The 57,671-nt window shown below is 36.8% G+C and carries 53 protein-coding genes, 2 tRNA genes, 3 other RNA genes and 3 pseudogenes (1 of these 61 running past the window's edge); 9 read left to right on the top strand and 52 right to left on the bottom strand.

Translation table 11 applies throughout. The features are described 5' to 3' along the window. A protein-coding gene (locus tag KW850_RS27910) for a DUF3231 family protein (RefSeq protein ID WP_218350984.1) crosses the window boundary here: on the top strand, positions 1-816 show its 3' portion. It extends 189 nt beyond the left edge of the window; 816 of the gene's 1,005 nt are visible here — the last part of the coding sequence; its start codon lies beyond the left edge, outside the window; its stop codon occupies positions 814-816. Positions 817-1,044: 228 nt separating this feature from the next. Here the strand turns inward: KW850_RS27910 and KW850_RS27905 are convergent, their stop codons facing one another. The 15 genes from KW850_RS27905 to KW850_RS27835 all read right to left on the bottom strand — a co-directional run bounded on the left by KW850_RS27905 (position 1,045) and on the right by KW850_RS27835 (position 17,718). Beyond that, entirely contained in the window at positions 1,045-1,725 is a 681-nt protein-coding gene (locus KW850_RS27905; RefSeq protein WP_218350983.1) for a galactosyltransferase-related protein, read from the bottom strand. 260 nt (positions 1,726-1,985) lie between these two features. Beyond that, a complete protein-coding gene (locus tag KW850_RS27900) occupies positions 1,986-2,699 on the bottom strand; it encodes a hypothetical protein (protein WP_218350982.1) in 714 nt (237 codons plus the stop codon). A 204-nt stretch (positions 2,700-2,903) separates the two neighbouring features. After that, a complete protein-coding gene (locus KW850_RS27895) occupies positions 2,904-3,911 on the bottom strand; it encodes a ketoacyl-ACP synthase III (protein WP_218350981.1) in 1,008 nt (335 codons plus the stop codon). A gap of 496 nt (positions 3,912-4,407) precedes the next feature. Further along, positions 4,408-4,878 (bottom strand): NUDIX domain-containing protein, encoded by a 471-nt coding sequence (locus KW850_RS27890; RefSeq protein WP_218350980.1) that lies wholly within the window; start codon positions 4,876-4,878, stop codon positions 4,408-4,410. Between the two features lie 102 nt (positions 4,879-4,980). Continuing rightward, a complete protein-coding gene (locus KW850_RS27885) occupies positions 4,981-5,181 on the bottom strand; it encodes a hypothetical protein (RefSeq protein ID WP_218350979.1) in 201 nt (66 codons plus the stop codon). 566 nt (positions 5,182-5,747) lie between these two features. After that, complete coding sequence (locus KW850_RS27880; protein WP_218350978.1) at positions 5,748-7,070, bottom strand: MFS transporter; 1,323 nt, start codon at positions 7,068-7,070, stop codon at positions 5,748-5,750. Positions 7,071-7,332: 262 nt separating this feature from the next. Then, positions 7,333-8,799 carry an alpha-ketoglutaric semialdehyde dehydrogenase GucD gene (gene gucD / locus KW850_RS27875; RefSeq protein ID WP_218350977.1) on the bottom strand — a complete coding sequence of 489 codons (1,467 nt, stop codon included), beginning with the start codon at positions 8,797-8,799 and terminating at the stop codon, positions 7,333-7,335. Between the two features lie 23 nt (positions 8,800-8,822). Further along, entirely contained in the window at positions 8,823-9,992 is a 1,170-nt protein-coding gene (locus KW850_RS27870) for a UxaA family hydrolase (protein ID WP_256358497.1), read from the bottom strand. After that, positions 9,985-10,284, bottom strand: coding sequence for a UxaA family hydrolase (locus KW850_RS27865; RefSeq protein WP_218350975.1), 300 nt, complete (start codon positions 10,282-10,284; stop codon positions 9,985-9,987). The genes KW850_RS27870 and KW850_RS27865 overlap by 8 nt, the downstream gene beginning before the upstream one ends. 54 nt (positions 10,285-10,338) lie before the next feature. Beyond that, a complete protein-coding gene (locus tag KW850_RS27860; protein WP_218350974.1) occupies positions 10,339-11,238 on the bottom strand; it encodes a fumarylacetoacetate hydrolase family protein in 900 nt (299 codons plus the stop codon). Between the two features lie 860 nt (positions 11,239-12,098). Beyond that, positions 12,099-14,009, bottom strand: coding sequence for a sigma 54-interacting transcriptional regulator (locus KW850_RS27855; RefSeq protein WP_218350973.1), 1,911 nt, complete (start codon positions 14,007-14,009; stop codon positions 12,099-12,101). 846 nt (positions 14,010-14,855) lie between these two features. Continuing rightward, on the bottom strand, positions 14,856-15,056 hold the full coding sequence (locus tag KW850_RS27850; protein WP_042463323.1) for a cold-shock protein: 201 nt from the start codon (positions 15,054-15,056) through the stop codon (positions 14,856-14,858). Positions 15,057-15,385: 329 nt separating this feature from the next. After that, positions 15,386-15,910 (bottom strand): galactosyltransferase-related protein, encoded by a 525-nt coding sequence (locus KW850_RS27845; RefSeq protein ID WP_218350972.1) that lies wholly within the window; start codon positions 15,908-15,910, stop codon positions 15,386-15,388. Between the two features lie 230 nt (positions 15,911-16,140). Next, positions 16,141-16,605 carry a hypothetical protein gene (locus tag KW850_RS27840; protein WP_256358496.1) on the bottom strand — a complete coding sequence of 155 codons (465 nt, stop codon included), beginning with the start codon at positions 16,603-16,605 and terminating at the stop codon, positions 16,141-16,143. Between the two features lie 372 nt (positions 16,606-16,977). Then, positions 16,978-17,718, bottom strand: coding sequence for a YwaF family protein (locus tag KW850_RS27835; protein ID WP_218350971.1), 741 nt, complete (start codon positions 17,716-17,718; stop codon positions 16,978-16,980). Between the two features lie 749 nt (positions 17,719-18,467). Between KW850_RS27835 and KW850_RS27830 the strand changes: the two genes are divergently transcribed. Beyond that, a complete protein-coding gene (locus KW850_RS27830; RefSeq protein ID WP_308128864.1) occupies positions 18,468-18,917 on the top strand; it encodes a hypothetical protein in 450 nt (149 codons plus the stop codon). 29 nt (positions 18,918-18,946) lie between these two features. Next, the gene (locus tag KW850_RS27825) at positions 18,947-19,816 is read left to right on the top strand and encodes a nuclease-related domain-containing protein (protein ID WP_218350970.1); all 870 of its coding nucleotides are present in this window, start codon (positions 18,947-18,949) and stop codon (positions 19,814-19,816) included. A gap of 283 nt (positions 19,817-20,099) precedes the next feature. On the opposite strand, the gene argH is transcribed toward KW850_RS27825, so the two are convergent. From argH to KW850_RS27800, 5 genes are read right to left on the bottom strand one after another with little or no spacing between them, the layout of a single operon-like run. Beyond that, positions 20,100-21,590, bottom strand: coding sequence for an argininosuccinate lyase (gene argH, locus KW850_RS27820; protein WP_218350969.1), 1,491 nt, complete (start codon positions 21,588-21,590; stop codon positions 20,100-20,102). 16 nt (positions 21,591-21,606) lie between these two features. Further along, a complete protein-coding gene (locus KW850_RS27815; protein ID WP_218350968.1) occupies positions 21,607-23,298 on the bottom strand; it encodes an ABC transporter permease in 1,692 nt (563 codons plus the stop codon). Next, complete coding sequence (locus KW850_RS27810; protein ID WP_218350967.1) at positions 23,295-24,395, bottom strand: ABC transporter ATP-binding protein; 1,101 nt, start codon at positions 24,393-24,395, stop codon at positions 23,295-23,297. The genes KW850_RS27815 and KW850_RS27810 overlap by 4 nt, the downstream gene beginning before the upstream one ends. Positions 24,396-24,408: 13 nt before the next feature. Further along, entirely contained in the window at positions 24,409-25,509 is a 1,101-nt protein-coding gene (locus KW850_RS27805; RefSeq protein ID WP_218350966.1) for an extracellular solute-binding protein, read from the bottom strand. A gap of 21 nt (positions 25,510-25,530) precedes the next feature. After that, positions 25,531-26,730: an ROK family transcriptional regulator gene (locus tag KW850_RS27800; protein ID WP_218350965.1), complete on the bottom strand. Its 1,200-nt coding sequence runs from the start codon at positions 26,728-26,730 to the stop codon at positions 25,531-25,533. Positions 26,731-27,089: 359 nt separating this feature from the next. On the opposite strand from KW850_RS27800, the gene KW850_RS27795 reads away from it, so the two are divergent. Then, a complete protein-coding gene (locus KW850_RS27795) occupies positions 27,090-29,597 on the top strand; it encodes an NEW3 domain-containing protein (RefSeq protein WP_308128863.1) in 2,508 nt (835 codons plus the stop codon). A 304-nt stretch (positions 29,598-29,901) separates the two neighbouring features. On the opposite strand, the gene KW850_RS27790 is transcribed toward KW850_RS27795, so the two are convergent. The 6 genes from KW850_RS27790 to KW850_RS27765 form a co-directional block, all read right to left on the bottom strand. Further along, positions 29,902-30,069, bottom strand: coding sequence for a hypothetical protein (locus tag KW850_RS27790; protein WP_218350963.1), 168 nt, complete (start codon positions 30,067-30,069; stop codon positions 29,902-29,904). 333 nt (positions 30,070-30,402) lie between these two features. Continuing rightward, positions 30,403-30,843, bottom strand: a complete 441-nt coding sequence (locus KW850_RS27785) for a cell wall hydrolase (RefSeq protein WP_218350962.1) — start codon at positions 30,841-30,843, stop codon at positions 30,403-30,405. Between the two features lie 180 nt (positions 30,844-31,023). Next, positions 31,024-31,680, bottom strand: a complete 657-nt coding sequence (locus KW850_RS27780) for a vWA domain-containing protein (protein ID WP_218350989.1) — start codon at positions 31,678-31,680, stop codon at positions 31,024-31,026. A gap of 394 nt (positions 31,681-32,074) precedes the next feature. Continuing rightward, complete coding sequence (locus KW850_RS27775; protein WP_218350961.1) at positions 32,075-34,738, bottom strand: SGNH/GDSL hydrolase family protein; 2,664 nt, start codon at positions 34,736-34,738, stop codon at positions 32,075-32,077. Between the two features lie 316 nt (positions 34,739-35,054). After that, a complete protein-coding gene (locus KW850_RS27770; RefSeq protein WP_218350960.1) occupies positions 35,055-36,059 on the bottom strand; it encodes a macro domain-containing protein in 1,005 nt (334 codons plus the stop codon). A gap of 821 nt (positions 36,060-36,880) precedes the next feature. Then, a complete protein-coding gene (locus KW850_RS27765) occupies positions 36,881-37,033 on the bottom strand; it encodes a YpzG family protein (RefSeq protein ID WP_218350959.1) in 153 nt (50 codons plus the stop codon). Positions 37,034-37,251: 218 nt separating this feature from the next. On the opposite strand from KW850_RS27765, the gene KW850_RS27760 reads away from it, so the two are divergent. Beyond that, positions 37,252-37,425, top strand: coding sequence for a hypothetical protein (locus tag KW850_RS27760; RefSeq protein WP_218350958.1), 174 nt, complete (start codon positions 37,252-37,254; stop codon positions 37,423-37,425). Between the two features lie 288 nt (positions 37,426-37,713). On the opposite strand, the gene ffs is transcribed toward KW850_RS27760, so the two are convergent. The 5 genes from ffs to KW850_RS27735 form a co-directional block, all read right to left on the bottom strand. Next, positions 37,714-37,798: signal recognition particle sRNA small type (ffs, locus tag KW850_RS27755), an RNA gene on the bottom strand. Next, positions 37,798-37,869 (bottom strand) — tRNA-Asn (locus KW850_RS27750). Before KW850_RS27750 ends, ffs begins: the two co-directional genes overlap by 1 nt. Positions 37,870-37,898: 29 nt before the next feature. Then, positions 37,899-38,262: a transfer-messenger RNA gene (gene ssrA / locus KW850_RS27745) on the bottom strand. A 9-nt stretch (positions 38,263-38,271) separates the two neighbouring features. Then, positions 38,272-38,362: transfer RNA gene (locus KW850_RS27740), tRNA-Ser, on the bottom strand. Between the two features lie 721 nt (positions 38,363-39,083). After that, positions 39,084-39,962, bottom strand: a complete 879-nt coding sequence (locus KW850_RS27735) for an aldose 1-epimerase family protein (RefSeq protein ID WP_218350957.1) — start codon at positions 39,960-39,962, stop codon at positions 39,084-39,086. 285 nt (positions 39,963-40,247) lie between these two features. On the opposite strand from KW850_RS27735, the gene rnpB reads away from it, so the two are divergent. Continuing rightward, an RNA gene (gene rnpB / locus KW850_RS27730) (RNase P RNA component class B) lies at positions 40,248-40,632 on the top strand. Positions 40,633-40,864: 232 nt separating this feature from the next. Here rnpB and KW850_RS33585 read toward each other — a convergent pair. The 5 genes and pseudogenes from KW850_RS33585 to KW850_RS27710 all read right to left on the bottom strand — a co-directional run bounded on the left by KW850_RS33585 (position 40,865) and on the right by KW850_RS27710 (position 43,642). Beyond that, the gene (locus tag KW850_RS33585; protein ID WP_256358495.1) at positions 40,865-40,999 is read right to left on the bottom strand and encodes a hypothetical protein; all 135 of its coding nucleotides are present in this window, start codon (positions 40,997-40,999) and stop codon (positions 40,865-40,867) included. A 91-nt stretch (positions 41,000-41,090) separates the two neighbouring features. Then, positions 41,091-41,568 (bottom strand): annotated as a pseudogene (locus KW850_RS27725) (EVE domain-containing protein). 3 nt (positions 41,569-41,571) lie between these two features. After that, positions 41,572-42,111, bottom strand: coding sequence for a DinB family protein (locus tag KW850_RS27720; protein WP_218350956.1), 540 nt, complete (start codon positions 42,109-42,111; stop codon positions 41,572-41,574). A 67-nt stretch (positions 42,112-42,178) separates the two neighbouring features. Continuing rightward, entirely contained in the window at positions 42,179-43,126 is a 948-nt protein-coding gene (locus tag KW850_RS27715; protein WP_218350955.1) for a helix-turn-helix transcriptional regulator, read from the bottom strand. 354 nt (positions 43,127-43,480) lie between these two features. Then, positions 43,481-43,642: a hypothetical protein gene (locus KW850_RS27710; RefSeq protein ID WP_218350954.1), complete on the bottom strand. Its 162-nt coding sequence runs from the start codon at positions 43,640-43,642 to the stop codon at positions 43,481-43,483. A 428-nt stretch (positions 43,643-44,070) separates the two neighbouring features. On the opposite strand from KW850_RS27710, the pseudogene KW850_RS27705 reads away from it, so the two are divergent. After that, positions 44,071-44,487, top strand: a pseudogene (locus KW850_RS27705) (VOC family protein). A gap of 95 nt (positions 44,488-44,582) precedes the next feature. On the opposite strand, the gene KW850_RS27700 reads toward KW850_RS27705, so the two are convergent. From KW850_RS27700 to KW850_RS27650, 11 genes and pseudogenes are all read right to left on the bottom strand, one after another. Beyond that, entirely contained in the window at positions 44,583-44,816 is a 234-nt protein-coding gene (locus tag KW850_RS27700) for a hypothetical protein (protein WP_218350953.1), read from the bottom strand. A gap of 255 nt (positions 44,817-45,071) precedes the next feature. Then, positions 45,072-45,536, bottom strand: coding sequence for a hypothetical protein (locus tag KW850_RS27695; protein ID WP_218350952.1), 465 nt, complete (start codon positions 45,534-45,536; stop codon positions 45,072-45,074). A 746-nt stretch (positions 45,537-46,282) separates the two neighbouring features. Then, a complete protein-coding gene (locus KW850_RS27690) occupies positions 46,283-46,570 on the bottom strand; it encodes a hypothetical protein (protein WP_218350951.1) in 288 nt (95 codons plus the stop codon). Continuing rightward, positions 46,570-46,869, bottom strand: coding sequence for a DUF2089 family protein (locus KW850_RS27685; protein WP_163100719.1), 300 nt, complete (start codon positions 46,867-46,869; stop codon positions 46,570-46,572). Before KW850_RS27685 ends, KW850_RS27690 begins: the two co-directional genes overlap by 1 nt. A 392-nt stretch (positions 46,870-47,261) precedes the next feature. Next, the gene (locus KW850_RS27680; RefSeq protein ID WP_218350950.1) at positions 47,262-47,618 is read right to left on the bottom strand and encodes a collagenase; all 357 of its coding nucleotides are present in this window, start codon (positions 47,616-47,618) and stop codon (positions 47,262-47,264) included. Then, positions 47,615-48,160, bottom strand: a complete 546-nt coding sequence (locus KW850_RS27675; protein WP_218350949.1) for a hypothetical protein — start codon at positions 48,158-48,160, stop codon at positions 47,615-47,617. The genes KW850_RS27680 and KW850_RS27675 overlap by 4 nt, the downstream gene beginning before the upstream one ends. Positions 48,161-48,324: 164 nt before the next feature. After that, positions 48,325-48,540, bottom strand: a pseudogene (locus KW850_RS27670) (NUDIX hydrolase); the annotation flags it as partial. Between the two features lie 176 nt (positions 48,541-48,716). Beyond that, positions 48,717-49,145: a hypothetical protein gene (locus KW850_RS27665; protein ID WP_218350947.1), complete on the bottom strand. Its 429-nt coding sequence runs from the start codon at positions 49,143-49,145 to the stop codon at positions 48,717-48,719. Between the two features lie 152 nt (positions 49,146-49,297). Beyond that, positions 49,298-49,672, bottom strand: coding sequence for a hypothetical protein (locus tag KW850_RS27660; RefSeq protein WP_218350946.1), 375 nt, complete (start codon positions 49,670-49,672; stop codon positions 49,298-49,300). A 316-nt stretch (positions 49,673-49,988) separates the two neighbouring features. Then, on the bottom strand, positions 49,989-50,423 hold the full coding sequence (locus KW850_RS27655; protein WP_218350945.1) for a hypothetical protein: 435 nt from the start codon (positions 50,421-50,423) through the stop codon (positions 49,989-49,991). 58 nt (positions 50,424-50,481) lie between these two features. Continuing rightward, complete coding sequence (locus KW850_RS27650; protein WP_218350944.1) at positions 50,482-51,069, bottom strand: hypothetical protein; 588 nt, start codon at positions 51,067-51,069, stop codon at positions 50,482-50,484. Between the two features lie 371 nt (positions 51,070-51,440). Here KW850_RS27650 and KW850_RS27645 point away from each other — a divergent pair, with 371 nt between their 5' ends. After that, on the top strand, positions 51,441-51,833 hold the full coding sequence (locus tag KW850_RS27645; protein ID WP_218350943.1) for a hypothetical protein: 393 nt from the start codon (positions 51,441-51,443) through the stop codon (positions 51,831-51,833). Positions 51,834-52,116: 283 nt separating this feature from the next. Here KW850_RS27645 and KW850_RS27640 read toward each other — a convergent pair whose 3' ends face one another. After that, positions 52,117-53,091: an alpha/beta fold hydrolase gene (locus tag KW850_RS27640; RefSeq protein WP_218350942.1), complete on the bottom strand. Its 975-nt coding sequence runs from the start codon at positions 53,089-53,091 to the stop codon at positions 52,117-52,119. Positions 53,092-53,474: 383 nt separating this feature from the next. Beyond that, positions 53,475-53,741 carry a hypothetical protein gene (locus KW850_RS27635; RefSeq protein ID WP_218350941.1) on the bottom strand — a complete coding sequence of 89 codons (267 nt, stop codon included), beginning with the start codon at positions 53,739-53,741 and terminating at the stop codon, positions 53,475-53,477. A 338-nt stretch (positions 53,742-54,079) separates the two neighbouring features. Here KW850_RS27635 and KW850_RS27630 point away from each other — a divergent pair, with 338 nt between their 5' ends. Further along, a complete protein-coding gene (locus tag KW850_RS27630; RefSeq protein WP_218350940.1) occupies positions 54,080-54,682 on the top strand; it encodes a hypothetical protein in 603 nt (200 codons plus the stop codon). Positions 54,683-54,981: 299 nt separating this feature from the next. Here the strand turns inward: KW850_RS27630 and KW850_RS27625 are convergent, their stop codons facing one another. The 3 genes from KW850_RS27625 to KW850_RS27615 all read right to left on the bottom strand — a co-directional run bounded on the left by KW850_RS27625 (position 54,982) and on the right by KW850_RS27615 (position 56,756). Continuing rightward, the gene (locus KW850_RS27625) at positions 54,982-55,275 is read right to left on the bottom strand and encodes a hypothetical protein (protein WP_218350939.1); all 294 of its coding nucleotides are present in this window, start codon (positions 55,273-55,275) and stop codon (positions 54,982-54,984) included. A gap of 39 nt (positions 55,276-55,314) precedes the next feature. Next, the gene (locus KW850_RS27620) at positions 55,315-55,848 is read right to left on the bottom strand and encodes a hypothetical protein (RefSeq protein WP_218350938.1); all 534 of its coding nucleotides are present in this window, start codon (positions 55,846-55,848) and stop codon (positions 55,315-55,317) included. Between the two features lie 218 nt (positions 55,849-56,066). Continuing rightward, positions 56,067-56,756: a hypothetical protein gene (locus tag KW850_RS27615; protein WP_218350937.1), complete on the bottom strand. Its 690-nt coding sequence runs from the start codon at positions 56,754-56,756 to the stop codon at positions 56,067-56,069. Positions 56,757-57,671 lie beyond the last annotated feature (915 nt).

Genomic DNA, 57,671 nt, shown 5'->3' with positions numbered 1-57,671 from the left:
ATTGAGAAGGATGGATTTCCAGTTCCCATTGGATTTACTGAGTCCGACCTTAATAAAAGTGCAGAGAGATTGTTTTCTGACACATTCTGCTTAAATTATTTACATATTATGACTATACATGGTTTGTTGGGTCATGCAACTGCTTTAAGTGTTTCTGTCAGAAAGGACATACGGGAATTTTACAATTCATGTGTTAATGATGCAAAAAGTATGTACGATTTAACCATTGAGTTATTGCTTAAAAAAGGAAAATTCCAAAGAGACCCCTATTTCTATCCTAACGAGAGCCCTGAATATATTTCTACCAAAGATTTTACTGATGGATTCTTCGGAAAAGGGAGACTTTTATCTGCTACAGAAATAATCAGTATTTCTCTTAACATTAAAAAGGGCATTATGGCAAAAGCTCTTTCAATCGGATTCAGTCAAGTCACAGAATCGAAAGAAATAAGAAAGTTTTTTGAGGAATTAGAAAAAACCGCAGATGAAAACCTACAAGCCCTTTCAAAAATTATGCACAAGGATAATTTGCCAATTCCAATGTCGTGGGAATCAGAGGTTACAACGTCAAAAGACTCTCCTTTTTCAGATAAATTAATGTTGTATCATATGGGTTTCTTGGCTCAAACTGCACAAGTATATTACGGGACAGGACTAGCAGGAGCCATGCGAACAGACCTAGCTGTAGCTTATGAAAAAGCAATTATAAAATCATTGGGAATTACCAAAAACTGGTTCGATATTATGGTGAAAAACAAGTGGTTAGAACAGCCACCACTTGCTCCCAATAGAAAAGAACTTGCACAAGATAAATAAGATATCCCCCTCATTAGTGAGGGGGATATCTTTAATTAGCTTCATAATTTAATGGATAATTCCAACATAAAGTAGTTATTCCTTCTTCAACCTGCCCATTAGCCATCCATGCAGCACAGAGAATGAAAATGGTTTGGAAGTGTCAATAATTGCTTTTCTCACCATTTAAATAATTCCTCACTTTTAAGCACGAGATCAAGCACCAGCTAAAATTGAAAAGAAACTTAATTAGCGTTCTCTAATTATTTTTAACATTTCCTCTTTGTTTCCGTTGGCGAACATGTACCGAGCAACTAGAGCATCGTTTCCACTACTATCTGGATTGTACGCTGGTGGATGCCAAAGATGAAATACCTTAGCGTCGTAGTTCACAAATTTCCCGCACAGGGTATTCACTGACCATGCAAATGCATCATCTTCTCCTCCCCAGCCGACAAAACGTTCATCAAAACCACCGACTTTTTCAAATTTACTTTTTGAAATAAGATTTACTTTACCGGCAAATCCATCGTACATCCAATTAACTTTCTGGCACTCTTTTAATTTTACATTTAGAGGCCAGCCCGGCTTAGTTCTCATGACTCTTTCTGTAATTTCCATTGGAATATCATATACTTCCGTAAATGGAATTACCCATGCTGCATCACGTAATAATTTTATTGATTCTAGAATAATGCTAGGGTCGAACACAGTATCAGCATCAACAATTAGAAGAATATCTCTTGTTGCTTCTTTTGCAGCAAGATTTACCGCCTTGGCTTTATTAAATCGACTAACTTTTGTTGTGCCAACAATCAATTCGGCGCTAGGCATTGTCGTTTGAAAGAATTTTTTTACCCATAAAAATGCATCAAGCCGAGGACCAAAATCATTTTGAAAAGGTATTATTATTGAAACATTCTCAAACATATAACTTCTCCTTCCTAGGTAAAAGTACATTCCTTGTTATAGTCTTATCCCTTATCATATTCATTTGAAAAAACTTCGATAAGGCAAAACGCCTGTCCAGGATAATATTTCTTCCATTTCCTTCTTCAAATAACCTGACCCATTAGTGCAATATAAAAAAGGATCGCCGCAGCAATCCCTTTCTAAACTCAAGCACCCGTTAGATTAATTGTATTTTTTCACAATCCTTGTTTAACTTTATTTGCTACTTGATATAAAAATTAGTTTGTTAAAAGTTCATATTTCCAAAATAATTTATCTGGGGAGTCCTTTTCTAAGAAAGTAACGATAAATATTGTTTTATAATCTCGGTCAGCGAATGTAACTTTGTGGTTGTGTGTCCACTCTATGCTTCCTAATTTGTTAAACAGATGCTGTTCATATGTATCGACTTCTCTCATAATTTTATTTCTCCCTATGATTTCGCCATTCTTTTTTTTGATTTCTATATACACATCTATATGAGATACTTCTTGTTTACATAATATATTACACGTATATTTTCTATTAGGGCTGCTCTTTTTCGCATAAACCCACTTATTTTCGAAATTCAGTTTTTTTATTTTTTGATAGATATTTTTAAAAATGCTTAAATCCAAATTTAGTTCTAACGCTAACTGTTCTAAAGGCTTTTGAATAATTTCCAGAGTATATTCTTTTTTCCTCTGGTCAGAAGGCAAAGACAGAAACTCCTCCATATTAATCTTTGTAAAAACAGATTTATAATTAAACGAAATAAATAAATCAGAGTCTAATTTGTTGATATAGTCAAAGTCCGATACACAATTAATAAGTATTCCCTTGTTTTCATCTATATTTATTTTGGGAAGCAGATGACTGTACAAAGCAGCGATGCATCTTGTTTCTTTATAAAAGACTAAATTAGACTCTCTATCCTCTGGAAAGAATAACTCAATATTTTTTATAAGTGCCATATTACCTCCAAGATACTACTTTTTTATTAACCATAAAAACGATCTAATAACCCAATAATAATTATATTCACTCTCAATAATGAAGAATCCTTCTTCAACTTAACTGCCACGTTAGCACAATAAAAAAAGGAATCGCCGCAGCAATCCCGTCTTTAAAATAAGCACCCCGGTACTTTAAGTAGAATGTTTCACAATGTTTTTACACTACAATGGTTTTGGTGCATTAATTTGTTCGTCTAAATTTAATTCTAGCAATTGACCAGCATGAACCAAACCAGAACCAAAACCGTACAAAAGAACTTGGTCTCCATTTTTAACTTTACCCTCACGAATTCCAAGGTCAAGTGCTAAAGGAATTGTTGCAGCAGAAGTATTTCCAAAGTTCACCAAGCTATAAAGAGTTTTTTCCATTGGGAATCCTAATTTTTCGCAAATCGGTTCGATTAGCCGTAAGTTAGCACTATGAGGGATAAACCAATCAACTTGTTCTAAACTCGTTTGCGTTTTTTCTAAAATTTGTTTTACACTTTCAGGAACATTTCTTACAACCCATCGAAAAACTTCCCTACCGTTTTGTACCAGATATTGAGTGTCGACTAACTCAATCCCATTGACTTTTTTAGATAGACCAGGACGGTATACATGTTGTGCTCCACTTCCGTCACTTCCCAAATGGAATCCGATAAAACTTTTCGATTGTTCGTCCCTTTCAACCAATACTGCACCAGCACCATCACCAAATAAAATACATGTACTTCTATCGGCATAATCCGTAATTTTGGAGATTGTATCTGCCCCAATAACAAGTACCTTTTTGTGGAGTCCAGAAGCAATAAAGTTATGAGCTGTATGCAATGCATAAACAAATCCTGCACAAGCCGCACTTAAATCGATGGCACCTGTTTGAGCAATATTTAAACGGTCTTGTACGATACTTGAAACAGATGGAAATGGAAAATCTGGGGTACTTGTTGCAACGATAATCATATCTACATCTTCGACATTTTTATCATACCTATGCATTAAGTCTTTTACGGCAGCCTCGCATAAATCACTTGTAAATTCATTAGGACGGCTAATTCTGCGTTCATGAATTCCTGTTCTTTGGATAATCCAATCATTATTTGTTTCAACCATTTGCTCAAGCTCAAAATTTGTTAACTTTTTTTCAGGTACATATGTACCAATAGCAGTTATTCTCGTTCCTATCATAGAAACCACCCCATATTTTTTTATTATAAGTTGGTGTTAGTACCTAGTGCTAATTATAACGATTTATATTATTAAAAATCAATTTTAAAAATTTTTTTCATAACAAAAAAAGGTTACTCCTTTTTGAAGTAACCTGCTTCGTTAGCTGAATAAGAAAAAGCATATGTCAGTTCAAGAAATTCCTTATGGTTATGCGTTTAGTTATCCCAATCAACCATCGTTACTATTAAAAATTGCTGAATGGATTTCTTACGAAAATCGATGCTGTCCTTTCATAAAATTCTCACTATATGTTAGTGGTGAAGTTGACTCAATAAGATTAGAACTAACAGGAAGTGAAGAAGTCGAAAATCTACTTAGAGAAGAATTTCACTTAGAATAAAACTACCCCCCTTAACCTTTTGTGATTAAGGGGGGTATGCTTTTTCTTCTAAAGCTAAACCGCCCCTAAGCAAAAAAAACGACTGTTCTTATTGAACAATCGCTCTCTGTTAGATTAATAAGAGGTGTGTAGTTTTTTTAGTTGCACTGCTAATTCAACTATCTTGTTTTTAATTAAAGGATCGATTTCATCTGGTAATTGATTTAATTTAAAAAATTGGGCCTCTATTCCTTGATTGTTATCAGGAGTTATTTCTCCTTCGTAATTGGAACATAAATAGCCAATGGCAACAGTATGATACTCATCACCATTTTCCTCGACTCGATTTATTAATTCTTTGCCTGAATAAACACCAAATAACTGTAGTGAATGTAACATTAACCCTAAATCTTCTTTTACATTTCTTTTTATACATTCTTCAACTGACTCATTTGGCTGCAATATTCCACCAGTAATTCCCCAATCTGCACCTGAATACCTACTCAATAATATTTCGCCATTATTATTTAAGATCGCTACACTTGGTCTTACAATTATCAAAGGAAAATTTCCAATCATTTCTCTTATATCTTCACAATAGCCCATAATACTCCTCCTTTAAAATAAGAATTTTATAAATTAAAAAGCCAACTTTTATTAAAAACGATAAATTAAAGGAGTGACCTACTCCTTTTTCGAAGGTATTTGTCAGCCACCATCTATGCAAGTAGCATTTAAGCTGCCCACTGTATTATTTAATTCAGTTAATAATAATGGAAGAATGTTGTCGTTAACTAAAACTTGTAATGCCTTTTCTGTAATCGGAACATTAAATTTTTGAAAAACTTCTCCAGTATTTTCCCACACTTTGGTTATAGCCTTTGAAGTCATATTTGATTGTATCACCATAAAAAGACAACCTCCTTTAATCCTCATTTTATCACTTTTTTCTTCAACTAACCCCATTCGTTAGTTGAAGTAGTATTCTTCACAATTAATTCGATATTAACATTGGTTCAAAATTAATTTCTTAAATATTATTTTTATTAATATAAAAAACTCGTCAGAAGCTGACGAGTTTTTCGCTTTAATATTGCCAATTCCTATGTCATTTTATCTGTCATTTAAGCAGTTATTTTTGAAAAAGCACCTCAAAACGGAACTCTTTATCTATTCAGAAGGGCTTTTAATATTGTATCCTTGTTAAACTAAAGCACCCCATTAGTTAAGAAATTATTAAGAATATAAAGTATTACACCTAAAAAATCCACTTCCGCTTCAATCAACATGTTAAAAATCAACAATAATCTTTAACACATTCAATAAAAAAAGAAACTGCCCAGCAGTTTGAGCAGCTCATTAAGTGGATTAGTATAAGATTTGATCTTGTGCCATTTCGGTCCGCTTATGTTATTTTTAAGTATTCGTGGACATGAAAACCTCTATTTTCAACTTTTAATAAGCTTTTATGATTCTTAAATGTTTATAGAATGGTTATCTATTTTTCCTAGATTACTGCTTGTTTTAGGAACAATAGGTTCAACTTTGCCAAGCCAAAAGAGATAGGTTAATGCACCGATTAAGGTGGCAGTTCCTGACACTATAAGTGCAGGGGTAAATGAGTGGGTAGTAGAAATTATAAAACCGGTTACAATCGGACCCAAAATGCCACCCATATTTGACACACAGTTTTGCAGTCCTCCAACAACTGAAGTCGTATTTACAGGGGCTACGTCTCCAGGTAGTGACCAAATAGCACAAGCAGCAGTCGTTAAACCCGCATAGGAAATCGATAGTAAAGCGATAGAAAGAACAGCTGAATTAACCAGCCCCGCAAAAGCAATCGAGGTTGCTAATAACATACCTCCACCTAGGTTCAATTTACGAACAAAGGTTAAGGAATAGCCTTTAGAATAAAGATGGTCGGAAAACCAGCCCGCTAAAAGTTCAGCAACTAGACCAAAGAGTGGAGGAATCATGGATACCCAACCCATTTTCATCAATTGGAAGCCTCGTTCTTGTACAAGATACGTCGGGAACCAAGTGATAAAGAAATAAATGGCATAGTTTAACATGAAAAACCCTACACACATTGCTAAAATATTACGGTATTTAAGAAGTTGATACCATTTCATCGGCTGGGTATTTTCAAGGCCATCCTTTTTGGCCTGTCCATCACGAATATAGGTTAGTTCTTCTTTGTTTACATACATATGCTTTTCCGGATCACGATAATAAGCCCACCAAATGGCTACCCAAACCAATCCTAACAGACCAGATACGATAAATGGAACTTGCCAGCCAAAGGCAGTCATTAACCAAACAACAAAGGGCATCGCTAGCGCCGTACCCACTTTAGAACCGCTGTCGAAAATAGCAGAAACTCTTGTCCGTTCTCGATCAGGGAACCATTTTGCTGTCACACCAGCATTGCTTGGATATGCTCCTGCCTCACCCATTCCCAATAAGGAACGAAATATGATGAGGGATTTCATTCCTTGGCTAACAGCTGTCAATGCCGTAGCAATGGACCACCAGGCAACGCTTAAAGCAAGTGAGAACCGCTGTCCCACTTTATCAGCCAGCCATCCTGCAGGAATTTGAAACAACGCATAGGTCCAAAAGAAAGCAGACATGACTATTCCCATTTCAGCAGCATTTATTCCAAATTCCTTCATTATAGACGGAGTGGTGGCAGATAGGACTGTACGGTCCAAATAATTAATGGCTATGGCTGCCCACATGAAGATGGCAATCTTCCATCGAACTTTTGTTCTTTTTTGATTTATTTCGCTCATTTTAAAACCTCCTATTATTGAAATCGCTTCCAAATGAAATTAAGAATATTATAACAATTTCAGGCATTCCTTGGTTAATCAATTGATAGATAGCCATCGTGCAAAGTCTAAAGAGGATAAAATTCTGAGTCTTACAATTTTCTGCTTTATTTCTAATAATTTAAACACGATCGCAAAATTAATAAATGAACCTTTTTAACTTAATGCCGTCCCCCTAGAATCTAAGAAGATTTTAGGGGACGATCTTAATGAATCTATCTTTCTATGCTTTTACAAATACTGTTTTGATTGCAGTAAAGAATTCGACCGCAGCTTGGCCCTGCTCACGGGAGTGCGAACTGGACTGTTTCATGCCGCCGAATGGTGCCTGTAATTCAACACCCGCAGTTTCCGCGTTAATCCGTACAAGTCCAGCCTCGATGTCGTTGATAAACGACATCATGGTGCCGATGTCTTTTGTATATATGGAGGCACTAAGCCCGTACTCGACATCATTAGCCTGAGTTAACGCTTCTTCAATTGATTCCACTTTAATAAGTACCAGCACCGGACCAAAGATCTCCTCCTGGGCAATGACCATTCCATTTGTAACCTCTTCAAATATGGCCGGCTGGACAAAAAAGCCGTTTTCACCTCCGTTCTCCGTGTACCGTTCACCGCCGTATATCAATCTTGCACCCTCTGCTTTCCCTTTTTCAATATAAGAGAGAACGGTATTCATCTGATTCTCACTGGCACATGGTCCCATCCATGAATTGCCTTCCATGCCGTTTCCAATTGTAATTTCTTTGACCTGCTCAAGCAGCTTCTCTTTAAATGCATCGTATACCTCTGCCTGAACGAATACCCTGCTTGTAGCAGTACATTTTTGTCCTGTCGAACGAAGGCCGCCGTTAATTGTTCCTTCTACCGCCAGATCTAAATCCGCATCTGCGGTAATAATAACAGGATTTTTCCCGCCCATTTCCAGCTGATATTTTGCTCCGCGGGCCAGAGCTGCCTGACCAATTTGTTTCCCAGTTGCATTGGAGCCTGTAAACGTAATGCCGTTTACGTCTGAATGGTTGACAATTGCTGTGCCGACTTCGGATCCAGCCCCTGTAACCATATTGACTACACCAGCCGGGATGCCGGCCTCATGCATACACTCCATAATCTTTGCTGCTGTAACAGCTGCTTCCTGTGCCGGTTTAATCAAAACAGTATTCCCATAAATCAAGGCAGGGGCCATCTTCCAGATCGGAATGGCTACCGGAAAATTCCAAGGAGAAATTACACCGATGACTCCAAGCGGAACGCGTGTCGTAAACATTAACGCCTTGCTGTCAGTGGATGGTATCACATCACCCGCTTTGCGCATCCCCTCACCAGCATAGTAACGGAGGATGGCAATCCCGCGCATTGTCTCTCCTTTTGCTTCAGGGAACGTTTTACCCATCTCTCTTGTCATCGTTTCGGCAACCTCTTCAAGCCGCCTTTCCAGACTATTTGCTATTTTATAGAGATAATCACCTCGTTCTGCTCCTGAAAGACGGCGCCATTCTTTTTGCGCTCTCTTGGCTGCAGCCACTGCCCTGTCAACATCTTCCCCTGTCGAGCACTGTACGTAGCCGACGATTTCATTTTTATTGGCAGGATTAATGGCTGCGCCGACTTTATTTCTGAGGGATGATACCCATTCTCCGTTAATATAGTTAAGATGGGTTTTTACCTGAACTGAAGTAGTCATGATTAAAACTCCTTTCCATATTCCTAAAATGTAGGGCCAATGCGCCAAATACCAAAATCATACTGTTTCAGAATTTCTGCTTTCGTCAGCTTTCCAGAAGCAACAAGCTCAATTTCATCAAAAATATGCTGGCCAACCGACTCAATTGATTCAATGCCTTCGATAATCGTTCCGGCATTCAAATCGATGTTATCTCCCATTCTTTCAAAAATTCCAGTGTTGGTTGCAATTTTAATAACAGGAGCAATAGGTGATCCGGTAGGTGTACCTCTTCCTGTAGTAAACAAAACGATTTGGGCTCCACCAGCCACCATCCCCGTTAGCTGTTCAATATCATGTCCCGGTGTATCCATCCAAACCAGACCTTTTTTGGATGGGACTTGTGCGTAATCGATCACTTCTTGTAAAGGGCTGCTGCCAGACTTATTGGAAGCACCTAACGATTTTTCTTCGAGAGAACTCAACCCTCCCTTGATATTTCCAGGGCTTGGATTCCCTGTACGGATATCTACTCCCATCATGATGGCCCGATTTTCCATAGCACCGATTACTTCATATACTCGCTTGGCTGTCCTGTCATCTACTGCACGTTGTGCCAATAAATGTTCAGCACCAATTAGTTCTGTCGTTTCGGCTAAAATCGCAGTACCTCCGTTATCAACAAGCATGTCGCTAACGACCCCAACTGCTGGATTGGCTGATAGACCGGAACATGCATCCGAACCGCCGCACTCGGTCCCGATAATGAGCTCACTGAAATCACAGAGTTCCTTCATTTGGGCTGAAGCATCCTGTACCATTTTCACTGCGATTCTAGATCCTTCAGCGATGGCACCAAGTGTTCCATTGTGGTCCTGAATGGAAACTACTTCAACAGGCTTTCCTGTCTTGGCTATCTCTCCTGCAACACTGCGTGCTTGATGGGTTTCGCAGCCAAGTCCTAGAACTACCACGCCATAAACATTCGGATTGGCCCCCATTCCTACATAAGTACGGAATGTTTGATCATAATCTACACCTACCTGTGCACATCCATGCTGATGTATAAAAGAGACCGTGCCTTGCACTAATTCGGTAATTTGTTTTGCTGCCTGGGTTGCACAAGTAATCGTAGGCAAAATTAACACGTGGTTTCTTACCCCTACTTGACCGTTTGGGCGCCTATATCCCCAAAACTTCTTTCCACTATTCAACTTTATCCCCCCGTCCTCTTTTTCCTTCCAGATTGTGAATATGAACATGTTCACCAATATCAATCTTTGTAGTGGCTGAACCAATCACTTCACCATATTTAAGAATATCCTCCCCTTTGGAGATCGATTTGACAGCGAATTTATGCCCGAATTCAATTTTTTCCTTTAATTCAATGTCAAAGCTGTTCCCCTGGCATGTGACCTTGACATGACTCCCTGCTGGAATACCCTCTAAAGCCACAGCCACTTTATCATTCGGCTTCATCATCACCGTTTTAAAAGCTGTACTCATCTTACATCTCCCCTGCTTTATATTGGTCTTTTTTTAAAATAGTTAGAGAATGGCTTACAAATTGTGTACTACGTTTTTTGCAAGATAGACAGTATTTTGTAAAACCCCAATATCAGATATGTCAATTTCTATTTGGTCTCCATCTGCTAACGTAAATTCATTTGGGGGAACAATACATGTGCCTGTCAATAAAACAGTGCCGTTAAAAATCTGATTATCTTTAAGGAGATATGAAACAAGCTCGTCAAATTTCCGCTTTAACTGGCGGGTATTAGCGCTCCCTTCCACCACTTTTTCGCCGTTCCGATAGATTCTGCAGGTAATTTCAAATTGATAAGGATCTCGAACCGCTTCAGATAGAAGAATGGCTGGACCAATAGAACAGGAATTTCTCCAGATTTTTGCCTGGGGTAAATAAAGCGGGTTTTCCCCCTCAATATCACGGCAGCTGAGGTCATTTCCAATGGTATAACCTAAAATTTCTCCCTCGCTATTAATGACAAGCCCTAATTCCGGCTCAGGGATTTGCCATTGGGAATCACTTCGAAGATATAGCTTATCATTTGGACCCACTGTCCTTGCGGCTGTGGATTTAAGAAAAATTTCAGGACGTTTGGCATCATAGACCTTGTCATAGACAGTGGTTAAACCGTTTATACCATCAATAGATTCGAAGTTTCTGGCGTCCCTGCTTCTTTCATATGTAACACCAGCCGCCCACACTTCTGGAGCTTCAATCGGAACGAGCAATGATAGTTTTTCTAGAGATTGTGATATTGGATCTAAGCTAGAGATAGCGTTTTCAACAAAGTGAAGAAGAGAAGTATCATGATCTTTTGCTTGCTGAGCTAACTCAAAGAAGTCTTTTTGCGGCAGTGAATAGATACGCCCCTCATTTGTTAAAGCAGCAAGAACTGGAACTGACTTTTCATTTAAATAAGAAATAATACGCATATAGTCCTCCTTTTAAATAGTAATTACAGCGTTTAAATTGTTGTTTGCCTCCCAATTAAATTTTTCTTGCGTTCTCATTAGTTTTAAATGCAAATTTCGTGCCAAAAAGAAAGATGATCTCATTTTTCAACAAAAAAAACACCAAACAACCTATCAAATCAAGGTTTGTCATGCTCCAACAATAATAACTCCTATTCATTAAAGAACAAGAAACTATTTAATTTAATTACTTATTTACCTCAAATCTTTCATATTTGAAATTCATATTTCAAATATGAAAGATTGAGGCTCATTTATAAAGGTCAACTTGTGCCACAAAAGGTAGTTTTGTTATACTAAATCCTTGTAAAGTGTATCCATTAATTACGTTTAAGTAGTTGCTTCCAGAGCTGTTTTTCCATGTCCTAAATTCGATCTAAAAGGAGAACAGTGAAGTTTAAGCACATCTAAAACTCTTTAGAAATACCCCCCTCTCAAAAATATCGGAAAATTCAAAAAAAACTTCAAAGTATAAAAAAACAAGGGGGTCTACTTGACCTCCCTTGTAAAATAAAATTGTTCCTTTTTATACTATTCTTCTATAAAACTATAGTAATAACGGGTGAAAAAATACTTTAAACATTTTAGGCCTCCTCTTTAATTTGCCTTTTAAACTGGATACTAAATTTAAAAAGCAAATTTCATGCCAAAAAAGCAAGTTCCTATAAAACTTTTAAAAAAATAACCAAACAGCCGAATCTAAGGTTGTCAGGCACAAAAAATAGCCCCTATTCAGTAAAGAACAAGAAGCTATTTATAAAAGCTTATTTAAATTTATCTTTCATATTTGAATTTTTTTTTCAAATATAAAATGATGCAACTCATTTATGAAAGTTCAACTTACGCCAAAGGGTAGTTTTACTTATTCCAAAATCCTTGCAAAGTCTATCCTTGTTTCCATGATAACGCTCAAGAAGCTGCTTCCAGAGCTGATTTTCCATATCCTCAAATCGATTTGAAATGGTGACCTGTAACTCTTCTTGATTTTGTCCCACTCTGTCGTAAAGTTTCCCTTTCTTCTCAGCCAACAGCTCACAAATCTTGTACTCTGTTAACTCTTCACCTTCCTCAGTACTAATGACTAACCTTTCGATGAAGTTTTGCAATTCCCGTGCATTACCAAACCAATCGTAACTTTTTAAACAATCAAAAAGTTGATCCAGCGGTAAAAACAAAACCTTTTCCTCTCTTATACATTCACTCTTGAAAAAGTTTATAGCCATAGGGACAATGTCGTCTTTACGCAGCCTGAGTGGCATTAATTGTAACTCCAATACACTCAGCCGGTAATAAAGATCTTCACGAAAACGCCCCAATCGAACTTCTTCACGCAGATCCCGGTTCGTAGCGCAGATGATCCGAACATCAATTGGAGTTACCCGATCTCCTCCAACACGTCGAACCTCCTTTTCTTGCAATACCCTTAGGAGTTTCGCTTGAAAATTAAGGGAGATTTCCCCTAATTCATCGAGAAATAATGTACCTCCATGGGCTAATTCAAAAAGCCCCATCTTACCTCCTTTCAGTGCACCTGTAAAAGTACCCTCGACATATCCAAAAAGCTCACTTTCAAGTAGATTTTCACTCAATGCAGCACAGTTAACAGAAACAAAAGGTCCCTTTGCCCGCTTGCTCTCATTATGAATGCTCTGTGCAAAGAGTTCCTTTCCTGTCCCCGTCTCACCATAAATTAAAACTGTACCGTTAGATTTAGCATACTGTCTCGCTTGCTGAATACATTTGAGCATTTCTGGGCTACCACCCTGAATATCATTGAAAGATTTCTTGGCCACTAATCCTTTTTCATTAAGCCTAGTCCTGATGTTCATTTCTAAATTTTGAATTTCACCAATTTCTTGAAAAATAGCCACTGCTCCATGGAACCTACCATGAATGATAATAGGAACCCGGTTACAAACAATCTTCTTTCCACTAATCTTAAGAAGGATATTTTTTTCCTCATTATTTTCGGATAAAACTTTATTCAATAGACTTTCGGGTAAACACTCAGTTAACTTATTCCCGAGAACCTGGTTTATTGGCACACCAAATATTCTCTCAGCTGATGCATTATATACGGTAACCTTCTCATTATCATCTATTGTAAGAACTGCCTCAGTTGTAAAATTAAGAATCGCTTCAAGTTGCTTTAAACGAGCCTTCTCCTTTTCCATTGATTTTAGAATTGTTGCGGCTTCATTAAGGGCTATTTGAAGGGACATAGGACCCGATTCTAAAAGACATCCATAGATTCCTCGCTCTATCGCTTGTTGTGTGGCTACTACATCACCCACTACTGCATCTATACCCCGGTCTTCTATTAGATGTTTCACCTTTGCAGGTATTTCGTTAGCATCTTGACAGGGCAAGATTTGCAAATCAATGTCCATAATGTTATTAAAATGCTTCGCTTGAAATAAAATATTTAACGTCGTGATAAAGGCGATTTTTTTAAAACCTTGCTCACTTGCCTTACTTAACGCCATTAAAATGTCGACAGATGTAACAGGTATTTCGATAACAGGTAAATCGAATGAATTTCGTAAAGCTTGAGCTGTTCCCCCACGAGAGATGAGGATCTTTACACCTTGATTGATATAAGATCTGATTTCATCAAAATTTTCCTTGAGATTCCCTGGAATAACGGTATAAGGTATATCACAAATTTCATTCATTCTTTCGGCCTGCTCTACTAAGGCTTCATAGGGGGCAATGACGAGAATATTATTCATTAAGTAGACACCTCTATTTTTTTTTAAATAATCTGCGAAATTAATTGCGGCTTCATCTCCCTATAAACAGGGAGGTGATCAAACCATTCCCTTTGACAAACCTCTCTCTAGATTAAAAGATGAGATCTATTAATCACTAAAAATGACGGAATCATTGTAATCTTTAACTATACTGATAACTTTTTAGTATCGTAAGTTTTGTGCTGAGTTATTTCAATTGTTAGCGATTTTAGTACATAGTACAGGAAAAATGCTTACCTGTTCTTGTTGTTAAGTGGTTCGAACTGTTCAATTGCTCTTTAAACTAGTATAAAGCTCAAAGAAGGTTCTTTGTACTCCTTTATTATGGACATAAAGAAAAAAGCTTAACACAAACGATTTTGATCATTGGTATTAACGCAGGTCCAATAATTATTTGGATTCGGAGAAAAAATTGTGTTTGGACTAGCCCAGGGTATTTGGTTTTATAATTTTTGCTAGGAATAGAAAGAATGGTTAGGATAAGGAGGAATTAGGGGTACTGGCAAATTACTAGTTTAGGAGAAGGATTTAGGAATGACTCTAGTCATGGGTCTGGATAATTCTAATTAATATATAAATATCGTTATACAAATGACATATATTTTTCAATCACATAGGAAGAAGGAGAAACCAATGGATAAGAGCACTTTAAAATGTTTATTCAAAGGTAATTAGGAGAATTCGTGATAATATGGTACACTTTGTTTACCATTTGATTTACTTTTTTACATGTGCCCTACTCATTCGTGAGTGGGGCTCCTTGTTTTTAAAAGAAGAAATAAAAAAACAGACTCTATATAAAGAGCCTGCTTTAGTTTGTTCTTATTAAGCTTTACGCACGTTAGCCGCTTGAGCTCCACGTTGACCTTGCTCAACGTCAAAAGTAACTGTTTGACCTTCGTCTAAAGATTTGAAACCTTCGCCTTGGATAGCTGAGAAATGAACGAATACGTCTTCTCCGCCTTCACGCTCGATAAATCCGAAACCTTTTTCTGCGTTAAACCATTTTACTTTACCTTGTTCCATTGTGTTTCCTCCTGCTGTGTGCTTTGCACACAATGTGTTACTATCCTTGCACTCAGTGATCATCAAGACGAAAAGTTAATCTTATACCATCCTTTACACCGATCAAAAATAATTCTTCTAAAGTTTAACATTTTTTTGAATTATTTGCAAGAAAATATAAACACAACCATTTTTGCCACTCATGAATTTACACAACTAGTTTGGATTCTTATGTTATTCTTATTCAAGTATTGCCCTCGTTTGTTTAAGTACAAATTTCTCACCATTTAAATAATTCCTCACTTTTAAGCACGAGATCAAGCACCAGCTAAAATTAAAAAGAAACTTAATTAGCGTTCTCTAATTATTTTTAACATTTCCACTTTGTTTCCATTGGCGAACATGTACCGAGCAACTAGAGCATCGTTTCCACTACTATCTGGATTGTACGCTGGTGGATGCCAAAGATGAAATACTTTAGCGTCGTAGTTCACAAATTTACCGCACAGGGTATTCACTGACCATGCAAATGCATCATCTTCTCCTCCCCAGCCGACAAAACGTTCATCAAAACCACCGACTTTTTCAAATTTACTTTTTGGAATAAGATTTACTTTACCGGCAAATCCATCGTACATCCAATTAACTTTCTGGCACTCTTCTAATTTTACATTTAGAGGCCAGCCCGGTTTAGTTCTCATGACTCTTTCTGTAATTTCCATTGGAACATCATATACTTCCGTAAATGGAATTACCCATGCTGCATCACGCAAAAATTTTATTGATTCTAGAATAATGTTAGGGTCGAACACAGTATCAGCATCAACAATTAGAAGAATATCTCTTGTTGCTTCTTTTGCAGCAAGATTTACCAATACTTCACAATCTTGCTTTTTCAGATTATTAGAAAGGTTTTCGTACCTCTATAATTCATGTTCTATATAAAGTCACAAAAAGTTAATTTCATTTCAACCTGTTATTAAGATTTCGTCGTTATTGCATTTAACAAGTAGGTCTTCATGAAGCCAGTATGATTCTTCCTCATTTCGGGGGGCGAAATCGTATTAAACTGAGGGAGTTCAATAAGAAAAATGAATTCCTTATCCTATTTTATCTCTAAAGCGAAAGCATAAAAGGCATCTCCCTTTGAAACATGTTCGTCCTTTTTATCCTTCCACCATACACCGTAAGAATAAAAATAAATCCCCTTAGTAGTAGGTGCGGTAAAACGATTCTTTTCTACAGAGACTTCAATTTCATTATTATTGCTCATCTGAATGACATGGAATTCGTTTGGTTTTGGATCATCATTCATCATGAAAGTAACAACTTCACCTGGTCTAACTTCTATCGGTTTTTTGCCTTTTAATAATTCAACTGGTCCACCCGTATCAACGCATTTTCCTTGACCCTTTGTATTCCAGCAATAAGACCCCAGCATCGTTTCATACCTTTGCTTCCCAATCTGAATCATGGCTTTTGGCGGCTTATCCCCATCCATACGATTACTTGAATAACCCATGAGATTTAAAAGAATAAAAAGGACAGATGCAGCTAACCATTTAGACATTTATAATCCCTCCAGTTTATCAAATAGACGTTAAAACCAATATAATGTTACTGGAATTACTATTTATTAAATATCGTTTTAATGATTTTTTACCTGAAGGAACCTACTTTGTAAATGGCTCTTTTTATCGTTTCTTATTAACCCAACTTGCCTCGTTAGACTGATTGGTTATGAACCCTTGATTTTTGGTATAAACCAATGAATAAAGAAAAAATCCTTGGTGGTTTAAAATGACGTTTATTTAAGCGTATTTTTTTATGGGGCTTCTTAATACTTGTGGCTTGAATTAAAGCTAGTCTTATTGCGGAATAAACTAAAAGGATGAAGTCCTCGAGCCTTCATCCTTTTAGTTCGTTACTTACTGATGTGAGCTTAACGAAACCCATTATCTTTTTTAACTTCCATTTTTTTGTTTTTATTTTCAATCCGTTGGAAAACCCCCATTGGTAAATAGGTGATGAAAAATACAATAAGTGCGGCAATTTCAAGATTAAGATAATACATAATTCCACTGCCGAAGAATGTTAGGATCGTTTTGGCTTCAGTTGGCTCCGCTAAGTAGAAAAAGTTCGTGCCAAGCAATAGATTTAAGAAAAATACGGGAACGGCAATAATGTTTATGGTTAGGAAGCTAAATAAGATCGCTTTCTTGGGAACCCGGTAACCTTCATACAAGATAAAATAAAATGCGGCTAACGGAATAACCGAATGGTGAAGGAAATACTCGATATAGCGAAAATGTGGGAATGTGTAGGCCATTTCAGGTGTAACCATCGCTAAAATGGGCGTTAAGGTGCCAAAGAAATATAACAAATAAAACACTTTGTTATTCTTTTTCAAAAATAAAAACAGGGCTAAAAAGGTACTAAGTGAACACAGTTGGAAAGGAAGATCGTTCAAATCCCACTGATTTGTGAGGATTAACCATACATGCAAGGAAATCTCACATGCAGGCAAAAGTATGAACAGTGTCCATTTAATGATCTGCTGGTAAATCGTACGTTTTTTTCGGAAATACACTAACGCACAACATGCCGCAAAGAATAGAGCCAATGTAATGATATGGACCGTTGAAAACAACTCAAACCCCTGCATTCCTGTAACAGAAAACATGATGTCATCATACCTCTCACTGTACATTGAAATGCTTTTTTTCTAAATTGTATTCATCGCCCCATAAAACTGACACGATTTTATTTAATGTCAGATTGATTGATACGGGGTGCAAAAAGGTAAATCACGCCTTGATTTTTGTTATTGTATAAACGATTTTTCTATTTTTGTTTTGTTTTCCCTTGCTCTTTCACAAAGGTTTTCATTTAAGTGACAAAATTTATTGTTCAATGTGAATGTTTATGAGAAATTGTGGAGCTAGTACGCATAATTGGCTACTCACTACCGATGAAAGACAAAAACTATTAAAATTTCTGAAGAACTGTCCTTCATACCACTGATGAAGGACAAAAACTATTAAGATTTCTGAAGAACTGTCCTTCATACCACCGATGAAGGACAAAACTTAATTACATTCCTGATGAATTGTCCTTCATAAAATTAATGAGGGACAACAACTACATTGCACCTGATTGGATAGATTATTTTTTACAGATTTTTTATGTGTGAATTAACGAGTGAATTCATATGTGTTTTAGGATGATTATTAGTCCGTCTGCACCTCAAAAGGGAGCCAGTTACTATGAAAAGGCTACTCCCCTACTTTTGTGTCTCCACATTGCTTTGCTACAGAAAAAAAGTTTATGGAAGTTGACGAAAACCGTTACAATAGGTAGGAATAAAGTCTAAAGGAAAATAGGTGGATTTACTTTCCACTTTCATTTCTTAAAAATAAAGAGTAGAAGATTTTGAAAGGTAGTGTCGAAAAGATGCTTTATATAAGGGATATTGAGAAAATAATTGAAAATACATTACAAGAGCACAACTTTACTATTGATTATGAAATTAACAATAATCTACTTGCACCTATGAGCTTTAATGTATCGACGAATACGATTAAGTTTAACTATTTACAAATTAATGGATACATTGCTAATATTAACTTTAAAATTAAGGAAACAGATGAAGACTGTGTTAAAATTATTCTATATCATCAGCTCGGTTATTATTTAGATTTTAAGAATAACAAACATGGATTAAGGTTTTTAAAGTATTTCGAGGATGAAAAAAAAGCAGAGATTCTAACAAGAATTGAAACGAATGCTTGGGAATATGGTCGAACCTTGGTACCTGAGAAACTAGTAAATTCTTATGATAAAGTACGTGAATTAGATAAAATGTTAATAAAAAACTATTAAATATGATCTGATATACAAGGAGAAAATAAATGATCTGGTTAATTATTTCCACTTTTCTTGCTGCCTCTGTCGCTTGGTTAGCTTATATTGTAAAAAAGGAAAAGGCTAAACAAAAAGAAATGAGAAACGACCATTACCAAGAGTTAGAAGCGATGAAAGAAGTACAAAAGGCTGCTATGGAAACGGCGGCAACTTCATACGATGAGAAGGTTTTGTTCTTGTCCGATTCGTACCAACGTGATATAGAAAAGCTGATGATCGAAAATGAAGATATACGGAAAAATTATCGAAACCAAGGGGAAATCATTACCCATCAGATACTAGAAAACTTTAAATCAGATTTAATTCGAAAAAAAATTATTCCACCAGATGAAATGATTATTATGCCGAATATTTTTATTCCGGAAGAAAACGGTCATACTCGGCAAATCGATCACCTTGTCCTATTATCAACCGGTATATATGTCTTAGAAACTAAAGACTGGAAAGGCCACATCGTATTGGGATTAACAAGAATGGGCAGCCACAAGTTTTCTTTTTTAGCAGAGTTAGCTGACAGTGAAAAAGAGGAAACGCTTGTATTTGATAAAGATGAGTCGGGTTCATTAACGGTAAAGACGTATGAAAATCCAATTAGCCAGGTTCAAGAGACAACTTTCATCCTATCAAATTATTTACAAAGTCAAGATATTACAACATGGATCAACACCTTGGTATTCTTTAATAACGATGAAAAAGAGGTTCACGATTGGTCGGATAACAGCATCGTAAAAAGGTTGGCGAATAAAGAGCAGTTACAACAGTTTTTTATCCATGAGCTTACATCCAAAAATAGAATATATGGAGCTTTTCAGCTTAATACTATAAAGCATCTGATCGAAAGCGCTAATTATATGTAAGTTTACTAGAATTTAAGTGAGGCAGGATAAGAGTTTCCTCTTTGGAGAAAATGTGTCTAAAAGTAGCTTTAATCGTTTTTTTCGACTTAATTTATTAACTTTAAAGACACAAAAAAGGCAGATGAGGAATCATCTGCCCCTTCCTTATACTTTTGAGTTAGCCTGTAATTGTTTAAATTAAGGAGCATAGTGAAAAGGCTGTAAAGGTTTGATCTTGACAAAAAAATAGGGTGGTGGTAGCCCCCCTATCACTTGAAACCTCTTTTCAATAGACTTGTTTCTTTCAAATAGAGTATACTGTTAATTGTTTCATTTTATTTTTCAAGCATGTAACAATGGTTGTGTATTTTTCATGCTGCTTTCCAAGTGTTTTCTTTCTTTCTCCAATCATCCTTAATACTTCCCTAGGATTGGGACCACCTTGGATAGACCTTATTTCAACGAAATATTCCGGTGAGATAATCTTCTTCCATTTGTGGTCAGTAAGTGTCACATCAACGAATTCATGAATCATTGAATTAATCTCTGAGATTTCCCACTCATATAATTCCTTTTGAGCTTGGATGGTTTTTTTAGAGATAGAACTAGCAACGGAATGTGCTTTTCTAAAGGATATGTCGTACTCTCTTGCGAGTGTGTCTGCTAATTCGGTTATCGTAATGCTTGACTTTTTTGCCATTTCCTTCGTGTGCTCTTCATTTACCGATATCGTGGTTAGGACGGCATACATTAATTTCATCACTCGATTTGCATTATTAAACGCCCGATATAAATGAGGCTGCAGATCATCTTCTGTATCGACAATGTCTCCAAATGGTGTGTTGTGAATCATATTAATCGCTGCCAACGCATCGCCATAGGCACTGCTGGCAATCGAGCGTGAATGCTCAATAGAGACAGGATTTCTTTTCTGCGGCATGATACTACTAACCTGCACATAAGGATCAGCCACATAAAAAGAACCAAATTCTCTAGTTACGTGCTGCAAGAAATCCTGTATCCATCTTCCTGTATTAATCATACAAGTCATTAATACAGATGATGTTTCCAATAAGTAATCTGCTCCAGCGATAGAATCATAGGAGTTTTCAATTACTTGATCGAAACCTAATAATTCACAAGTTCGCTGCCGGCAGATAGGAAAACCGGTTGTTGTTAAGGCAGCTGCCCCAAGGGCTGATTGATTAACCGTTTCATAAGCCGACCACATCCGTTTAATGTCCCTTTGCAATACATCGTAAATAGCTAATAGATAATGTCCTAACGTGGTCGGTTGAGCCGGTTGAGTATGGGTATATCCTGTAATATATGTTTCTGTATGCCGCTCAGCCTGTTCCAATAATACTTCACTTAAACGATATGAATTTCCAAGCAACTCTAAAAGATGCCCTCTCAGTACCAGGCGGTACATGGCAATCCCCATATCGTTCCTGCTCCGGCCAATATGGATTTTCCCTGCTAACTCGTTTCCGATTTCTTCCCCTATTTTTGCCTCCATCATGAAAAACAAGTCCTCAAACTGGGGCTGATAGGATATTTGGTTTATATCCGTTTTGGCCACTTTATTAATGCCTGCTAACATCACTCTTGCTTCGTCCGTTTTGATAATGTTTTGCTCCTCGAGCATGATGACATGGGCCCGGTGAATGTCAAACATGACATGGAATAAAAAATCCCTCTGATCATTAAATACAGGCTTTAACAGCTCCTCCACATACGTTTTTCCTGGAAAAGCAGCCCCTTCATTTTTGATAAATTCCTCTATTTTGCTCACTTGATCAACTCCGATCTTATGACAATGATTGTTCGGCTTTTACGCCGAAAAACTTATTTGAAATAAAGAGTACAAAGGCAATTAAGGCTATTTGAATCATTCCGTATGCTGCAGCCTGCCCCATATTAAACATTCTGAGCTGGTTCATGATTTCAATCGAGATAGGCCGATTGGAGATTGTGTATAACAAAACGGAAGTCGGAAATTCCCCAACAGACTCGACAAATGCTAGCAAAGTTCCAGATAGGACACCAGGCATAATAAGCGGGAGAATCACTCTCCTAAAGGTATAAAACCACTTAGCACCAAGATTTCTGGAGGCTTCTTCGATTGAATCATCCAATTGTTCTAGAACGGCATTCGTGGATCGAACCACCAGAGGTATATGACGAACAAAATAAGCCAGCGGCAGTATCCAAAACGTTCCGACAAGAATGTTCCCAAAAGAAAAAACATTTGGCTCATTAAAAGCAAATATCAGGTTCATCCCAATAACGGTTGCAGGTAAAGCCCATGGAATCATTACCAATATGTCGACGAAATTCTTGCCAATAAATTTCCGTTTTACAAGAAGATAGGAAGTAATAACGCCGAACACTAAGTTTCCAGCCGTTGCAATGAGCGATAGCAGCAAGCTATTCTTTAAAGGTTTAAAGATATTAGGATCCTGGAGCAGTAACCGATAATTTTCAAAGCTAAATACAGAAGGATAGGTTTGCCATGTCCAGGTCCCGTCAGGAACTAATGAAAGAAGTAGAATGGTGAAGTGCGGCAGTAACAAAATGATAACCCCGACTATTCCTACGAAAACCATGATCCATTTCAGAAGTGGATTCTTTACCTCACTTCGATGAGCACCAATCCCTTTGGTAGCCATTCTGTAATCCCTTCTGTTTTGATACCAGCGCATAAACAGCAAAAAAGAGATGGAAACGATCGAAAGGATAACGGATTGCGTGGCTGCAACTTCCATATCACCGTTTATTTTCGAAAAATAGATTTGTAGGCTTAATACCCGGTAACCTCCTGCTAATAAAAACGGTGCACTGAAGGATGCCATTGAAATCATAAATACTAGTAGTGAAGCAGCTACAATCGCAGGAGTTAATAAAGGAAAAGTCACCTTCCAAAAAACTTTAAATCGATTGGCACCCAAATTATACGCTGCTTCCTCTAAGCTTGGATCGATCTTGTTAATGGCAGATGATACCGTCATATAGAAATAAACATACATCGTATAGGCATGGACAATCAGAATACCTGAAACACCGCCTATTTTAAAGGGCACCTCTTTAAGACCAAGTAAATCTTTTATCGCATTGGGGACAAGTCCAGTTTCACCATATAAAAACATAAATGCCATAACCCCTACTAAAGAAGGTAGAACGATTGGCATAACCGCAGCACTCGCGAAAAACCCCCTGCCCGGAAAATCATAACGATTAAAGATAAAGGCAAGTGGAATACCAATAATTGCACTACCCAATACACTTAATATCGAAATATAAACAGAATTCCATAATGCCACTAAATTTGTTTTCGACTCTTGGGTAAAGAAATCCTGATAGTTTGCTAGAGATACACCGCCTTCCGTTTGCAAGCTCTCCATTAAGGTCCTTAATGAAGGATAAAGGACATAAGCCACTAATATTAAAAGTACGGGAACCAAAAGCAGAATTGTAAATCGGGTATCACGATTCTTGATCATGGGACATCACCACTAACAACAGGTATGATCCGGATTTGTTCCTCAGGAAGCTGAACCCAAACGGTGGCACCTGACTGAAGATTACGTGATCGAGTGTTTAATAAATTGACTTGAAGAACCATTCCTTCTACATTGATTGTCAGGTTGATAACCGATCCAAAAAAGTCCACATCTTCTATTTTTCCTTTAAAAATATTAAACCCTTCAACTGGACTTTCATAAACCTTCACTGCCTCTGGCCGAATGGAAAGGGAAAGTTCCCCTTTTTCCTGATGTAAGTGAAAAGAATGATGATCTACAACCAGTTCTTTCGTACCAGCTTCAACTTGAACCGTAACATACATTTTTTCTTGATCGATTCTTTCTACTTTGACCGGAAAAAGATTGATTTCACCTATAAAACTAGCGACAAAATCGTTGACCGGTTCATTATAAATCTCAGAGGGAGTACCCACCTGGTGACAGACACCATAATTAAAAACGGCGATTCTATCACTCATCGATAGAGCTTCCGCTTGATCATGTGTTACATATATCGTGGTAATCTTATACTCTTTTTGCAGCCGTAAAATTTCACTCCTCATTTCATCACGGAGCTTCGCATCCAAATTACTCAGCGGCTCATCGAGGAGAAGGATTTCAGGCTCAATGACCAGGGCTCTTGCCAGAGCTACACGCTGTTGCTGCCCTCCACTTAGCTGACTCACTTGACGATCTGAATATTTTTCCAGCCTTACTTTACGGAGCACATCCTGTACTCGTGCTTTTAATTCACTAGAAGAAATTTTCCTGACTCGTAAACCAAATGCTACATTTTCAAAAACAGTCATGTGAGGAAAAAGGGCATAGTTTTGAAAAACCATGCCCGTATTTCTTTTTTCTGGAGGGACACGCGTCATATCCTTATCATCAAATCGTACAATGCCCTTGGTAGGATAATAGAACCCTGCAATCATTCTTAGAGTAGTAGTTTTCCCACAGCCACTTGGACCTAAAAAGGTAAAGAATTCTCCATCCTTTATTTCAAGGTTTAGATGATCGACTGCCACTACCTTTCCAAACGCCTTTTGGACATTATCAATTGTTATTGACGCCATGACCTAACACTTCCTATTCTTTGACTTCTTTAGCTCCGCTCTTGATATTTTCATCCCAATATTTCATCCAGCCGTCACTTTCCTTTTGGAATACCTTCCAATCAATGTCCATCGCTTTAATTTCTGTATTCGTGATCCAATCAGGAAGGTTTTTCACATCAGATCTAGTCGGAATCCGATAAAATTCTTCAGCCAATAATTTAGCTGCCTCTGGAGTATTAACAAATTCATAGAATGCTTTTGCGGCATTTGGATGTGGTGCACCCTTCACAACGGCAATTCCTTCCGTTAAAACTGGTGTCCCACTTTTAGGAACAATGAAATCAAATGGATAATTTTTATTTTCCTTCAACATAACAACATCCGGCATCGCCCAGACAGAAATATCACCTTCGCCTTTCGCAACCTTGTTGTACATCATTTCCGGGTTAGCAGAATACTCTTTCGTATTGGCATCAAGCTTTTTCAACCAGTCATAGCCTTTTGCAGGATCATTGGTATCTTTAAAATCGCGATAAATCATCGCCGAAAAAATGGTCCTCATCGTTCCTGAGGCAAGTGGATAACGGATAATGATTTTATCTTTCCATTTAGCATCTAATAATTCATCCCAATCCTTAGGAGCCTCTTCTTTTTTAACCTTTTTATTGTTATACATGATCACTTCAGGAGTTTGGCTCGTCCCGGACCAGTTCCAATCTGGATCATGGAAACCAGCATCAAGACTTCCAGAATAAGAAGGTTTATAGGGTTCAAGCAGCCCTTCGTCCTTTGCTTGATCAAAGTTAACAGACGGTGCTCCCCACCAAACATCCGCTTGCGGATTGTTTTTCTCGGAGCGAATCCGGTCCAGTACTTCCTGAGACCCCATATCAAGCCACTCTACATCAATGTTGTATTTTGCTTCAAATTGCTGTTCAAATTTGGATAATATGTCTTTACCGTGCGGGGAATAGACCACAATTTTCTCTTCCAGCTTTTCTGTATTTTTATTCTCCTGATCTTTTTCAGGTTTCGCTGAGCTTTGTTCGGAAGAATCCCCACACGCGGATAGGAGCATCACTGCCGATAAAGTTAAAGTCGTTAGAATAGATACCTTTTTCTTCTTTTTCACAACAAATCCCCCTTAGATTGACTAATGTAAAATGGTTTTATGTTCGCGTAGAAACAGCGAAACAGCCCCCAAGACCCCTGCATTATCCCCCAGCTGTGAAGTTTTCAATTCTACTGAACTCGGAAGGTATTGATTCACGATTTCCCGCAATTTAGGCAAGATATATTCAGATGACTTTAATACACCACCTCCCAAAATGATCACCTCCGGATTGATCAGACTTGCCGAATTAATAATCCCGTAAGCGATATGCTCAATGGCCTCATCAATTACATCTTGAGCAAGTTTGTCTCCTTTTTTCATATAATGAAATGCCATCTCTCCTGTCAGTTCTGAAGCATTCGCCTGATCATACAATGGATGATTCGGCACTTCCCGTACTAACTGTGTGAATTTTTCACCGATTGATTTTCCCCCCGCCACACTTTCCAGGTACCCGTAGCGGTTAAAGATCGGCTTAAATTCATTTTTCATATCATTTTTATTAGTTACCATGTAACCGATTTCACCTGCGGCACCTGAAAAGCCGCGATATAATTGATTATGAATGATAATGCCGCTGCCTATCCCAGTCCCTACGGCAATATACAAAACGTTTTCTTTGTTTTTTGCATTACCGAGCCATTGTTCTCCAAGAGCGGCCACATTGACATCGTTATCCACATAAACAGGAAAGGAAAAATATCGGTTTGCTTCAGCAATAAAGGGATAACGGACCCAATTTAAGCTTGGTGCTTCCAATATGACTCCACCTAATCGATCTGTTATGCCTGGTACACCTGCTCCCATTCCAAGGATCCTTTGGGAATCGATTTGAAATTTTTTGACCATGCTATCAATCTCTTTGGCAATTTGTTTTAATAGTCCAGAATGTAAATAGTGGTTTGTCTGAAAGCTGCTGGAAGAGATGATTTTACCCTGTAAGTCACAAATGACTGTTTTTACTTTCGTTCCCCCAATATCGGTGCCAATAATATAGGCAGCTTTTTCGTTATAATAAAGTTGGATTGGCCTCCTTCCTCCTTGTGACGTGGATTCTCCTATTCCTTTTTCCAGTACCCAATTTTCGTTGATTAGTTCATCGACTAATAAGGACACTGTCGGCTTACTAATGTTGATCTTCCCAGAAATTTCTGCCCTAGAGATTGGTGCATGTTCCAAAATACATTGAAGCACTCTTTTTTTGTTTAAGGATTTAATTTGTGTGGTATTTCCATTCATACTCATTCCATCACGGCCCTAATTGTTTTGGTTAGTAAGTTCCTCTAACTAACCAAAATATAACATCTTTAGGAAAAGATTGACAACGGTTATTTGTTAAATTTTCGGATAAATCAAATAATTTCGGTAAAAACAGGAAAAATTACCTATAATTCCCTTCTTTTAGGTAAAATTTACCGTTTTAATTTTCTGAACATTAATGATGTTTACAATTTTATCCTATTATGTTTATTATTAGGTATAGTTTACTCTGCTGTTAGTTAGGCAGGTTAACTAACATACCTATCACTAGTATGAAAGGAGGGTGCGCTAATCTCTGTTAATTACTTAACCATTTATTTATGAAAGGGGTTACAAATTTGAAAAGGTATTTGAGTGGGTTTATTGTTTTTCTCTTGGTTGTTTCCTTGCTCCCATTCACAGAAAGTATGACAAAAGCTGAAGAACATAATGTTGAACTTTGGAATGCCGTAAAGCCTCTTGACACAACCGTTTCATTTCTCAATACCGGTGCACACCCTGATGATGAGCGAAGCGACTTTCTTGCCTATTTATCAAGGGGGCTTGGTGTTAAAACCGCCAGCCTTATTGGGAATCGTGGCGAAGGCGGACAAAATGAAATTGGCCAGGAGTTAGGAAATGGCTTAGGAATCATTCGTTCACGAGAAATGATTGAAGCCGCCAAAATTACAGGTGTGAAAACCTATCACTTAAGTGAAACAACCTCGGATCCTATTTACGATTTCGGTTTTTCCAAAAGCCCAGAAGATACATTAGCAAACTGGGGAAAAGATCTGACATACGAACGCTTAATCCGTTTCATTCGTACTTACCAGCCTGATATTGTCATGCCTTCCTTCCGAAACGTTGACACTCAGCATGGACACCATCGAGCCATCGAGATTCTAAGCGAGCAGGCATTTACGGATGCAGCCGATCCAAATGTATTCCCAGATCAACTAAAAGGAGGACTTCAGGTCTGGCAGATTAAAAAACTGTATTTACCTGCTGAAACAAAGGAACAGACTGAAACCTCCATTGAAATTGGCATGGTTGATCCTATTTACCAAATGTCCTACCCTCAATTAGGAGAACAGTCTCGTTTTATGCATAAAAGCCAAGGAATGGGCAGTACTATTCCTGTAGCCCCAAGACAGGTTGATCTAGAATTACTTTACAGTGTGGTAGGTGACAAAACTGACCTTTTCGCTGGCATCCCGTATAACTTTAAGGAATGGGCAGGTCAGCTTCCAAAAACTGAAAATGATTTAAAAATACACTTCACAAAACTCCAAGACAAATTAGACGCAATCATCTCCGCTTACCCTAACCAAGACGAAGTATTTACAAAAGCCCAAGATACATTGAAGGAAGTCCGCAATTTATTGAAGAAGACTGAGAAAGCAAAACTAGATGCAAATTTGAAAAATGATTTGCTTCATAAACTTTCCTTAAAGGAAGAACAATTACAGCAGGCCAGCTTTGCATCTTCACAGCTCGAGGTAAAAGCTTCCGTCGCCTCGAACGTCCTTACAAAAGGACAACAAACATTGGTTACTGTCACATTGAAAAATAAAGGTGTGAAGGAATTAAAACAGGCTGAAGCAGAATTAGTAGTGCCGGATGGTTGGACTATTTCCACCAACGATAAAGCTTCTAGCCTTGCTCCAGGTCAAAGCTTACAGGTAACGTATCAAGTTCAGGTGCCTGAGGATGCTGACTTTTACCATGCGTACAAAGAACCGGTTATTCAGGCTAAAATCAATTATGATTACGCCGGCAGCAAAACCAGTCACGTAAATGTTCTAGATGGAACCGTCGCCGTCCTCCCTGATGTTTCTCTTACCCTAAATCCGGAGGATATTGTTGTGAATACGGCCGATGTCCAAAAGCAAATTCCGGTAAAAGTAAAAGTGAAAAATTATCGCGAAGGAAATACCCAATCCATTGTTTCCTTGAAGGTAGCAGAAGGCTGGGGGGTTTCACCAAGCGAAGCAAATGTGAATTTAAACAGCCAGTTAGAGGAAAAAGAAGTTTCTTTTAACTTAATACCTCCTGCAAATATCCAAAAGGGTAAATTTACAGTGGCAGCAGAAGCAAAGGTTAACGGGAAAGCCTTTAAATCTACCATACAAGAAATCAAATACGATCATATTGGCCAATTCTATTACGAATACCCTGCCAAAATAAACGGTGTTGCTTTTGAACTGCAGAAAAATGACAACCTAAAAATTGGTTACATTGAAAGTGGTTTTGATCAAGTTGCCGACTATTTATCCAATGCAGGTCTGAATATTACCAAGCTGAGCGAATCTGATGTAAAAACTAGGGATTTAAGCCAATTCGATACCATTGTAGTTGGAATCCGTGCTTACCTCTCTCGAGCAGATTTATTAGCTAATAATGAACGTCTGAAAGAATATGTTTACAATGGCGGGCATGTCGTCATGCAATATCATAAACCTACCGGCGATAAATGGAACGCCCAAACCTCCGCCCCATATCCATTAACGATAGGCAATCCGTCTATCAAATGGAGAGTAACGGATGAAAAGGCGAAAGTTACCGTTTTACAGCCAGAATCCCCTCTTTTCAATTATCCGAATAAAATCACCGTAAGTGATTGGGATAATTGGATCCAAGAAAGAGGTCTGTACTATCCTATGGCTTGGGATAGTCATTATGAAACATTTGTCAGCATGGCTGATCCAGGAGAAGCACCATTTGATGGAGGTATACTAATGGCGAAATACGGAGCGGGAACCTATCTGTATACAAACCTTGTCTTCTATCGCCAAATTCAAGGCCAAGTTCCAGGCGGCTACAGAATCTTTACGAACTTAATCAGCTATGGAGCTGATCGTTAAATTCCTGAAATCACAAAGACAGTCCCTCGCGTCAATGGCCGAGGGACTGTTTATATTTTCGCAGTTCATGAACGAATCAAAAAAGTATTCCCCTATTGTTTCTTCTTCTGCCAAACATATTATAAAAAGATTGTCTTCTACCAATATTCAAAAGCGCAGTTATCCAGTTATTCAAAATCAAGCACTTCCTATCTAAAAGAATTCAGAAAGCAAAGTTCACTTTCCAAATTTAATTTTAGATTTAAGGTATCCTAATATGCTGGCAATATTTTTGCTTGGTTTTCATCACAAAGACTTAAAACAATCATCTTGCTGTAACATCTTTAATCGAGTCGGAAATAACGTCAACTACTGCTTTTCCAGCATCTTCTACAGTATTAATTACATTATTGGCTACATCGCCTACCACTTCTACCCCCTGCTTTGTTTTGTTACGCCCCTGATCAATGGCAGATTGATTTTGCTCAGTCATTCACTATTCCTCCTTAGACGATTAAATTAATACTATCTCTTTCAATTATTCTTTTCAAAAGTTTTTTTCTGTTTAGTGGAAGTTAATGGAAACTGATTGAACCGGTCTTTTGTATTTTTCCATTAGGCTTTTTCTTGTTAACCTAACCCGAAAAACTCTTTCTCGTTTATATTAAGAAATTAAAAAAGACCGAACATGCAGCTACATGTCCGGTCCAGCAATAGACGGTTCCCTTCAAGTGAGGCTAATGAGGTAAAATAATCCATCCGGTTGCCAAACTCGTTTTTGTGAACATTCTGAAAATATATAAAAAAGCTTACTCAAAGAGTAAGCTTAACCTCTATAGACACTATCACATGTTCCAGGCTTTGGTTCATAATAACAATGATTTTTAAATTGACCAGATTTAGGTTGACCGTACCATGTTGGAGGGCATGGAGCATATGGATTAAAATACCAAAGAGCATATTTCCCTGGGTGTTCTCTCCAATAATCCAAATTCTGTTTTGCTAATCTTTTTTCAGCAGTTCTTGCTCTTTGATAAAATACATTCCCTTTTTGAACAGCTTCAAAGGAAAAATTTCCTCCTTGTACTTGAAAAATAACTTGGCGAATTAATCTTATATCTTTAAAGTCTAAACAATTTGCTACAAGACGATTAACAATTACATTTCCAACATATAACATTCCCTGTTGTCCTTCACCTTCGGCTTCTGCTCTCATCATCCTTGCCATTAAGTCGACGTCCGAACTTCGGTAATTTACTCTGGGCATTTTTTCACCTCCAAAATATAGTATGAAAAAAAGCCTACAATGATGAATATTATATTTCTTTTATTTCAGATAATTCTTCTTTAAAAAACAACACGAAAATAACCTAAATTAATAACTAAATTGAATACATTCATTGCATGTAGATCGAAAATCAAGAATAAAAAGATAGAATATTTCTGTTTAATAATCATTGCTCAAACGTTGATTATAATCCCTCTCAATCACTTGTTTCCAGTTACGGTCAATCTTTTTGCCGCTTCGAAGACTGCTCACCGCTTCATTTACCGCTTCAAAGTTCATTTGTGTCCCAATCGTGTCCGCATGATAATCCACAGCAAAGTCTTCATCGATTCCAAAACGTGCAGCGGTTGAGACGGCATCTATATTCGCTCCAAGGAACAGGAATTCCCAGCCAAATTTCTCCTTTTGATACTGAACCATTTTTTTCACTTTTTCCACTGTGAATTCACGGCTGGCATTTTCCATCCCGTCCGTGGTAATCACAAACAGGACCTTTTCTGCTCGTTCTGCCTCACTGGTCCTCTTTTGGACATTCACTATTTTTTGAATGGTAAATCCAATCGCATCAAATAAGGCCGTAGTCCCCCCTACTTCATAATCCTTATCAGTAAGGAGAGAAATGCCCTTAACATTGATTCGGTCATGTAATAGCTCGTATTGATGATCGAATAAGACGGTCGTAACAATGGCTTCTCCTTCGGCTTTCTGCTGTTTCTTGAGCATGGCATTATAGCCGCCAATGGTATCAGCCTCAAGCCCTGCCATAGAGCCACTTTTATCCAAAATAAACACTAATTCCGTTAGGTTTTTTTTCATCATAATCATCCTCCGTCCGTTGATAAACAAAGGATACCATTCATTCGTTGGGAATTGGTCGCTTGGAAAGCGACATTTTTAGGCACCGAGTAATGGCTGATCAAAAGCGAATAAGGCTCCATTGATTTCATGAATATTGTAATTGGCTTGTTGGCGTTTACAACTGTTTTCTTCCACGATTCTTTTCAAAAAGTTTTTTTCTGTTTAGTTGAATGTAATGGAAACTGAATAAACTGGTCATTTGTATTTCTCCATTAGGCTTTTTCTTGTTATCCTAACCCGAAAAACTCTTTCTCTTTACTATTAAAAAATAAAAAAAGACCGAACATGCAGCCACATGTCCGGTCCAGCAATAGTCGGTTCCCTTCAAGGGACCGGATTATTGTTCTCCTACTTATAAAAACGGGTAGATAGCATTGGCGTATGCCTGTGCTCCTTTTTGGTTCGGGTGGCCCATTGAAGCTCGTTTACAAATTTCAAAGTCTATACCTGTACAACCTGCTTCTGTACAAGAAACGAGACGCTCGGCAGCCAGTAAGTCTTGTGGGGATAAATCTAAATTTATGCCAAATACATAAGGATCATTGGTAAGTGCAGCATGCTCCGGACCGATGTTTGGGTCTGCAAAGAAAATTCGAGTTTCTCCGCCCTTTTCTGTATTAATTTCATTAACGGCTTGTTGCAAGAATGTCTTAGATTCGCTTGCGAGCTGCATGCTGCGTTCATGTATGATATCCAAATGGTGCTTCGTCAAAAATCCAGAAGCCACACCGCCAGGAACACCAGCAGTTGCAACACCTAGTGCAACCAGCAATACCTCGACCGCTGCTAAGTCACTATGTTCTGAAACAGGCGGATAATAGCCCGTCAAGATAATTTTCGCTTTTTTAAACGTGGAGTGAACTTTATCCAGTAATTTTTTTGTATGACATAAAAAATATTTATGGTGAAGAGGAGCTAAATCTTCGGTTGAAAATGGGTTTAAAACCACTCTCATATTTACATCATTGATGCCGCCATCTAAAATAACTAAATCAACCTTGTCAGGTTCTCCGACGAAACGATCCACTTGCTGTAAGATTGTTGGATACGAAGTCGGAACTTCTCCATCCCATACAGGATTCGACCTTTTATCATCTACGCCAATGATTGCACCTGAATGAGCAAGGACCGTAGTATATGATCCAATATTTCCGAGCCTTGATTTTACTGTATTACTAACAAGAGAATAATGCTTTTCATGCGGTCCGAGACCTTGACCCCAAGAAACCGAATCTCCAAGCACAAGCAAATGGAAGGTATCGAGTACTAAATCAATTGTATTAGAAGGCGTTCCATCTGCGAGTACAACCTGTGCGGTGACTTGCTCCCCTGAAGGATTTTCTGCCACTGTGTTAGGCCGAACCAATGTAAACTCCAGCTGTGTCGGACTTAAAAGCCTTACATCTGTCATATCCTGGCCATGAATTCGCACAATCGCGTTGTCTGTGAAACCACTTCCGATTAATGTTACTTTTTTGCCCGGTGATACTCGATTTGGGTAGTCTTTATCCATACCTTCCTGCACAATCGATTGGATCTTCGGTTTGATATACAGAGAAGCCTTGTTTGAGATCGTTCCATCCGCTTGTTTCACCTGAACAGTATGCTGTCCTCCACTAATTAATGGTACAGAAAATTGAATAATAGTATCACTAAATACGATTGTGTTCGCCGGAACTCCATCGATGAGCACCACATCTGTTTTTGTAAATCTCTTCCCTTTAACGGTGACGTTTTCTTCCGCAAAAGCAAGAGCAGGGCTTGTTTCAAAAATTGCTGGTTCTAGCATTTTGCGACGAAACTCATCCGGATCAATCACGGATATACGGATTGGTTCGGATAATTTCATTCCATTAGAACCTGTCAGTCCCGGGTTGGAATAATAGCCATTCGGACCTCTAGCACCAGCGGTTCTTGGCCCTGGTCCACATACAGCACCAAATTTTGCTTTAACGGATGCACCAACAGGTCCCCCTTCACCGCCTGATCCGGGGTTACCTGGCTGACCGCCGACACCGCCGCGTCCCCCCTCAATAGCAACATCGAAACCGGAAATATAAGAATTAATGACTGTTTGAGGGGCATAGAAATATAGTCTTCCGCCGTTTCCTCCATTTCCTCCATCACCGCCAATTCCTGCATTTCCACCTGTGCCGCCATTTCCGCCAGCCCCAGAACCTGCCTTACAAAATCCTGCCCAATCAAGTTGAGCCGGCTTTCCTGCACCGCCTTGTCCGCCGTCTCCACCATCTTGCCCAGCACCACCAGCTGTTCCGTCTTGACCATTTAAGTCGAAGGCTGGGCGGCCTGTCATGTCTAACACCCACACTTCAATTTCAGGTGCACTATGACCATCTGGACCACGTCCCCCTTTCACCCCGTAAATTCCATTTGTACCATTGATTCCAGCAAGTGTCGAAGAAGTTGGGGCCTGTGGTGGTGTTGCTGGTTTCCATGGTTTTGCCGGACTAGCTTTAGTGGGACGCTCCCATGTAAATGTGACATTCTGGCCGACCGTAATTTTTTCTGCGATTAAAATGAGATAACGTTGTGGCTGCTTCAATACGACAGTTGTATTATCCTGTATGTTAATTTCGGTAGCAACCCAGTAAGCTGTATCAATGTTAATTTGGGATGTGACGCTAGCACTAGAAGCTGCATAAACGGTTTGAGATGGGATTGGGACCGCCTGTAAAACGGATGCCTGCCCGCCAAAAGGCTGCAGAACTGAATTCTTTGTTGTCCCTGTATTTACTGCTTTATAGGCAGATTGAAAGTAGGTCGTAGTGGCTATTATGTTTGAGCTTGGCTTTGTAACTCCAGGCTGTGGGATTAAATTTCCGGACAAACTGAGCGTTCCAAGAGATGAGAGAGAGGTGATTCCAACTGATTCTAGCACCGCCTTATGATATTGCATGCGGTCCTGACTACTTGCTAATGAGGCAATAGACTTCGAATTGACCGAAAGTGTGGCAAGGGAAACAGCGTTTAACACATTACCTAACGTTATAGACATTTAGCTCCTCCTTCATATAATAACTTTACAAATATGTAAAATTATTCTAAAAGACTTACTTTAACAGAATACATTCGTTAGTCCCTTCATTGTAGAGACCATAGTCCTATTCGTTCGACAACACCCAAAACAAGTAATGATAAAAGTCGTCATTTATATATTTTCAGAATAATCCAAACTGCTAGAATAAAAAAAACGCTAAACTCAGAATAAGTAGAGTTTAGCGTTTTTCGCTTTACGTATTTAGTTGTGTTTTTTTAAATAAAGGTAGATAAACTCAGTGTATATTATAAGGGGTCGCTAGGAAAGCGACATTTCAGGCACCTAATAATGGCTGATCAAAAGCGAATAACGCTTCATTGATTTCATGAATATTGTAGTTAGCTTGCTGTATAAAGAACTCAATAATCACATCAAATTTACTGCTTTGGGATAAGGTATAACCTGCAGCCTCCAGCAGCTCATTCGTTTCATCTAAACTTAATTGCAAGGCAATGGCAAAAGCCACGGCTGTTTTCTTTTTCGGAGCATAATCGCCTTCTTTTCGAATTTTGGAGAATAAGCGACGGTCAATATTTGCTCGTTTATACGTCGCAACGTCTGTCATTTCTTTTTCATCAATGAAACGAAGCAGCCGCTCGGAAAAAGATTCATCGAGTTGGTCCAACAAGTTTACTAAGGATTCGTTCTTTACTTCATATCGATCCTCTTGGAGAATTTCTTCTTCAGGCAATGGGGCCATTACATAGCGTTCTTCTCTTCTAAGGCGTTGAAAAGTGGTTTCTAGTTCTTCGACATAATGCTCGTCTATGTATTGATGGATGGAGGTAAATAACTTCTTGCTTACACCGAAAGATGCTTTATCAAAAACCACAAGATAAACGAACATGTCGTGATGCAATAAAAATGAACTAATGGTTGAAATCGCAATTTGTAACGCTTCTTCTTTCGGATACCCATAAATGCCGGTCGAAATCAATGGAAAAGCGATAGACTCAAAGTGATGCTTTTTTGCTAGTTCCAAAGAGTTAAGATATGATGCCTGTAATTGTGTTGCTTCTTGATTTCCCCCGCCCTGCCATATAGGACCTGGTGTATGGATGATAAATTTAGCATCCAAGTTAAATCCTTCGGTTAATACTGCTTTCCCAACCTTGCACCCACCGATTTGATCACAGGCTTCTTGCAGCTCCACAGCACCCACCGCGCGAAAGATAGCCCCACATACACCGCCACCCATTTTCAAATCGGTATTGGCAGCATTCACTATTGCATCTACCTTCATTTTGGTAAGATCATGACGAACTATTTCTAATGGCATTCATATTCCCCTCCCTTAAAAAGGATCTCTATTTTATATAACTAATACTATGTTTCAAATTCTTTAAACAATAGGTTTTTTCAAGGTATTTTCAATGTTTATATTTTTTACATGGTTTCTGGTGATATTAGGTTGTTACCAGTCCACATTACTAATGCACTTGCTGAAATTGTTACAGCTGTAGTTACTGCCATTACCTTAGTTGCGATAGCTGTTTTAATCATTGTTGTTTCCTCCTGTTGTAAATAATTTAGATTGTCCATGCTGAAAATTGCTATATATTTTTCTCTCTTTGTTTTTCAATACCGTGGAACAATACTTATTACACCATAAAAGTTAGAGAGTCACCACTTACTATTTGCTGAATGTTTTCTGATCAGATTGTAAGAATTGTGTCAGTTTAATAAGGTAAACCTGATTCTTATCTTTTTATATAGAAGGTAATACTTGTATCAACTTCGTGCTTCGTTAGATGAAGAAATCATTCCAAACCGCTTAAGTCATGACACTTTGATACAACGACGTTCATAATAAAAGACACCAGACCATTATTGTTAGAGCCTTGCGATTAAACGTGTCAAACTCAAAGAATCGTGCTAAATCAATATAATGCTATAGCCTTTTAATTTCTTCTAATGCACGTGGTGCAATCATCATCTACACAAAACCACTCCAGCCTATGGCAAAAAGACTGCATTTTTACACAATTGATTAAGTAACAAAAGAAAAGCCTTTTCTCGATTTATATAAACCGAAAAAAGGCTTTATTGTGGTGCAGTACACGAAATGTCCTGCTCCGATTCGTTTCTAATGCCTGGCTCCTACCAGCGGTGTGCCTTGGCATTGCTCCTTAAGATGATAGCACTTTGCGTCAATTGAGTCTCTCCGTTTACCTGCGATCTGGCAAACCTCGGTCTCGTGTTATTGTGGCAAATTCGCTCTGAACGAGAATCTAAATGATCTTTGTAGCTCATCCAAAATCACCTCAATATAGGATACTTGAAACGGATATCGTTTAGGGATATCATTTATATCATTTGTAAAACTACCCAAAATTATAAACAAATTACTTTTTTTATTATATCTTTTCCCAATTCTTCAAGTAAGTGAAAACGTTCACAAAAATATCTGGTAATCGCTTACATAATCGTATATAATTATATTAAAATTACAACTTGAGAGGTGAAACAGCATGAAAGAATATATTTTTCTACTAGAAGAACAAGTGGGTACTAGAGAAATTAAGATTTTAGCATCAGGAATGATGGATGCCTTCAAAAAGGCAAAGGAATTTCGAAAAAATATTGTCCAAGATACTAAAATGAAGGTGGATATGATCTTAAAAGGTGTTAGATATACGGATTAACCTTAGATAAAAATATATTGAAAGGAAAAATCCTACACTATATGTTCTTATTAAAATTAATAGTAGATAAATAAAGGAGAACACATTCGTTGGTTACTCGAAATGTGTTCTCCTTTCATTTTATATTTTTTGGATATCGGTCGTTGGACTTTCATATGTCTTCTAGTAACCTATAATTCCCAAATATCGGACCCATTATCAGTTCATGTTCTACCCTTTATGGATATATGAAAAAAAACGCTAAACTCCATATTAAAATAGAGTTTAACGTTTTTGAGCTTTCACGTCTATGTAATAGCCCACACAATTTCACTAGTTATGGCTGCTGCGTTCCCGCCCTGACCCGTTCCTAGTTTCCTCGTTGGACTATGACTCCGCAGGTAGGACTCGAACCTACGACCGATCGGTTAACAACCGATTTCTCTACCAGTGTGTTACTGCGGATTAACCAATTTAGCTAAACCGGATAAGTTAAGTGGAAATGACGGGAGTCGAACCCGTGTGCAAAGATATTGGCACTTATACTTCTACGAGTGTAGTCAGTAAAATTAGTTTTCGCCCACTTCTTTAGCCTACTGACAGGCATGGAGGCGGCTAGTCTGGTTATTCTCTTCCTTCATCCTCAGACGGTGGAATTCGGCGTAGTCCACTTGTAATGAGTCCCTTACCCTACCACATGGACGATGGAGGGAGGAACCGCTAACGTCTGTTATTAAGCAGCGAAAGCGAAGTTGTTGTTTTGTTTGCCAGTTATAGGCTTTTATCGTTTTAACGAGGCCGAATCCCTCGACTCGCCATATAAGCTCAAACGATCCCTGTCGATACCAAGACATTCCCATTATAAAATGGCAGAGAAGAAGGGATTTGAACCCTCGCGCCGGTTACCCGACCTACACCCTTAGCAGGGGCGCCTCTTCAGCCTCTTGAGTATTTCTCTGTAGTAAAAACCTACGCGTCAGTTCCGTGAAGAACTTACAAGAGAAATATAACATCTATCTAAATTGGAAGATAGCTGTAAATTTTGGTAGGTCAAAAGTCCCGCTTTTACCATTGAAACTTTATAGGTAACTTATATTTGAGCTGTCTTCATGTGTTTTATCCCTTTTAAACTAAGGAAGATTAATACAGCCTTCGTTCAAAAAATAGATGATTAGGTAATAATAATGGCTTTGACAAAGGTATATTTTCTTATGAATTTTTCTTCGGTTAGCATTAAAAAGTCATCTGACTATTTAAATCGTTACTTCTAAATAAAGCTAAGTTTAGGATTTTTTCCTTCTGTCATTACACTGTGGTCCATAAACCATTCAACATATTCCGGTAGGAAAGAGATGCAGGCGAAACTGGTGGTGGAGGAATAAATGGAACTACTATTGGTCTATACCAAGGATTATAGTGATGCAAAATAATGTAGTAATACATTAATATCCTCCTTTCATTTATAGTCAAAGTAGTCTATGAGCTTTCACCTAAATAGGATTGGATGAAAGCCTAACTTTATTAGTTAATACCAATACTCATGAAAATGGTCTCGGTTATAACGCATTGACAGTATTTGCATGAGAGTGGAATAAAACGAATTCTATAAATGTCTCACTCCATACCAGGACATGCATTTAATTTGAATGAGCAGCAAATAGACAATCTCCTTTCGACTGTTAGGTAAACTTCATTTTATATTCAGCTTGGAATGTTTCTCCTGCATCAAGCTTATTCACTCCAATCTTCTCCTTCATGTTCCCAGATGTATTATATGTATCGGCAATACCGTACCAAGGCTCTATGCAAACAAATGGCGCTATAGTACCAGTAGTGTCCATATATTTCGACCAAATTCCAACAAACGGGAATTTTTCAAACCATACTCCTATTCCATGACCTGTTTTATTCGATTTCAGTGTAATTTGATCGATATTGCTGTAGACAAGAGCATCATGTGCAAATAAAGTGTGCTTGAGTTGAATCGTTGAAATATCATTAGCAGTTCCTCTCTCATGGATAAGAGAATCCTTTAGCTCATATTCCATTACATTTTTATTTGCTGCAGGAGTAAAGCTTAAACTGTAGTCCTCAATGGTTTCATTTTCTACAAGCGGAATCTTAAATGCAGGATGAGCCCCAATTGAAAAATACATTTCTTCCTTGTTTTCATTCACTATTTCCCACCGAATAATTAGGGAGTCCTCTTTGAGTAAATAACGAATAATCGCTTTAAATTCGTAAGGATAAACATGACTGAAGCGTCCAGCAGACTCAAATACAAACGAAACGGTTGTTGCTGTCTGCTCTTCTACATCGAATACAACGTCACGCAAAAAGCCATGCTGTGACATCTTGTAGGTATGATCATCCAGTTGATACCGATCTTCCTTTAACCGTCCAACAATCGGAAATAAGACCGGAGAGACTCGTCCCCAGTAGGCGCTATCCCCTGTCCACATATAGTCTAGCCCATTTTTCTTATGCTTCACTTCTCGTACCTCCGCACCATCTCTTACAATACCTACCTTTAGCCAATCATTTTCAATTATAAGCATCCTATTTCCCTCAACTCTCATGTTTAAGTTGTATCATGGTGTAAAGTTACCTCAAAATACCAACGACAAATCCGAAATTATTACCTTGTACAATTTTATAATAAATAGTATGACGACTTTTGTTTCTGTGGAAAGTATTAAATGAAATGTAAAATTGACCTTTGGAGAAACTAACCTGAGTATACCAAACATAATTGGAAACACTGGAATTAAACTACTAAGGACTTATCATGGTATTCTTGATATAGTATGTGTTGTCGCTTCTGAACGAATTCATAAACATGAAATGGTGAGTAGTCGCGGTTCCTTTTCAGGAGCTGAGGAAAGTCCAGGCTCGCACAGTGCTGAGATGCCTGTAGTGTTCGTGCCACCTGCAAAGGTGGGCAGCCGATTAAACGTTTCGGCTGACGGCGGTGAAATCATGCTAAGTCCTTTTGGATATGCTGAGAATAACCTGAAAGTGCCACAGTGACGAGCTTTTCTGGAAACGGAAAAGGTGGAACGGGTAAACCCCACGAGCGAGCAACCCAAATTAAGGTAGGGGCATCATCCTGCGGGAAATGAACCTAACGGATGAATCGGCCATTGGCCGATAGTTACATGACTGCTACTTCCAGTACAAGGCTTGCTGCCGATTGGAGTACGGAAGAACAGAACCTGGCTTACATCCATTTCATGAGCAAGTTTATCGTTCAAAACTACAAATGATTGCGGGTTGGACAAGAAAATATGGCTTATAAATCAATAGTCCAGGTTTTATATCCCCGCACAAAATACATACATTTTCGTCCGATTCTGATAGCTTTTCGCCTATTTCGCACATCTCTTCGTTCTATGACCCATTCTCAGTTCGTAAGATCGATTAAAAACCTACTTACGCAGTTGTAAGTAGGTTTTATTTTTTATTCACTGTTTTGTGTGGTATTAAAGAAATCAGCCTGATCTTTTCTGTTATCCTTTTCCTTATTATTGTTTTTACCCATTTTTCCATCTGACTCATAACTTAAATTCTCCGATACTTTTTTATTCTTTTCCATAGACTTCACCCTTTCAAAACTAGTTTGTCCCTCTACGTTTTTTTATATAAGGATTTTTTCTAGCCGCCACTGTATTGGCGAGTTTTCTTTATTAGGTATACTTCGTAATGTAATCCGCATCTCCCAGCATGGCGCCAGCAATCGTCAGAAAATCTTCCCGCCCAATCTCAAAATGACCATAGCGGACGGAATACCCCCAATTTCGATTCCCACGCGTGAAGCTAAGCTTCTCCAATAAATCGGCAATCTTTACTTCCTGACATGGTATATATCGGATATTTCGGCGGAATGGCACAAAGGATTCGGACATCTGATATTTGTATACTCTTTCATCAGCAACCTGTCCAATGGAGGTGAATGCTTGGAGTGCCACCCCCCTTTGCCAATTCCGTTCGTGGAGAGTAGTATATCAGCCAATCGTTAGGACACATACGCTTTAAAGGTCCTGATTTGCCATGGCAGAGCTGGGCAAATCCACCTAAAACCCCCAGCTTCACATGTGATGCGGATACGACGCCAATCCAGTAGCGGCTTTGCTCACCAAATAATCTTGTCACGTCCCTCTTCATTATTTAAACGTTCCTTTCTAAATCTTTTTTCAAACGATCCAACTGAAGAAGATGATGACGAAAGTGCATTTCAATAAGTAAAAACCACTCTTTCGCATGTAGCGCACCGAATCTCGGATGGGAGACTGTATTCTGTTTAGGTGCCTTTTCAAGTTTTGGCTCCGTTTCTTCCATTCGATAGATGACGGTGTTCAAACCTTGGATCAGTTGTTCTTTGCTTTCCGGTTGCTCAGGTGTATATTGTGGGGAATGCGGAACTTTAATACGTATGGGAGGGAATCCATTCTGTTCAAATATCGCTGCACCTTCCCTTGTTTTTTCCGTTGGAGAGACCATAGCATTCTTGCTCTGCATAATGCAATGTTCAATATTGCGAAGATGCATATAAAGAGCCGAGTTAATCAGATGCTGATACATTTGTCCAATCGACCACTCGTCCTCACTCGGCTGTCTCTTTAACTGCTCCATACTGAAATTATCCAATTCACCAAGATAATGAAACGCTAAGACTTTAAACCGCTGTAATGCTTCCATTGTATTCATATCCTTCAAACAACTCCTTTATCCTAATTTAATCTGACTATAACAAAACGCTACTGACAACAGTATGTCAGTAGCGTTTCAACATTTTTTCGGCTTCTTCACGAATCCGAATTCGGAAAGATTCAGGTTCCAACACAACGACATCTGCACCCCAGCCAAGTACCCAATGCAGTAGCTCGTCTGGCTGACGAACGCGAAAGTTTGCAAGCAAACGATTCTCATGCTCCTCTATAGCTTCCAAGTAAAAGTTGTTTGATTCCTTCACTTTATCTGCTATGTCAGGGTTGATCTGAATGATTACACGAACATTGCGATCATCCGGTGGCTTGTAATCGTTCAATTTAAAATCGCTTGGCACCTTGAATCGGTCTTCAAGAATCGTAAGCCCGGTCATTCTTGACAACCGGAAATGACGAATTTCCTCACGCAGATCACACTGTGCAAGTAGTATCCATGATCCTTTAACAAGCACAAGTCCATAAGGAGCCACAACACGAAAGCTATGTCGATTCCCATCCGCTTCGGGTATTCTTTTCAAATAATGGAAGCTTATTTTCCGCTCCCCCAATATCGCTCCACGGACTGATACTATGTATTCTTTCTCTTTTACCCACGTAACATCTTCACCAGAAGAAAGCAACCGTATCGTCTTACGCACCCGAGATGTTTCTCTGCGAACACTTTCAGGTAAGATAGCCTCAATTTTCCCGCGAGAGGTTTGAGCCCCAATGCCATAGTCAACATCAAATCTTTGTTCGATAAAGTCCGTTCCTATGATCAATGTCACGGCTTCTTCCACCGTGAAACTAATCGGTGGCAGGAAATATCCCTCCATCAAGGAATATCCCAATCCGGGGGCTCCTATCACTGGTACACCCGCCTCACTAAGAGCCTGAATATCTCGATAGATGGTCCTCACACTTGTCTCAAATGTAGATGCCAAATCCTCAGCTCGTAAAACCTCTTTGCGTTGCAACTCAAGCACTATGGCTAACAATCGATCTGTCTTGTTCATACAACTATATCTCCCCGCGAAACTAAATAATGTTTTTGGAAAAGTCCATTTTTTCAGTAAACTCATCGATTTTTTCCACTTTTTATTATCCTTGATGTTTTGTCAGAGGATTCCCATTTAAAAGACTACTATAAGTAGTCCAACCTTATGTAACTAACGCATCAGTTACTTTAAGTACATATTTTCACAAACTACCCGTTATTATGGCATTTATCTGGTAAACCACCAAATGATAAATACCAATGCTTGCAAATTTTTCTTTTTCTTTTTGTTCATTAAGAATCCCTCTAATCCAAAATATCACTATGTTATAACAGCTTACTTCACTATCGTACCCGTTACTTGAATAAGAATCTATTTGTTATTTTCCCCTAAAACCTTTAGTTCTCTTTTTATTTCTTTCAGTTCAGACCTTAAAGCCTTAACTTGCTTTGAATTATCAATGCCAAAACTAACAGCATATACAATGATAAGAAATAGACCAACTAATCCTACTAAGCCGTAAATTATCCCCATTACCTTCTCACCCCAAAAATAAATTCACTATTTCAACATTACCATAATTCGGTAAGTGTTTGATTTTTATTTTTTCTTTTTAAATTATCCTGCCGTTAACACAAAAAAAAAGCCGCCTGAATTGGCAGATGGATCTTAAATTATTACACCCGATAGTTGAATAGGTTCTGATTGGGTCAGCTCCTTTGTGTTATACAACTAACGCAAGAAAATATTTAATTGTTTGGTTATTCTGATAAAGATCAAAAGGTAAGAAAAGAATAATTGTGACGTTATGTGGCATATAAATAATCTGGTTGACCTAACTATAAAGAACAAGAAACCCAAATCAGTAATATTTGCACGTTAGAAGAAAAACACACAAGTGTTACCGATATAGGTCAATATGTTTATTTCTGAAAAATCATTGTTAAAAAGGAGATGAGTGAATGAGGTTGAATCATTTAAATCTATGTGTTGATGATTTATCAGAAGCTAGACATTTCTTTAAAACATATTTTGATTTTCAATTTTTGGAACAAAAAGGAAAAGCTCTTGTAGTGATGAGTGATGAGAATGGATTTATTCTCGTGTTAAGTGATCCAAAAGCATTTAAGGGGAAACAAGATATTAGATATCCTGAAGCTTTTCATATTGGTTTTTTGGTGGAAACTTCAAGTGAGGTTGATCAAGCATATGATTGTTTAGTAGCTGGGGGCATTTAAATAGACAAGGAACCTTATACAATGAGAGGTAGTAGTTATGGTTTTTATTTCACAGTATTTAATGGTTTATTAATTGAAGTTTCTTGCATTGACTATAGAGATGGTAAAAAAGTTTCAAAACTCAATGACACTCATCTTTAGTAATTGCTACAAGATACAAGCCCCGTTTTCGGCAATAAAAAAAAGGTTCTTCGATTGAAGATCCTTTTTTGCTTCTTCTTCAACTAACGCACCCGTTAGTTGAAGAGTGGGGAATAAATTATTAAAAGAACTCCTAATAAAATAAGACCAACAATAATAATTAATCCATTACTAAAATCTAATACCACACCTAAAATCATCCATAAGAAATAGAAAATTTTAGTTTTTGTACTTTCATTTTTATAATTTTTATAAGCTTCTTTAATAAACCACCCTAAAATGATACTTCCGCCAACAACCAATATAATCCCAATAGCCACTATTTTCATAATCGTACAGTTTTCTAACTCCTTTTAAGGAATTTATATACCTGTTAGTTTGTCATTTTCCTACTTTAACTAACCTGCCTCGTAGCGGAACAAGAAAAAAAGCTGCCAAGAATGGCCGCCTGCATCTTCAACTCTTGCACCCGTTAGTTTAAGTATATCTCTTCACAATCTCAATGGAGTAGAACCTATTGATACATAATTAAATCACCTTTAAATTAGACTTCACAATGTCTCATAAGACTTGTATCAAGCAAGTTATAACGGAGTTCCATAAAACTTGGATTGGATATAATACCTTTCTCCATATTCATTACTTAAAAAGCCCACATTATAACTTTTTATATCTATTAGTTCCTTGAAAGTGTTAAGAATACTGCAATTCCAGTCAATATTATGGTTTTTATATGGATAATTGTCACTGTTGGGATTGAACGTATGAATAAATACTGCATCTTGTCCAGCGTCATTCAAGTTAATTAACACCCAAGATTGGTATGGTTTATTAAATGTTTCAAGTTCCTTTAATAAGTTATTGTATAAAGCCATATGTGCTTTTACATGTTCTTTTCTAAATCTCACACTATCATTACCGATTCCCAAAAAATCAAGATGTCTATGCCAAAAATCGAACCACTCATCAAGTTGAATGTCACATGTATTTACTTCTGTTTGTTTCCATAGTTCACGAAAATAACGTTTCTTTCCTCGGAATTTTTTCAATATATACCTCCTAAAGAAATTGAAATCTACAATGTCATTTTTGACAGATATATCCTTGTTCAACAATCCTGCTTCTTTAGTTCAACAAGAAAAGCTGCCAAAAATGACAGCTCCGATTTTAAACTCTTGCACCCCTTAGTTAAACAAAAAAGAGTTATTTAGTATCTTTATTTTACAAATATACCTGTTAGGACCATATAGGCTAATAAACTTACAACAAACAATACTCCAAAAATTAAACCTTTTATCTCTTTGTAATATTCTCTTATTAACATCATTAAAGCAACTCCAAAAATAGATGGGATAACTTTACTTATCTTCCCGAAAATCTCAATAAAAAAATCGCTTGTCATTGAACCCATTATTAATCCATTTAAAGAAAAAATGTATAAAAAACACCAGAGAATTCTCATAATGACGGAACCTTTTTTGTATTATCATATCCCTTGCACTCTTCAACTATCCTGCTTCGTTAGTTCAACAAGAAAAAATGACCGCCGCAGCGATCATCAACTTAAGCTAAAGCACCCGTTAGCCATCCATGCAGCACAAAGAATGAAAATGGTTAGGAAGTGTCAATACTGATATTGACCTTAATCCAGTCAACCCTAATCCATAGACTTATTTATTATCGCTCTCCTCTTTTTTTTAACGATTGAGTTGGGTCTTATAAGTATTGCCATTTTTCTAATCTTGAAGAAACTTATTTTCATGGTAGTTGAAGAAGAAAAACTACTTAGTTTCCATCATTGAATATTTTGTATGTCTATTTTTTCTAATTCTTTTTTTCTTTTCTTTTTAAGAGATTCTCTACCATTAATCCAGATGCTCAATAAAAAAGCTAATCCTCCAATAGCAGCTAATATAAGAGAAAGTGTATCTACTTCCCCGAACTTCTTTAAAAACCAGCTAACTATAAACACTAAATATAAACCAGGTAAGATAGCCCCCCAGTATACATTTGTTCTTCTAGATAAATAAAACTGAATCCCAATAATCACAATCGCAATTAACCATCCATACACCTCAAACATCAATTATCATCCCTTTCACTTTTATATTTATCAATAATCAGTTTTGCAGTTTCTAAACTAATACGTTCATCGATTACTAAATTTTTAATCATATTAACAAATTCAACATCTTCTGTTTTGCTGTTCAGCTCAATTTTTTGTATTAAAGTATCCAACTTAGCCCTAACTGTTGGATAGGAAACATCATAAATTTTAGCTATATTCTTTAAAGAACCAGAATTTATAATGAATTTTCTTATAAATTCAATGGATTCTTTATCTAAAGATAAAATCCAAGCTGGGACATCCTCACGATTCATGTTCTTCCACCTCTCTTTTTAATAATGTTAATATATTTTTTAATAAAATTCAATTATTTTTTAAATTAATTTAAAAATACGCAATTCCTGCGATGGATTTTAAGCCGATAATGACAATTGCTTTGTCATAGCTATTGGCATATAAAAACAAAACTCGCCACAATATTGGCGAGTTTTTTCATTGTTGTTTACCAGATCCTTCTTCAACTAGCACCCGTTAGTTTAAGTGTAATTCTTCACAAATTATATTTAACAAAAGAGGTGATGCCTTTTATAACATCACCACTGAGCTTAATTTAAAATCCAGTAAAACCATTTAACACACTATTTGAAAGGAATGTTATAATTTTGGTCATCCAATCAAAAAACAATTATATGTTTGTTAACAAACTTTACTTGTAAGGACTTAAGAAATTATTTTCTAAATCAAGAATATTCATCCCCGTTGTTTTCATAAAACTTCCTTCAAAATCTCCTGTTCTATTTGTTGATATAATAATTTTTCTAACAATTCCATCGCCATACTTATCAATTAGAAACTGAATAGCAAAGTAACTTTGTTCATATACATTTGTTCCATCTTTAAATCTTGCTTCTTGCCATTGGTCTCCTCCAATCAATTGACCGAACGGAACAACTTGGAAATTGGAATAAACTACATTTGTCTTATCGTTACCTATATATTCAGCAATCCCCTCTTGAAACCATAATGGATAAGCAGCAGAACCACTTTTCGACCTATCAATCATTCGTTGAAAATTATAGGGGTGTACTCGTGCAGTATAGATTTTTGAAATAAATAGAGAGGTGTTTCTTTCCGTTCTAAGATTAACTCTTTATACTCTTTATTTAAATAAGTAATTCCTAATAACTTGTCAAAATCCGAATAAAACCCTGATACATCTACAAGGTGAGAAATTCCCCTCATCTCTTCCTTGTCTTTAAATATTATCAAATCAACTGGTTTCGCTGGCACTATTCCAAACACTTCTTCATTTTTCCTTATTGACCAATCCAGTGTTTCCTTTGTTAATGGAATGAGTTCTGAAAAATCATCTGGATAATAGATAGTAATATTATGATATTTTTTCTCCAATCTGTTTCCCTTTAGCATTTTTTCAGTTTTACCCTCAAAATTTTGGGTTAAAGCCATTTTGATAGATTGAAAAAAGGGCAAATTCTCATTTGTTTTCTTTTCAAGTATTTTATTTAGGAAAACACCCACCCCAATTGCTAATAATACAAAAAACACAAATAAAATTAAAAAAGTTGATTTAATTAGTTTCTTCATCTCCATCTACCTTTGTTTCTATTTTTATAAAGGTAGTCTAATTTTCAAATTGTTTAAGACTACTTCATATGTGAATTCAAGAGCGTTTTACTTTGTGTTCTGCACCTCTAAAGTAAACCCGTTAATATTTGCTCTAAGGATTCATATTCTGCAACGCTCATAAAATAAATACCAGTTGTATCTGTTAGTTCCACATCTAATCCCGTCTCTTCTTTTACTTCCCTTCTAGCTGCATAGAGAATATCCTCTCCAGGTTCAATTCGTCCACTTGGGAAATTCCACTTATTAATAACATTTTGTTTATTTTCTTTAATCATTAAAACTTTTTCATCTTTGATTATTGACACACTAACGACTAACACAATAGGATTTTGAGTCATTTTTTCTCCCCTGTATTTTTATGAAATATAAATCCTTGCTACCTTTTTCGCTTTCATTCAACCATTCTCCTTCTTTAACTAACCTGCTTACGTTAGTGAAACAAGAAAAAGAGCCGCAGCTACGACTCTTTGTTTCGCTCAAGCACCCGATAGTTGAATAAGAATTAATAAATTACTCAATGATTTTTAGGTTTTATTTTAAATTCAGTATCACCTGAAAATGTTTTGTTACCTTCAACCCATTTTAAATTAAAGGATAAATCTTTATTCTGTTTGGAATAAACACTTTTTTCATAATCGAAACTTCCAAATGATTTTTGAACTTGTAAAGGTGCTAAATCATTATAGGTTACTTTTGTTTTATCATAATAGTTAACTGTTAGTTTTACAGGCTTATCTCCCAAATACTTAATTGCTGTGTCATAAACCCATTTTTTATGATCTAATCTTGGTACAACACTAATATCCCAATTCTCTAATGTTGATGTTTGTTCAACCACTAACTCTTTTGGTTGTTCAATTTCATTACTGACATTTTTCGATACACATGCAGAAGTAAAAAGGCAAAATGTTAGAATTAATGTTAAAAAGTATATTTTTTTCATAAACCCTCCTAAGCTGTTATTACTCTTTATTCAAGAATAACTATTAACACTTTTCCTTTTCTTAATGAACTAAACTGCAATAATGAAATAGGAGCTGGTCGCTCAGCTCCTTAGTTCAATAAGCTATTAATATTAAATATAGATTTACATTGTTAATTCATAAATTGCTCTTGAAGTAATTGTATTGTCTTTGAATCAAGTTTGTACACTTTTCCACCAAGTCCGGAAACCAAACTTTGCTTGTAGTTTACATCAAATTCCTCTTTCTTACCTGCATCATTAATAAACCATAGTGTCAAATCAGACGCTGGCGCTTCGACCAGTGCATTTTGCAGTTTTTTGGCTTTGAATCCTTTTTCAAACGTCTGAATGCGATCGCGGTCTTCATTTGCCGTATAAATAATTGTGTCGACATCCGTTATTCCAACAACCGCTACGGTTTGAGGATTCTTACTTTCCGTTTTCGTATTCATCGAACAACCGCATAAAAAGAGTGCACAAATCAAAATCATTAAAATACGTTTCATGTGATCCTCCTAAAAGCATTGATGTTCATATTGTAATTCTTTTCGAATTTTCAGTAAATTGGGGGGATTTTATGCTTGGATACTTGTAAAACTAAATAAATTTTGAATATTAATATGTCGAAAATCTAAAAAAACATAGAATATGTAATATTTAGGCTAGATTTAATGTGTCATCAAACAAAAACTTGGGGGAATTTTAATTCATTCTAATAACTAACCTTATTAAACTAACCTGCATCCGTAGTGGAACAAGAAAAAAGGCTGCCGCAGCAACCCCAATCTTCAACTCTTGCACCCATTTACTTCAATAAGGAATTTATGTCTCGATGATATTAACCATGTCTTTATGAGTAATTTCTTTTGCCAAATCAGGTAAAACTTTCATTGGAAATACACAATTTATTTCCTTTGATAATTTTGAAGCAAATGGAATAGGACCTGTTTCCTCTAATACAAAGTCAGGTGCTGGTGGGAGATGTAGAACTTCCCAATCCTCTTTTACAAAAAAGGATATCGAAAAAATATCACCCTCTTCAATATTGATTTGACCAATTCCATATATATCTGACCCATCATTCAAAACGCCTTTTATCCTCACCCAATAATCCTCTTGAAAGTCAATAACATCTTTATCAATTTCGAAAGGTTCTACTAGTTCATCCAGTTCATCTGCATCAAATTCAACGGTTTTCCAAACTGGATGAACATCAAAATCACACAGTTCTAACTCATGAATAGATTTTCTTTTCATATATGCCCTCCATTTTAATCCTTATTAAACAAACCTGCTTCGTTAGCACAATAAGAAGTTAACGTTTTATATTGACATCATAGGTTTCCGCAACAAACACAAAGTCTAGCTGTTCTTTATTAATAAATATACTTGTTTTAGCAGGATTACCTGTGTTTGCTGAAACAATATCAACCTCTACAAGGTTAAAACTTACATTGTAAGCCTCTTCTACATCAAGTCCACCTGTTAAAGAATGTACCCCGTCCCCAAAAGACTTAAAAACGAGTACCTTTTCTTCCAAATCATCATTATCCATCTCAATCCACTGTCCGTTTACTAAAACTGCAAAAGAAAGGTGCTTCGGAATGCATTCAATATGATTTATCCCTTTGTAGCATCTTAATGAAAACATATAGGTATGCGTTTCATTCCAATTAATATCAATGCCATATTTAAAAGCAAAAGTATTGTAAACCATCTCATAAAATAAAGGCATTACAATATCATCCCAAGAATCATATGCGAAAGCATTAATAGGAATTAAATGAGGGTATAAACTGACAATAGCTTGTTGGAAATTCAGTAAAATTGATGTATCAGAGATTCCTTGCAAAGCATCATCTATTTCGTGTTCAAACTCTTTTAAACGTCTATTATCAATCACATCATTTCCCCCTAAAATCATCCCTTTTATTATGTAATTCAATGTTTGTAAAAAAATATCCTTCTTAAGCTAACCTGATTCTTTAGTTGAATAAGAAAAGCAACCAGTTTATTGGCAACCGTTTTCTTTCACAGAAGCCCCCGATAGCATTCCTGTAGATCGTTATTTTTCGACTTTGAAAAAAATAGGGCTCCTCAGTAAGTTATGAGTATAGACACCACTCTAACTCACAACTTTAGGAGGAACCCTACTATGAAGTTAGCTTGCCTAACTCTTACAAGTTTAGTGAGACTAACAGCAAGCTATTTTACAATTTCTAATTGGTGTATAATAGTGTGAAGAAATTGTATTTTAACGGGGTGGTAATGAAAATGAAGATTTTGTTTGATGAAACTTACACTTCAAATGACGGAAAGCGAACAAGCAGGAATATTTGGTATGGAGATGCTGATATATCTGTTGATGGTGAATATGGAAAAAACATTAATCTTAATGAAGATTTTATGGATAATTTATGCGAAATAATAAAAAATGACTTATCTAAAAATGCAGCAAATAAGCCTACTGAAACTAACTGGTATATTTATGGAAGTGGTGTAACTCAGGACGCTATTGGAGACAATATCCGTCCGACAATTATGGTTCGTGAGAGGTCTGACGAGTTTATAACTAATTTTAATATCAGTGACCACGATTTTGCTGTAAATATTGATGCTATTCTGTTGTTTAAGGCGGATTTTGAAAAACGTTTAGCTAGTCATTGAGGAGTAATATCACTATAAGCATTTTCAAACTATTTGAGGGGATGATTTCATAGTGAATTCATTCTCCTTTTTCATCTGGTGGGAGTCTTTTTGTGTGGAGGAAAAGGACATTTAATAATACAGATTGTGAATAATTACACTTAAATTAAACTGCTCCGTTACTTGAATAAGAAAAAGGCTTTACTCCTTCTTGAAGTAAAGCACTCGTTGGTAAAACAAGAAAAGGGATACCACAGTAACCCTTTGTTAAACTAGCGTCGTTTCATTTGAGTAATGAACGGCGTTATTCTTTAACAATGTTTAAAATTTCCTTGGCTACTAGGTCAGGATGATAATGATGTATATAATGTTCTGCATCCTCTACTATGACTTGCTTACCCCTATCGGACCATGAAGTCAATATAGCCTGACTGTCGATCCATTCCGATTGTTGCTTTCCAAATCTCCCTGCAGTAATAACTGTCATAGGAACCTCCAAAGGCTTCTCTCCTTTCAACACTTTCCTCGCATTTAGCTTACTCTGCCGCATTTCATCAGTGATGTTTTTGTTGCTTGCTTTAAGAAGTGTGGAAATTCGATCAAGCTCCTTCAGTTCATTAGGTAATTGTTTCAGTCCGTTGCGTTCGCTTCCAAGTGATTCCGCAAATCCTTCAAAATGATACATCACTCGGGCGACACCAGACTTAACAAGAAAACGTTGAATTAAGGAAACCCCCGTTAAAGGTGTCTGTTTAGCGTAATATTCAGGGCTTCCGCCATCCAACAGCACAATTCCCTTTACTTCATCCTGATACTTTTGAACAAAGCGAATAGTCTCAAGTGAACTAAGAGAGTGTCCGACCAGGATATAAGGAGGTTGTATCTCGGATTTTTTTAATAATTCATGCATTTCTTCTACAATGTTGTCGATATCTCGTTTTCTCTCCGTTTGATCGCTGTAACCATAACCAAAGCGATCGATCACAGCAAATCTGGCATGCGCTTCAATTCTATCATACAATGGATAATAGTCGACGTAAGGATTGACGGTTCCCCATCCAGCATTAAAAATTACAGTCAATTCTCCTTCTCCCCCGGTATAAATATGCATTTTGTGACCAAAGACATCATACTGCTCACCAGGAGGCTTGTACTTTGCCAGATCGTTATTTACGCCATTCCATTGGTATACAAAACCTACTCCCAATAATACAATCACGATTGCTAGCACATAAATCAAAGTTTTTTTCGTCAATCTCCATAATTTTTTTACGTTCATCCTCTCCCCAGTTTTCCCAAAAGATACTTGGTCATTTTATTATAGTGTACTGCCTGACTAATTTGTGTAAAAAATTGGTAAAATTTATTCAGTTATTATATTTGGGATTGTTTAACTAGTTAGTAACTTTGATCCATTATTTCCTTTACATGCGTGAAGAAGTCCAAAATACACAAGGTTATGCTTGCATATTTTGGACTTCTTCAGATATTTTGTTATGGAATATAAGTTCTTTTTAACTAATTGTCGTTTGATAAAAAAGTTCTTTATTAATTGTAATAAAATATAGAAGGATTTTTGTTTTTCTTGTTCAACTAACGCACCCATTAGTTTAAGTACATTCACAAACTTTTAACCTGCCCCGTTTGTTCAATATGACTTTTTTAATAATTATTTGAATATTGAACAGTGAAGAATCTCCCAAACATTCCTATACTTTTTACAGTGAGGACACCAGTTTCTTCTCCGCTTCGATATATCTGATGTGTGGAAAGAAAAAAAGGATTGTCATTTTTTATATTTTTACTTAAAGTTAATGGTATTGTTACATCATCAGTAATTTGCTTGCAATCTTGATTAGAGCATTGAACCCCATACTTCTCATTAACCCAATTCTCATATTCAGAATAAGTTGGCTTTGTTTTTTCCATATAGGATAATCCCACTAGAGTAAAACAAACCAATAATATTAAAAATACAATAGATATGCTCATTAAATTTACTTTCAAGTCGCAGTCCCCTCTTTAGCTTCAGGTTTTAACTTAATAAATTCTAATTTTTTACCAAAATCCTTCTTCCACTTAACTGCACCGTTAGAACAATTAGAAAAAGCCACCATTATGGCAGCTGGATCTTAAAGTAAAGCACCCGTTAGTTGAACAAGAATTTGAGAGTATTAATATAAAATCCATATTTATTCCTAAGAAAGAAAGAGTGTGGTTTATAATTGTAATTGTCTGAATAATATAAAATTATGGGAGCGATGGAGATGAGTAAAAAAATTTTAATAGCTTTACTCTGCATAGGATTAATTGTGGTACTTTATTTTTCAGCTTCCCGTCCTAGTTCAAGTCCTGGTTCTAATTATATTCCTACTACATCATTGGAAGAAGCAATCTGTGCAAAAGTAGAAGCACAGAATGAGGATTGCAAAAAAGTGATTTTAATTGATACCGATTCAAATGTGGCTTTTGTCGAGACTGAATTCGGAATCCTTCCTGTTCTTATCAGCAAAGACCATACCAAAATGGTAAAAATGATTCCAGGATTGGATTTCCAAGAATTCAGAGAGGAAAAGGAGGAGAATGGACCAATAACCTGGAGAGTTGAAAATAATGTCCAAAAGGATTTCTCCATTCTATACGGATTTGCCAGAGACAAGGCAAAGACCATCATTATAAATAGTGAAGGCAATATACAGCCAAATAAATTTTATGTTCGGGACGACTTGGCTGGTATGAGCAGAGGTTCAGGTACGGCTGCGTTGTGGGTTTGGTATATTACTTCTAAAGATGAAATGATTAAACCAGCGGATATAACAGTTTATGGAGCAGATGGTCATCTTATTTACGGAGGAAGCAAAGAGGAATAGTGAAGGGATAACAGAATGAAAAAGTAAGGAACTAAAAAAGGATGGGAACCAAATACCAAATTTAAATCGATTAATTTAATTTTATTTGATAGGGTAATATACATCGGTTAAACAGGATTTTTAGGTGGAGTAGCCAACTTTGTTTTCACTTACTAAAAAGTCAGTTTCCGACTTTGTTTTTCAAAGTTGCAAATTATCCCTCTTATTTAACTATCCTGCTTCGTTAGTGGAACAACAAAATGAGTCGCCGCAGCTACCTTTTGTTAAACAAAAGCACCCTTTAGTTGAATAAGGATGTGCTAAAGTTTTAATCCCTTAAGATTATTCTCAAATACAAAGCCTTTTGACCAAGTACCAACAAGAAAATAAGTATCATCTTTGCTAAATTCTGCAAAACAGGCGTATTCCAATTCTTCAATTTGGATAGGGGTTAAGTCTTCAAATCCTAATATAAGGACCCTATCATTTGAAGTGAGAACAATGTAATTACCATCATTTGATGAAGCGATATGGACAAAATACTCATCGGTACTTTGAACTCCATTTTCGGTTAAATTTACTCTTTTTAAGACGGTTTTTAATTCAGCGTCCATAATTGTTAATTCATAGTCCTTATGAACAAAAATATAAACTTAATGAATTGGCTCATAATATACCAAATCCCAATTTGTTAATCCTAAATATTCCACAATCGAATAAGATTGTTCTACCGAAGGGTCTTCAACCTTAACTAACTTATATTTCAAATAACCTTTTACCCCTTCCAAATAACTTAAGGTAAATAAATAGGAATTATCATATGGTATAAACTGATTAAATTCAATATGTGTTCCCTCAAGTTCTGTTAAGATCTCATAAATACCTGTTTCTATGTTAATAGCACAAACCTGTTTTCGATTGTTAATTTTAAGGACATCTAGAATAGTAAATGGTTTATTTAACAGTGCAAAATTCCCTTCTTCTATCTGAAAAGACTTTCTAGATTTAATGGTCTTAATAAGTTGGAAATTTTTAGTCTCGTATACACAAATTGTGCCGCCTGTGTTTTTTATGTAAAGAAGCTCGTCGTTTTTTGAAAAGTGTAGAGTGTCTGGATTATTTGGCTTTGTAAGCTCTATAACTTTTTCCCAAGTCTCTGTTTCAAAAATGACTGTTTTTCCCCCCATCGATGACACAATAACCTTTTGTCATTCGATAGCACTATTTCATAAGAAGTTTTTAAATTCTTTATTAGGTTCATTTGAAACACACAATCCACCTCCAATTTAGTTTCACCGTTATCCTTCTTGATCTATCCAACTCCGTTACTTCAATAAGAAAAGCTGTCGAGATTGGCAGCTTTTCCTTAACTCAAGCACCCTTTAGCTTAATAAGGATAGTCATATTACTTTTTCCGTTCTTTAAAGAGTTCCCAGGTTTTATCCATAAACCACTTCACCTTGCCATCTTTGTGATATCCATAGGGTTGGACCAAATAATCGTATTTCATCATATTTTCTTTTTCAAGCAATTCTATCAAGTACCGATATCTAAGAGCCTGATTTTTACAAAGTTTAAATTCAGGGTCATTAAAGATAATCTCCCTCAACTCATTTTCATCATCTTTTTGTTGTACTTTCTTGTTAGCACTGATTTTTTTGACTTCACGATAGAACTTATTCTCAAATACCTCAATGATTTCTTCTGCTACACTGATGCCTTGATTTTCTATCCAAAAGTTATTTAGTTCTACTCCCACGAAGGTACCATTTTGAAGAATAAATAATGTTAATCTTTGTGGTGAATCAAAATCTAATGATTTTATTTGTTGATTATGTTGACGGACTACAGCTTTAAATTCTTTCGAATACTCACTATACCAGTCACTAGGAATTATGTATTCTCCCGAATGATAGTAAGTATAAAAGTAATAGACATACTTTAAATTAGAATCACTTGCAAATTTCAGGAATTCCTCGATTTCATCTAATTTTAAATGAATTTGATTAGATATCTTCAGAACACTTACTTCCAATGGAAGTAAGTTATAATCATTGATTTTTTCTATAAGTTGCTGCTTCTTAATTATCGCCATACTACATCTCCTAAACTAATTTTCTGCAAATAAATAATTGCTAATGTCACTTCTAGTTTTCATATACTTAATAGGTAGAAATTCTATGTAGAAAATATTAGTCAAAATCTATTACTTTTTCTTCAACTAACCTGCTTCGTTAGTGGAACAAGAAAAAGAGCCGCAGCTACGACTCTTTGTTAAACTAAAGCACCCTTTAATTCAATAAGCGAGATGAATAAGTTGCAAAAAGTGACCTGCATTATTAATGCCTTATTTCCTCATAATCTGTACTTAGAGGTGAAGCATATATATTAATAAATAATATGTAAACTGGATACAGAATGACAGACCCATAAATCAGAAGGCTAAATCTCGGAAATAGTGTTACTCCTACATTAATAGGAAAAACAACAGGGAAAAAAGAGAAAAAAAGAATAAAATATGGTACCCACAAAAGGAGTGACAAATAGCTGTATTTTCTACTTATAGTCCATTTTTTTGTTAAGTAAATGAATAAAATTGTCAAAAGTAGAAGTCCAATAACATTAATAGCAGCAATTACAATGTAAACATTATCCCATTCCCAGCCAGTTAACATACTAATATGAGATACATTTATTATGAGTTCGATTGCTATAAACAACGCTATAGCGTATAAGGCACTAATAATATTTAACTTTATAAAAAACTTCATCATATACCTCCTTAATTAAGAAACAGCAACACCTCTGAGTTAAGTTCTTTATTCAATTATAATCATTCTTAAAGTAACCTGCCACGTTCGTATTATAAGGTCAGCCAGATATTTAAACTGTACCCGATAGAGTAGACACTTAAAAAAGGTCTGCCCTATCGGGTACTTTTATGTATAAAGAATAAAAAATGTAAGAATCGGAGAATAATCCTATGTCAAAAAAACTCTTCACTGATAAA

This window comes from Bacillus sp. sid0103 (assembly GCF_019219025.1).
The sequence above is the reverse complement of the archived record's forward strand: the minus strand, read 5'-3'. Positions and strand labels throughout refer to the sequence as shown.

What these genes read in the sequence shown, in the direction of transcription:
- KW850_RS27885 (WP_218350979.1), bottom strand. Translation starts at nt 5,181, where the DNA reads ATGGTGATACAATCAAATATGACTTCAAAGGCTATAACCAAAGTGTGG.
- KW850_RS27850 (WP_042463323.1), bottom strand. Translation starts at nt 15,056, where the DNA reads ATGGAACAAGGTAAAGTAAAATGGTTTAACGCAGAAAAAGGTTTCGGA.
- KW850_RS27780 (WP_218350989.1), bottom strand. Translation starts at nt 31,680, where the DNA reads ATGAAAAAAAACCTAACGGAATTAGTGTTTATTTTGGATAAAAGTGGC.
- KW850_RS27635 (WP_218350941.1), bottom strand. Translation starts at nt 53,741, where the DNA reads ATGGAAAAAACAAAGCCAACTTATTCTGAATATGAGAATTGGGTTAAT.
- KW850_RS27615 (WP_218350937.1), bottom strand. Translation starts at nt 56,756, where the DNA reads ATGGCGATAATTAAGAAGCAGCAACTTATAGAAAAAATCAATGATTAT.
- KW850_RS27630 (WP_218350940.1), top strand. Translation starts at nt 54,080, where the DNA reads ATGAGTAAAAAAATTTTAATAGCTTTACTCTGCATAGGATTAATTGTG.
- KW850_RS27890 (WP_218350980.1), bottom strand. Translation starts at nt 4,878, where the DNA reads ATGGGCTATTGTGAAGATATAAGAGAAATGATTGGAAATTTTCCTTTG.
- KW850_RS27760 (WP_218350958.1), top strand. Translation starts at nt 37,252, where the DNA reads ATGAAAGAATATATTTTTCTACTAGAAGAACAAGTGGGTACTAGAGAA.
- KW850_RS27900 (WP_218350982.1), bottom strand. Translation starts at nt 2,699, where the DNA reads ATGGCACTTATAAAAAATATTGAGTTATTCTTTCCAGAGGATAGAGAG.
- KW850_RS27680 (WP_218350950.1), bottom strand. Translation starts at nt 47,618, where the DNA reads ATGATTGATAGGTCGAAAAGTGGTTCTGCTGCTTATCCATTATGGTTT.
- KW850_RS33585 (WP_256358495.1), bottom strand. Translation starts at nt 40,999, where the DNA reads ATGGAAAAGAATAAAAAAGTATCGGAGAATTTAAGTTATGAGTCAGAT.
- KW850_RS27770 (WP_218350960.1), bottom strand. Translation starts at nt 36,059, where the DNA reads ATGCCATTAGAAATAGTTCGTCATGATCTTACCAAAATGAAGGTAGAT.
- KW850_RS27720 (WP_218350956.1), bottom strand. Translation starts at nt 42,111, where the DNA reads ATGAATACAATGGAAGCATTACAGCGGTTTAAAGTCTTAGCGTTTCAT.
- KW850_RS27810 (WP_218350967.1), bottom strand. Translation starts at nt 24,395, where the DNA reads ATGGCGTCAATAACAATTGATAATGTCCAAAAGGCGTTTGGAAAGGTA.
- KW850_RS27775 (WP_218350961.1), bottom strand. Translation starts at nt 34,738, where the DNA reads ATGTCTATAACGTTAGGTAATGTGTTAAACGCTGTTTCCCTTGCCACA.
- KW850_RS27800 (WP_218350965.1), bottom strand. Translation starts at nt 26,730, where the DNA reads ATGAATGGAAATACCACACAAATTAAATCCTTAAACAAAAAAAGAGTG.
- KW850_RS27700 (WP_218350953.1), bottom strand. Translation starts at nt 44,816, where the DNA reads ATGAAAATAGTGGCTATTGGGATTATATTGGTTGTTGGCGGAAGTATC.
- KW850_RS27860 (WP_218350974.1), bottom strand. Translation starts at nt 11,238, where the DNA reads ATGCGTATTATTTCTTATTTAAATGAAAAGTCAGTTCCAGTTCTTGCT.
- KW850_RS27675 (WP_218350949.1), bottom strand. Translation starts at nt 48,160, where the DNA reads ATGAAGAAACTAATTAAATCAACTTTTTTAATTTTATTTGTGTTTTTT.
- KW850_RS27790 (WP_218350963.1), bottom strand. Translation starts at nt 30,069, where the DNA reads ATGACTGAGCAAAATCAATCTGCCATTGATCAGGGGCGTAACAAAACA.
- KW850_RS27855 (WP_218350973.1), bottom strand. Translation starts at nt 14,009, where the DNA reads ATGAATAATATTCTCGTCATTGCCCCCTATGAAGCCTTAGTAGAGCAG.
- KW850_RS27690 (WP_218350951.1), bottom strand. Translation starts at nt 46,570, where the DNA reads ATGTTTGAGGTGTATGGATGGTTAATTGCGATTGTGATTATTGGGATT.
- KW850_RS27620 (WP_218350938.1), bottom strand. Translation starts at nt 55,848, where the DNA reads ATGGGGGGAAAAACAGTCATTTTTGAAACAGAGACTTGGGAAAAAGTT.
- KW850_RS27785 (WP_218350962.1), bottom strand. Translation starts at nt 30,843, where the DNA reads ATGCCCAGAGTAAATTACCGAAGTTCGGACGTCGACTTAATGGCAAGG.
- KW850_RS27660 (WP_218350946.1), bottom strand. Translation starts at nt 49,672, where the DNA reads ATGAAACGTATTTTAATGATTTTGATTTGTGCACTCTTTTTATGCGGT.
- KW850_RS27865 (WP_218350975.1), bottom strand. Translation starts at nt 10,284, where the DNA reads ATGAGTACAGCTTTTAAAACGGTGATGATGAAGCCGAATGATAAAGTG.
- KW850_RS27765 (WP_218350959.1), bottom strand. Translation starts at nt 37,033, where the DNA reads ATGAGCTACAAAGATCATTTAGATTCTCGTTCAGAGCGAATTTGCCAC.
- KW850_RS27835 (WP_218350971.1), bottom strand. Translation starts at nt 17,718, where the DNA reads ATGTTTTCTGTTACAGGAATGCAGGGGTTTGAGTTGTTTTCAACGGTC.
- KW850_RS27905 (WP_218350983.1), bottom strand. Translation starts at nt 1,725, where the DNA reads ATGTTTGAGAATGTTTCAATAATAATACCTTTTCAAAATGATTTTGGT.
- KW850_RS27825 (WP_218350970.1), top strand. Translation starts at nt 18,947, where the DNA reads ATGATCTGGTTAATTATTTCCACTTTTCTTGCTGCCTCTGTCGCTTGG.
- KW850_RS27625 (WP_218350939.1), bottom strand. Translation starts at nt 55,275, where the DNA reads ATGGACGCTGAATTAAAAACCGTCTTAAAAAGAGTAAATTTAACCGAA.
- KW850_RS27655 (WP_218350945.1), bottom strand. Translation starts at nt 50,423, where the DNA reads ATGAAAAGAAAATCTATTCATGAGTTAGAACTGTGTGATTTTGATGTT.
- KW850_RS27735 (WP_218350957.1), bottom strand. Translation starts at nt 39,962, where the DNA reads ATGCTTATAATTGAAAATGATTGGCTAAAGGTAGGTATTGTAAGAGAT.
- KW850_RS27715 (WP_218350955.1), bottom strand. Translation starts at nt 43,126, where the DNA reads ATGAACAAGACAGATCGATTGTTAGCCATAGTGCTTGAGTTGCAACGC.
- KW850_RS27840 (WP_256358496.1), bottom strand. Translation starts at nt 16,605, where the DNA reads ATGTCTAAATGGTTAGCTGCATCTGTCCTTTTTATTCTTTTAAATCTC.
- KW850_RS27710 (WP_218350954.1), bottom strand. Translation starts at nt 43,642, where the DNA reads ATGGGGATAATTTACGGCTTAGTAGGATTAGTTGGTCTATTTCTTATC.
- KW850_RS27640 (WP_218350942.1), bottom strand. Translation starts at nt 53,091, where the DNA reads ATGAACGTAAAAAAATTATGGAGATTGACGAAAAAAACTTTGATTTAT.
- KW850_RS27645 (WP_218350943.1), top strand. Translation starts at nt 51,441, where the DNA reads ATGAAGATTTTGTTTGATGAAACTTACACTTCAAATGACGGAAAGCGA.
- KW850_RS27815 (WP_218350968.1), bottom strand. Translation starts at nt 23,298, where the DNA reads ATGATCAAGAATCGTGATACCCGATTTACAATTCTGCTTTTGGTTCCC.
- KW850_RS27880 (WP_218350978.1), bottom strand. Translation starts at nt 7,070, where the DNA reads ATGAGCGAAATAAATCAAAAAAGAACAAAAGTTCGATGGAAGATTGCC.
- KW850_RS27665 (WP_218350947.1), bottom strand. Translation starts at nt 49,145, where the DNA reads ATGAAAAAAATATACTTTTTAACATTAATTCTAACATTTTGCCTTTTT.
- gucD (WP_218350977.1), bottom strand. Translation starts at nt 8,799, where the DNA reads ATGACTACTTCAGTTCAGGTAAAAACCCATCTTAACTATATTAACGGA.
- KW850_RS27685 (WP_163100719.1), bottom strand. Translation starts at nt 46,869, where the DNA reads ATGAATCGTGAGGATGTCCCAGCTTGGATTTTATCTTTAGATAAAGAA.
- KW850_RS27895 (WP_218350981.1), bottom strand. Translation starts at nt 3,911, where the DNA reads ATGATAGGAACGAGAATAACTGCTATTGGTACATATGTACCTGAAAAA.